The sequence below is a fragment of the Phaeobacter sp. JH20_02 genome, assembly GCF_048056915.1.
In the GTDB taxonomy this organism is placed as follows: domain Bacteria; phylum Pseudomonadota; class Alphaproteobacteria; order Rhodobacterales; family Rhodobacteraceae; genus Phaeobacter; species Phaeobacter bryozoorum.
Genome location: NZ_JAYMVP010000029.1, coordinates 222332 through 268511, shown reverse-complemented (window position 1 = coordinate 268511; position 46180 = coordinate 222332). Strand labels below are relative to the sequence as shown.

Annotated in this window: 41 protein-coding genes (1 of these 41 only partly in view); 22 read left to right on the top strand and 19 right to left on the bottom strand. The window is 63.7% G+C overall.

What is annotated here, in order from left to right:
* Nucleotides 1-525: 525 nt before the first annotated feature.
* Together VWY34_RS19495 and VWY34_RS19490 are read left to right on the top strand one after the other, a co-directional pair.
* Nucleotides 526-1188 (top strand): hypothetical protein, encoded by a 663-nt coding sequence (locus VWY34_RS19495; RefSeq protein ID WP_416545329.1) that lies wholly within the window; start codon nucleotides 526-528, stop codon nucleotides 1186-1188.
* A gap of 81 nt (nucleotides 1189-1269) precedes the next feature.
* Nucleotides 1270-3846, top strand: coding sequence for an HWE histidine kinase domain-containing protein (locus tag VWY34_RS19490; RefSeq protein ID WP_416545327.1), 2577 nt, complete (start codon nucleotides 1270-1272; stop codon nucleotides 3844-3846).
* A gap of 86 nt (nucleotides 3847-3932) precedes the next feature.
* Here VWY34_RS19490 and VWY34_RS19485 read toward each other — a convergent pair whose 3' ends face one another.
* The 8 genes from VWY34_RS19485 to VWY34_RS19450 form a co-directional block, all read right to left on the bottom strand.
* Nucleotides 3933-7148: a 2Fe-2S iron-sulfur cluster-binding protein gene (locus VWY34_RS19485; protein ID WP_416545325.1), complete on the bottom strand. Its 3216-nt coding sequence runs from the start codon at nucleotides 7146-7148 to the stop codon at nucleotides 3933-3935.
* A gap of 149 nt (nucleotides 7149-7297) precedes the next feature.
* Nucleotides 7298-8071, bottom strand: a complete 774-nt coding sequence (locus VWY34_RS19480; RefSeq protein WP_416545323.1) for a LamB/YcsF family protein — start codon at nucleotides 8069-8071, stop codon at nucleotides 7298-7300.
* Complete coding sequence (locus VWY34_RS19475) at nucleotides 8068-9123, bottom strand: biotin-dependent carboxyltransferase family protein (RefSeq protein WP_416545321.1); 1056 nt, start codon at nucleotides 9121-9123, stop codon at nucleotides 8068-8070. The genes VWY34_RS19480 and VWY34_RS19475 overlap by 4 nt, the downstream gene beginning before the upstream one ends.
* Nucleotides 9120-9872 carry a 5-oxoprolinase subunit B family protein gene (locus VWY34_RS19470; RefSeq protein ID WP_416535243.1) on the bottom strand — a complete coding sequence of 251 codons (753 nt, stop codon included), beginning with the start codon at nucleotides 9870-9872 and terminating at the stop codon, nucleotides 9120-9122. Before VWY34_RS19470 ends, VWY34_RS19475 begins: the two co-directional genes overlap by 4 nt.
* A 248-nt stretch (nucleotides 9873-10120) precedes the next feature.
* Entirely contained in the window at nucleotides 10121-10900 is a 780-nt protein-coding gene (locus VWY34_RS19465) for a class II glutamine amidotransferase (protein WP_340546834.1), read from the bottom strand.
* Nucleotides 10900-12369 (bottom strand): aminotransferase class V-fold PLP-dependent enzyme, encoded by a 1470-nt coding sequence (locus VWY34_RS19460; protein WP_416545319.1) that lies wholly within the window; start codon nucleotides 12367-12369, stop codon nucleotides 10900-10902. The genes VWY34_RS19465 and VWY34_RS19460 overlap by 1 nt, the downstream gene beginning before the upstream one ends.
* A gap of 191 nt (nucleotides 12370-12560) precedes the next feature.
* Complete coding sequence (locus VWY34_RS19455) at nucleotides 12561-13904, bottom strand: aspartate aminotransferase family protein (protein WP_416545317.1); 1344 nt, start codon at nucleotides 13902-13904, stop codon at nucleotides 12561-12563.
* The gene (locus VWY34_RS19450; RefSeq protein WP_416545315.1) at nucleotides 13901-14707 is read right to left on the bottom strand and encodes a 3-keto-5-aminohexanoate cleavage protein; all 807 of its coding nucleotides are present in this window, start codon (nucleotides 14705-14707) and stop codon (nucleotides 13901-13903) included. Before VWY34_RS19450 ends, VWY34_RS19455 begins: the two co-directional genes overlap by 4 nt.
* 241 nt (nucleotides 14708-14948) lie before the next feature.
* Here VWY34_RS19450 and VWY34_RS19445 point away from each other — a divergent pair, with 241 nt between their 5' ends.
* The 6 genes from VWY34_RS19445 to VWY34_RS19420 all read left to right on the top strand — a co-directional run bounded on the left by VWY34_RS19445 (nucleotide 14949) and on the right by VWY34_RS19420 (nucleotide 22666).
* Nucleotides 14949-16346 carry an aspartate aminotransferase family protein gene (locus VWY34_RS19445; protein ID WP_340546830.1) on the top strand — a complete coding sequence of 466 codons (1398 nt, stop codon included), beginning with the start codon at nucleotides 14949-14951 and terminating at the stop codon, nucleotides 16344-16346.
* A gap of 142 nt (nucleotides 16347-16488) precedes the next feature.
* A complete protein-coding gene (locus tag VWY34_RS19440; protein WP_416541217.1) occupies nucleotides 16489-17070 on the top strand; it encodes a GNAT family N-acetyltransferase in 582 nt (193 codons plus the stop codon).
* Nucleotides 17071-17230: 160 nt separating this feature from the next.
* Complete coding sequence (locus VWY34_RS19435; protein ID WP_340546828.1) at nucleotides 17231-18706, top strand: PLP-dependent aminotransferase family protein; 1476 nt, start codon at nucleotides 17231-17233, stop codon at nucleotides 18704-18706.
* A 275-nt stretch (nucleotides 18707-18981) separates the two neighbouring features.
* The gene (gene xsc / locus VWY34_RS19430) at nucleotides 18982-20757 is read left to right on the top strand and encodes a sulfoacetaldehyde acetyltransferase (RefSeq protein ID WP_416545313.1); all 1776 of its coding nucleotides are present in this window, start codon (nucleotides 18982-18984) and stop codon (nucleotides 20755-20757) included.
* Nucleotides 20758-20762: 5 nt separating this feature from the next.
* The gene (locus VWY34_RS19425; RefSeq protein ID WP_416545310.1) at nucleotides 20763-21509 is read left to right on the top strand and encodes a TSUP family transporter; all 747 of its coding nucleotides are present in this window, start codon (nucleotides 20763-20765) and stop codon (nucleotides 21507-21509) included.
* Complete coding sequence (locus tag VWY34_RS19420) at nucleotides 21506-22666, top strand: acetate/propionate family kinase (RefSeq protein WP_416545308.1); 1161 nt, start codon at nucleotides 21506-21508, stop codon at nucleotides 22664-22666. The genes VWY34_RS19425 and VWY34_RS19420 overlap by 4 nt, the downstream gene beginning before the upstream one ends.
* A gap of 37 nt (nucleotides 22667-22703) precedes the next feature.
* On the opposite strand, the gene VWY34_RS19415 is transcribed toward VWY34_RS19420, so the two are convergent.
* Nucleotides 22704-23555: a phosphate acyltransferase gene (locus VWY34_RS19415; protein ID WP_416545306.1), complete on the bottom strand. Its 852-nt coding sequence runs from the start codon at nucleotides 23553-23555 to the stop codon at nucleotides 22704-22706.
* Between the two features lie 32 nt (nucleotides 23556-23587).
* Between VWY34_RS19415 and VWY34_RS19410 the strand changes: the two genes are divergently transcribed.
* The 6 genes from VWY34_RS19410 (at nucleotide 23588) to sigJ (ending at nucleotide 30897) form a co-directional block, all read left to right on the top strand.
* Entirely contained in the window at nucleotides 23588-24721 is a 1134-nt protein-coding gene (locus VWY34_RS19410) for a citrate synthase (RefSeq protein WP_416545304.1), read from the top strand.
* Nucleotides 24722-24797: 76 nt separating this feature from the next.
* Complete coding sequence (locus tag VWY34_RS19405) at nucleotides 24798-27638, top strand: molybdopterin oxidoreductase family protein (RefSeq protein ID WP_416545302.1); 2841 nt, start codon at nucleotides 24798-24800, stop codon at nucleotides 27636-27638.
* A 79-nt stretch (nucleotides 27639-27717) separates the two neighbouring features.
* Nucleotides 27718-28512: a 4Fe-4S dicluster domain-containing protein gene (locus tag VWY34_RS19400; RefSeq protein ID WP_416545300.1), complete on the top strand. Its 795-nt coding sequence runs from the start codon at nucleotides 27718-27720 to the stop codon at nucleotides 28510-28512.
* Entirely contained in the window at nucleotides 28512-29399 is an 888-nt protein-coding gene (locus VWY34_RS19395; RefSeq protein ID WP_416545298.1) for a dimethyl sulfoxide reductase anchor subunit family protein, read from the top strand. The genes VWY34_RS19400 and VWY34_RS19395 overlap by 1 nt, the downstream gene beginning before the upstream one ends.
* 146 nt (nucleotides 29400-29545) lie before the next feature.
* Nucleotides 29546-30019, top strand: coding sequence for a carboxymuconolactone decarboxylase family protein (locus tag VWY34_RS19390; RefSeq protein WP_014875774.1), 474 nt, complete (start codon nucleotides 29546-29548; stop codon nucleotides 30017-30019).
* On the top strand, nucleotides 30016-30897 hold the full coding sequence (sigJ, locus tag VWY34_RS19385) for an RNA polymerase sigma factor SigJ (RefSeq protein WP_416545296.1): 882 nt from the start codon (nucleotides 30016-30018) through the stop codon (nucleotides 30895-30897). The genes VWY34_RS19390 and sigJ overlap by 4 nt, the downstream gene beginning before the upstream one ends.
* A 375-nt stretch (nucleotides 30898-31272) precedes the next feature.
* Here the strand turns inward: sigJ and dapA are convergent, their stop codons facing one another.
* The gene (gene dapA, locus VWY34_RS19380) at nucleotides 31273-32145 is read right to left on the bottom strand and encodes a 4-hydroxy-tetrahydrodipicolinate synthase (RefSeq protein WP_340546818.1); all 873 of its coding nucleotides are present in this window, start codon (nucleotides 32143-32145) and stop codon (nucleotides 31273-31275) included.
* Between the two features lie 139 nt (nucleotides 32146-32284).
* Here dapA and VWY34_RS19375 point away from each other — a divergent pair, with 139 nt between their 5' ends.
* A complete protein-coding gene (locus VWY34_RS19375; protein ID WP_416541209.1) occupies nucleotides 32285-34243 on the top strand; it encodes a lytic transglycosylase domain-containing protein in 1959 nt (652 codons plus the stop codon).
* On the opposite strand, the gene VWY34_RS19370 is transcribed toward VWY34_RS19375, so the two are convergent.
* Both VWY34_RS19370 and mnmD read right to left on the bottom strand, forming a co-directional pair.
* On the bottom strand, nucleotides 34217-35134 hold the full coding sequence (locus tag VWY34_RS19370; RefSeq protein WP_260093550.1) for a DMT family transporter: 918 nt from the start codon (nucleotides 35132-35134) through the stop codon (nucleotides 34217-34219). The two genes, VWY34_RS19375 and VWY34_RS19370, sit on opposite strands and share 27 nt — an antisense overlap.
* The gene (mnmD, locus tag VWY34_RS19365; protein ID WP_416545294.1) at nucleotides 35131-35829 is read right to left on the bottom strand and encodes a tRNA (5-methylaminomethyl-2-thiouridine)(34)-methyltransferase MnmD; all 699 of its coding nucleotides are present in this window, start codon (nucleotides 35827-35829) and stop codon (nucleotides 35131-35133) included. Before mnmD ends, VWY34_RS19370 begins: the two co-directional genes overlap by 4 nt.
* 57 nt (nucleotides 35830-35886) lie before the next feature.
* Between mnmD and VWY34_RS19360 the strand changes: the two genes are divergently transcribed.
* Nucleotides 35887-36951 carry an NAD(P)/FAD-dependent oxidoreductase gene (locus VWY34_RS19360; protein ID WP_416541207.1) on the top strand — a complete coding sequence of 355 codons (1065 nt, stop codon included), beginning with the start codon at nucleotides 35887-35889 and terminating at the stop codon, nucleotides 36949-36951.
* Nucleotides 36952-36974: 23 nt separating this feature from the next.
* Nucleotides 36975-37391 (top strand): VOC family protein, encoded by a 417-nt coding sequence (locus tag VWY34_RS19355; RefSeq protein ID WP_260101075.1) that lies wholly within the window; start codon nucleotides 36975-36977, stop codon nucleotides 37389-37391.
* A gap of 83 nt (nucleotides 37392-37474) precedes the next feature.
* Here the strand turns inward: VWY34_RS19355 and VWY34_RS19350 are convergent, their stop codons facing one another.
* The 3 genes from VWY34_RS19350 to VWY34_RS19340 form a co-directional block, all read right to left on the bottom strand.
* Nucleotides 37475-38017: an NADPH-dependent FMN reductase gene (locus tag VWY34_RS19350; protein ID WP_416545292.1), complete on the bottom strand. Its 543-nt coding sequence runs from the start codon at nucleotides 38015-38017 to the stop codon at nucleotides 37475-37477.
* Nucleotides 38018-38238: 221 nt separating this feature from the next.
* A complete protein-coding gene (locus VWY34_RS19345; RefSeq protein WP_340546814.1) occupies nucleotides 38239-38898 on the bottom strand; it encodes an OmpA family protein in 660 nt (219 codons plus the stop codon).
* Nucleotides 38899-39022: 124 nt separating this feature from the next.
* Nucleotides 39023-39730 (bottom strand): helix-turn-helix transcriptional regulator, encoded by a 708-nt coding sequence (locus tag VWY34_RS19340; RefSeq protein ID WP_340546813.1) that lies wholly within the window; start codon nucleotides 39728-39730, stop codon nucleotides 39023-39025.
* A gap of 103 nt (nucleotides 39731-39833) precedes the next feature.
* Here VWY34_RS19340 and VWY34_RS19335 point away from each other — a divergent pair, with 103 nt between their 5' ends.
* Nucleotides 39834-40118, top strand: coding sequence for a hypothetical protein (locus VWY34_RS19335; RefSeq protein WP_416545290.1), 285 nt, complete (start codon nucleotides 39834-39836; stop codon nucleotides 40116-40118).
* Here the strand turns inward: VWY34_RS19335 and VWY34_RS19330 are convergent.
* On the bottom strand, nucleotides 40073-40930 hold the full coding sequence (locus VWY34_RS19330; RefSeq protein WP_416545288.1) for a methylated-DNA--[protein]-cysteine S-methyltransferase: 858 nt from the start codon (nucleotides 40928-40930) through the stop codon (nucleotides 40073-40075). The genes VWY34_RS19335 and VWY34_RS19330 overlap by 46 nt on opposite strands.
* A 177-nt stretch (nucleotides 40931-41107) precedes the next feature.
* Between VWY34_RS19330 and nth the strand changes: the two genes are divergently transcribed.
* Nucleotides 41108-41752, top strand: a complete 645-nt coding sequence (gene nth, locus VWY34_RS19325) for an endonuclease III (RefSeq protein ID WP_416541203.1) — start codon at nucleotides 41108-41110, stop codon at nucleotides 41750-41752.
* A complete protein-coding gene (locus VWY34_RS19320) occupies nucleotides 41749-42738 on the top strand; it encodes an adenosine kinase (protein WP_416535260.1) in 990 nt (329 codons plus the stop codon). Before nth ends, VWY34_RS19320 begins: the two co-directional genes overlap by 4 nt.
* Before the next feature lie 97 nt (nucleotides 42739-42835).
* On the opposite strand, the gene VWY34_RS19315 is transcribed toward VWY34_RS19320, so the two are convergent.
* Entirely contained in the window at nucleotides 42836-43324 is a 489-nt protein-coding gene (locus tag VWY34_RS19315; RefSeq protein WP_416545286.1) for a MarR family winged helix-turn-helix transcriptional regulator, read from the bottom strand.
* A gap of 82 nt (nucleotides 43325-43406) precedes the next feature.
* Here VWY34_RS19315 and VWY34_RS19310 point away from each other — a divergent pair, with 82 nt between their 5' ends.
* Entirely contained in the window at nucleotides 43407-44276 is an 870-nt protein-coding gene (locus tag VWY34_RS19310; protein WP_416545284.1) for an EamA family transporter, read from the top strand.
* A 20-nt stretch (nucleotides 44277-44296) separates the two neighbouring features.
* On the opposite strand, the gene VWY34_RS19305 is transcribed toward VWY34_RS19310, so the two are convergent.
* Both VWY34_RS19305 and VWY34_RS19300 read right to left on the bottom strand, forming a co-directional pair.
* Entirely contained in the window at nucleotides 44297-44800 is a 504-nt protein-coding gene (locus tag VWY34_RS19305; RefSeq protein WP_416545282.1) for a hypothetical protein, read from the bottom strand.
* 38 nt (nucleotides 44801-44838) lie between these two features.
* On the bottom strand, nucleotides 44839-45321 hold the full coding sequence (locus VWY34_RS19300; protein WP_416545280.1) for an RNA pyrophosphohydrolase: 483 nt from the start codon (nucleotides 45319-45321) through the stop codon (nucleotides 44839-44841).
* 158 nt (nucleotides 45322-45479) lie between these two features.
* On the opposite strand from VWY34_RS19300, the gene VWY34_RS19295 reads away from it, so the two are divergent.
* Nucleotides 45480-46180, top strand: partial view of an FAD-dependent oxidoreductase gene (locus VWY34_RS19295; RefSeq protein ID WP_416545278.1) — the beginning only. Its footprint extends 1327 nt past the window's final position; only the first 701 of its 2028 coding nucleotides appear in the window; its start codon is at nucleotides 45480-45482; its stop codon lies beyond the right edge, outside the window.

Here is a 46180-nt window from a genome sequence, read left to right as displayed (position 1 = left end):
CGGTTTTTTGACATTTTCATGAAGTTTCCGGCAAAAAGTCATATTATCAAGCAATATCAGACTGTTACACATCCATATTCGACAGATTAACCCAGCTTCCTTGATCCATTCTGCCCGCAACCGCAGGTGCGATCACCAAAGATCCCCCTGCTCAAATCTATATATAGAGGTACGCACGCCCGGGACCACTAAACGCCTGCCGACTCGCGCTCATCCGACTCGGTGTCTCAGCGCGTCACGCGCCCCGAGCACGGGACTCTCAGCGTAAAAAGTCCACGCCGCGGCCCCCGGCTCGCAAAATCGACCCGCGCCGCGAGGTCACTATAAAGACTATGGCTTGTGTCGTCGCACCATCATAGGCTTTGGTGGAGCCGCAGCCGGGGCGGGGCGGCATCGGTCAGAACACGGCTCAATGTCCTCCTCACCGCCCGCCGACTGCGATGGAAGGCACGACCAGCCCGGGCCCGCTGATGCCTGGGCTGCCACGGAAACAACAGCGCAATCGCGGAACCACGACAAGAGACGATGAGAGACCTTCCCCAACCCCAGTCGGCGCAGCGAGCGGCGGAGAGCCTTGCGTCAGCAGCCCCCCCGGCACCTGCCCCCGGCCAAGACGGAGCGCGTGCGACGAATGACGGTTTCCGCCACATGCTGCGCCGGATCACCCGTGTGGAACATGACGCGGCAGAGCGGGCCTTTGCCCCGTTTCACGAAAGCCCCCTGCCCCATCTCGCCTGGTTTCTCAGCTGTCAGCATACTGCGCTCTGCGCGCTATCGCGGACCAGCGGCGGCCAGACCGGTCGCGCCAGCCCGCTGCTGGCAGCGCTGATCGATGCCCTGCGCGCGGATTGCGCCGCCATCGGGCGACAGCCGGCCGTCATTGCAGCGGATACGCCAGAGCTGCACCCCACAGCCGTCGACTATCTGGTGCTTGGCTCGCGCATGGGCAATGAGGTGCTGCGCCGCCGCCTGAGCGATGCCGCAGGACCGGGGGAGCTGCCTGACTATTTCAGACCGCGCGACCATCTGGTGCCATGGCGGGCAACATGCGATGATCTGGATCACCTCCCCCCCGATGGCGCGCTGGCGCATCGGATCGTGGCGGATACCCGCAAGGGGTTTGACCTTTTCCAGACCGCCGCCCGGCTTACACCGTTCGGCACCACGCCGATTGAATTACCCGCTTGATATATAAGACTGCTGAGAAGACTGCGCGGATCGGACAGCGCGCATGATATTGATAACATCCCAATAAAAAGGGCCTGTATAATGGCTTTGGAACAAACCGTTTCCACCACGACCCTGACCAACTGCGATCGCGAACCCATTCATCAACTGGGCCGGGTGCAATCCTATGGCGGGCTGATCGCCTTATCGACCGATTGGATCGTGCAGCATGCTTCGGAGAACCTGCAGGAAATCCTGGGCATCGCGGCTGAGGAGGCCATCGGCCAGTCGCTGGCAGGGCTGATCACCGAGGCGGCCTTCAGCCGCATTCGCCGCAATCTGGGCGCCTTGGAAGCCCCGGACAGCAGCCTGCGCTTTTTCAACATCCCGCTGAAGACCGGCGTTCAGGCCTTTGATATCAGCATCCATCAGAGCGGGCGCCATCTGGTGGTGGAGTTCGAACCGAAGTTCGACCGCAGCGAGCGCGATGTGATGTCGGAGATCTATCCGCATTTCTCGCAGCTGCGCCGCGATGAGGGCATCGCCCGACTGGCGCAGGGGGCGGCACGGGGGCTGCAGGCGCTTTCCGGTTTCGACAGCGTGATGGTCTATCAGTTCCAGCCCGATCAGTCCGGCCAGGTCATTGCCGAGGTGCGCAGCGACCGGACCAAGAAATACGAAAACATGTTCTTTCCCGCCTCCGATATCCCGGTTCAGGCACGCGCGCTCTACAAACGCTCGCTGCTGCGGCTGATTGCGGATGTGGATGATGCCGGATCACCGATCACCCCTGCCTTCAAGATCGACGGCGCCCCGCTGGACCTGTCGCTGGCGGTGACGCGCGCCGTGTCGCCGATCCATCTGGAATATCTGCGCAACATGGGCGTGCGTGCCTCGATGTCGGTGTCGATCATGAAGGATGGCGAGCTTTGGGGGCTGTTTGCCTGCCACCACAATCGCCCGCGCTACATTGATTATGAGCGCCGCACCGCGATCGAGATGTTTGCCCATGTCTTCTCCTATGAGCTGAGCCAGTTCGAGACCAAGCAGCGCAGCCGCGAAGAAAAGAACATGAACCGGCTGCAAACGCAGCTGATGGCGATGCTGGCGGATGGCCGCCCGTTCAAGGACAGCCTGATATCGGTGTCCGAGGATATTCAGGACGTGATCCCGCATGACGGGCTGGTGCTCTACTCAGATGGCGACTTCCAGGCCACCGGCCTCACCCCGACCGCCGAGGAAACCCGGTCGCTGGCGCGGATGCTGGATCTGACCATCGGCACCACCGCCTTTTCCACCAACCAGCTGGAGAGCCTTCACGAACCCGCACGCGACTACATCGACCGCTGCGCAGGCATTCTGGCGATCCCGATCTCCAAACGCCCGCGCGACTATCTGATCCTGTGTCGGCGCAAGATCTCGCAGACCGTGGAATGGGCGGGGGATCCGACCAAACCGATGGAGGTCGGCCCCAATGGCGTGCGCCTTACCCCGCGCAAGAGCTTTGAGGCCTGGCAGGAAACCGTGGAATGGCGCAGTGTCCCCTGGGCAGAGGAAGCCCTTCACAGTGCCAATCTGCTGCGCACCGTGCTGCTGGAAATCTTCCTCAAGGTGACCGAGGCCGCCAATGCCGAACGGGCGCGGGCCGAGGAACAGCAGCAATTGCTGATCTCCGAACTCAACCACCGGGTCCGCAATATCCTCAACCTGATGCGCGGGCTGGTCACCCAGACCAAGGGAACGGCGCGCACGCTGACCGAATTTACCGACAATCTTGATGGCCGCATCCATTCTCTGGCACGCGCCCATGACCAGCTGACCAGCGAACAATGGGAGCCCGCCTCTCTGCGCGCCCTTATAACCTGCGAACTGGAGGCCTATACCACCGGGCGTCCTGATGAGGTGGTGATCAACGGTCCCGACGCGCTGATCTCGCCGACGGCGTTCACCACGCTGGCGCTTGTCCTGCATGAGCTGACCACAAACTCAGTCAAGCACGGCGCGCTCAGCAACAGGGTGGGCCGGGTCATCATCACCCTGAAGGAAGAAGACAGCGGCGCGCTTCTGATCGACTGGGTCGAACGGGGCGGGCCACCGGTTGCCCCTCCCTCGCGGCGCGGATTTGGCTCCTCGATCGTGGAGAATTCCATCCCGCATGAGCTGAAGGGCGATGCCACGATCCAGTACAAGACCACAGGTCTTGAGGCATCGTTCCGCATTCCCACCCTCTACCTGCACAAGATCGTCGATGAGACAACCGTCGCCGAGATCACCATCATGGTGGATCCGGCCCAACAGGCCGCGCAGCTTCAGGGCAAGGCGCTGGTGGTTGAGGACAGTTTCATCATCGCCATGGATCTTACCGCAATGCTCGAAGATATGGGTTTCTTTGAGGTCGCCAGCGCCTCCTCCGTCGGCAAGGCGCTGGACGCACTGGCGGAGGGCGGCTTTGAATATGCGGTGCTGGACGTCAATCTCGGCTCCGAACAATCGGTGCCGGTGGCCGAGGAGCTGGCCCGGCAGGGCATCCCCTTTGTGCTGACCACCGGCTATGGCGAGGTGCAGGATATCGTCGATATCTACCCGCCCTGCCCGATTGTGCAAAAACCGATCTCCGAAAGCGCGCTGGCCACGGCCCTGATCCGCGCAGGCGAGATGAAGGCCGCAAGGGATAGCTAAACCGCGACCTACCAGCACGGTACGGGCCGCGCGATGTCACGCGCGGCCCGTTTTATTTGCGGCCGGCTGACGCCTCCGCGCAGCGCTCAGAGATCCACCTCAATCACGCCGCCCTTTTCTGCGGCCCGTGACTGGCACAGGATCACCGCGCCCTTGCGCTGCGCCTTGGACAGCACGAAATCGCGGTGTTCCACCTCGCCTGAAACCAGCCCGCATTTGCAAACACCACAGATGCCGTCGGAACATTTCACATCAATATGAATGCCGTTCTCCGCCAGCACATCGGTGGCAGTTTTCTCCGCAGGCACCAACAACTCACGCCCCGAGCGCGCCAGCTTCAGCGTGAAGTCGTGGTTTTCATACTCCGGCACCTCCGGCACCGAGAAATACTCAAGATGGCGCGCCTCCTCAGGGAAGCCCTGACGCTCTGCCGCCTCCATCACCCCATTCATGTAGCGATCCGGCCCGCAGGTGTAGACATGCCAGCCGTCCTGATACCCTGCCAGCAGCTGGTCCAGATCGGCGCGGCTGCCCTCATCCGAGACATGCACCCGCACATTGTCCGCCCAGCGCATCGCTGCAAGATCGTCGAGATAGCCTGCATCCTTGCGCGAGGGGACGGAGTAATGCAGCTCAAACGGCTGTCCCAACGCATGCAGACGATGCGCCATCGCAATCATCGGCGTCACCCCGATGCCGCCCCCCATCAGGAAACTGCGGCTGGCCTCCTCCACCAGTGGGAAATGGTTGATCGGTTTGGAGATAAAGACCCGCCGTCCCTTGGTGAAGATCCGATGGAGCAGCTTCGATCCCCCTCGCCCCACATCCTCGCGCAACACCCCGATCTGATATTTCGACCGATCCGCCGGGTCACCGGACATGGAATACTGTCGCAGGAACTCCGGTGCCACCACGATGTCCAGATGCGCCCCCGCCGTCCATTCGGGCAAGGGGCTGCCGTCGAGGCTCTGGAACTCGTACTTGGTGACGCCATCGCTCATCACCTCGACATTCGACACCTCCACCCGCAGAACCGGGCTGTCGCCGTCATTTGTATAGATGTGATCCCAATCGCCGGTCTCGCCGCGGGCGCGCCGGGCCTTGTATTCCTCGGCGGTGATCATCGCCTGATAGGCCTCGATCCCCGCCTCCCGGTCCATAGGAAACGGATAGGGCCAGGGATGCGGCGCCAGATGCGCGGGGTAAACCGCCAGCGTCTGATCCTCATAGCGCAGATCCAGATCCTTTTGCAGCGCGCGCGCATTGACCGGGTGGCGCGTCGGGCGATAGCCGCCGTCCTCTTCCAGCTCCAGATCCCACCACCATTTCTTGGCCGGGTTCATCTCGCCATTGCCAACCATATCGTCAAGCTTGGCCAGCGCAGGCGCCGCCGCTGGCAAATTCATCGCCGCCCAGCGGAAGGGTTTTTCCTTGAATATCCCCTCCAGATTCCAGGGGCAGGTTTTCATACACCGCCCGCACATCGCCCCACCGGGTGTGGTGATGCGATAGGTGGTGCATTTCTGACTGTCCGACTTCCAGATTTCATAGCCATTGAACATCAGCTTCGGCCCGGCCGTGATCGCCCCCGACGGGCATTCGCGCGCACATTTGTTGCAGGCCTCGCAAAACGCCTGAAGGCCAAAATCGATTGGCTTGTCATGGGCCATCGGCATGTCGGTGGTCACAACCCCAGACTTCAGGCGCGGTCCGAGGAAGGGATTCAGGATCACCTCACCAATCCGGCTCACCTCCCCCAGCCCCGACAACAGCAGCAGCGGCGGTTGCAATACTTCGCCATCCATCACCGTATGGGCCTTCGCCTTGTAGCCAAGGTTGCGGATCTGGCGCGCAATCACACCGCCCAGCAACGAAAACCGCAGATAGGCCCGCATCGACTGCGCCACTGCAATCCAGTCGTCCCCCGAGGTGCCCTCGGTGGTGTCAAAGCCCTGATCGACAATCATCGAAATCGCCTGATCATGTTCCGGGTGGATCTCGGCGCCGGTGGCGTCATGGCTGTACCAGGTCCACTCCGGGCAGCGGCTGATCCCCACCGCATCAATCCCCAGCCAATAGCTCGCCGCCTTGATGTTGGCCGCATTGCGCTCCGCATCCGTGGGGCGCGGTGCCTGCGTGGCCGGCGCACCATCCTGCAACAGCACAAAGGCCCCCAGCATCCGCCGCTGCGCCATCGAAGGCGCGGCCTTGCGCACGTAGAACCCGCCAGTTGCGGCCTGCTGATTGGTCTTGCCCATATCGCCGAACTGGCTGCGGGCAAACATGTCGGCGCGTTTGGGCACCCGCGCCACCCGCGCCTCGTCAATATAGGTGGTGGGATCCTCCACCCGCTTCAGCGTTTCAAACGGATGCGGGCCATCGCGGAAATCGCGGCGGGCAAAAGGATCACCATTCAGCGCTGAGCGTTCCGACCCGATCCCCAGCCACCATTTCGGCCCCTTCACCTGCATCACCGGTTGCAGATCCTGCGGCAACAGCGGCTTGTCCTGCGCCATGTCGAAATCGGTGGTCACAACCGCAACGCCAAACCGCGTCCCCAGATAGGGGTTCACCAGCTTGCCATCCTCAACCGTCGCAAGCCCCGCCGCAACGGTCAGCTGATTGAGATCCACATCCGCCGACGTCCCGGTATGCGCCTTGGCATCCCAGCCCAGCAGACGGATGTAATTCGCCAGCACCACCGCCGTCTCTGAGGCCCGCAGACAGGCGCGGTGCCGCTCGGCCCCCTCCAGCCAGTCGCAGCCCACCTCCTCCGGGCGCGGGTCGCGCGGCATGTCGTACAGGAACACAATCGAATGGGTGTGATCGCCGATGGTGGTCGGCGGCGCCTCCATCGCATCGCGCAGATCCGCCATGATCATGTCGATGCCAGAGGCCAGCGTCTTGGTCTGGCGGGTCTTCAGGTCGTGGGCCAGACGGTCGATATCGGGGTTGCGATAAGGCACGTGCAGCCGGGCAGAGGCAGGCATCGGCCCGATCCCCACCATCGCCGCATCGCTGAAATAGCCAAAGGCCTTGATATGATCGGCCCGCTCCTGCGGATCGCTCGGGCAGTCAGCCTGCGCCTTGTTGACCAGCCCGTCGCGGATCGCATCCATCATCGCCTGATATTCGCCCATCGCATTGACGATAGAGGCAGGCATATCGGGCCGGGCAAAACTCAGCCGTTGAAATGGCGGCACCGCCGTCAGATCCGGCATCACCCCGGGCTGCAACCGCTCCATCGGAAAGGGGCCCAGATGTATGGGGCGTGAGCGGGTCGAGAACAGACGAAGAGGCATGGCAGGGACCTGATACAGGGATGGGCTGCCACAGGTTTACTCCAGAAATCGGAGATTGGAATAGGCTCCAACATCCAATTTAAATACTTAGCGGTATAAACTACTGATATACATCAAAATTATTCACATCCAATTTCACATCACCCTGCCTAGCCGCGGCGGCCCTCAAAGGCACGGATAGCGATTCCACCGTCAGAGAGCGACTGGCGCACCGAACGGGCCAGCTGCACCGCCGTGGGCGTGTCGCCATGCAGGCAGATGGTGTCGATGGCCGTGGGAATGCGGGCGCCACTCTCCGTGATGATCGCGCCTTCCTCGACCATCTTCAGGATCCGCGGTCCCGCAATCTCCGGGTCATGGATCACCGCGCCGGGCAGCGACCGGTCCACCAGCGTGCCATCGTCATTATAGGCCCGGTCGGCAAAGATCTCACCGCACCAGTTGCAGCCCAGCTCGCGCACCACCTCCTCCATGGCGGTGGCGGCCAGCACCATGATGATCAGATCCGGGTCCAGATCCAGCGCCGCCTCATAGCAGGTCCGCGCCATGCCGTGATCGACACAGGCCATATTCGACAGGGCGCCATGCAGCTTCAGATGGCGCACCTCGGTGCCCGCTGCCCGCGCCATGCCCTGCGCCGCCGCCAGTTGATAGCGGATCAGATTGGCCAGCGTATCCTGCGGCACCTGCATCTTGCGGCGGCCAAACCCCTGAAGATCATCGAAACCGGGATGCGCGCCGATCCCGACGCCATGATCCCGCGCCAGCGCCATGGTCGCGGCCATCACATCCGGGTCGCCCGCATGAAACCCGCAAGCAATATTGGCCGAGGAGACCACGTCAAGCAGGGCTGCATCATCGCCCATCGTCCAAGGTCCAAAGCTTTCGCCCATATCGGCGTTCAGATCGACGGTTTTGCTCATGTCTCGGCTCCAGGCTCATCTCGGGGTTCAAAAGGATCCGCTGCGGCGGAAACCATGCCACCAATCAACTGATAGGACAGAAGGTCAGCCATATCAGCCGGATCGCGCAGCAACGGTCGACAGGCAGAGGGAAGCCGCGCCAGCGCCGCGTCATGCGCCGCCTGCTGCGCCAGCCCTTCGGCCAGCGAGACCCAGCGAAATCGCAGCACAGCCCCAGCCGCCGCCTGAACCGCCCGCGACAGATCGCAGGGCAGAACCGTACCGATCCGGGGATAGCCGCCGGTGGTCTGCGCCTCGCGCAGCAGCAGGAACGGGCGGCCATCGCCGGTCATCTGCACATCGCCCGGCACGATGACCTCCGACAGCACGTTCAGCTGCCCCGCTGCGGCAAATCCCTCGCCCTCGGACATCAGTTGCAGCGCCATGCGGCTGGCGCGCCGCCCCGGCGTGAACGGCGTCTCGGCAAAGCGCCGACGCACCGCCGGGTCAAAAAGATCGGACTGGAAACTCTCGACCAGCCGCAGCTCGCCGCCGGAGAACCGATCCGCCACATCAAGGCAAAGCCCGGTCACCCGCCGCGCCGCCGGCGTCGTCTCCTCGCCAACCGGCAGGATATCGCCCTCGGCCAGCGGCGCGCCAAGGGCTGCCACCAGATGCGTCGACCGTCCGCCCAGCCGCTGTGGTGTGGCCAATCCGCCGCCCAGATGCAGATAGCCATAGACGCCGCGCCGGGCCGCGCCGATCTCCAGCCGCTGCCCCGGTTCAATCCTGTGCGAGCCGTTCCAGACCAGCGGCGCACCATCCAGCGTAGCCTGCATCTCGGCGCCGGTCAGAGCAATCCGCATGGGTTCGGTTGCCTCGAACAGCCCGCCCATGCCGGCCATCTCCAGCGCCGCCAACCCGGCATCCTGCCACAGCAGCGCCGCGCCCTCGGCGAGCGCCAGCCGATCCGCCGCGCCGCCCTGCGACAGCCCCTGCCCGATATAGCCAACCCGTCCGCCGTCCTGCACCGTGCAGGAGGGACCGATCCGCAGAACCCGCAGCGCTCTCATGCCGAAACCTCGCTGACAATGGCCCCGCCCTGCGGCGCACCGGTCTCGCGCAGACGCAGGAACTCGGCCGTTCCGACCGGTTCAAACTGCAACTCATCCCCCGCGCGCAGCGCAAATGGATCGGCGGCTTCGGGTTGAAACAGCGTCAGGCCAGTCTGCCCGACATGGCGCCAGCCAGTCGGTGACGCGGTCGAAAACAGGACGAACTGGCGGATCGCAAGCACCAGCGCCCCGACCGGCACCTGAGGGGTGACTTCGCTCTGGCGCGGGATGTCCCAGTGTTCGCCCAAAGTGCCCAGATAGGGCTGCCCGGGGGCAAATCCGATGGTCAGCACCCTGACCCGCGCCGCGCCCAGCTCGTCAATTGCCGCCTGTTCGCTCAGGCCCGCCAGATCTGCCGCCTCGGCCAGCTGCGGCGCAAGCTCGGTCCCATAGACCGTGGGCACCCGCCAGAACCGCCGCCCCTGCGGCAAGGGCGCTTGGCGCCAGTCCCGTGTCTGCAACAGATCCGCCAGTGCCGCGTGCAAACGCTCATGCGGCAGCTCTGCCGGGTCAAACCGCACAAAGACCGAGGCCAGCGATGTCGCGGTTTCCACCACACCGCTCAGCGCCAGATCGTCGACCGCACCGCGAAAGGCCAGCGTGGCGCGATTGGTGGCCTCATCCAGCTGATCGCCAAAGCTGACCAGCATACCGGACAGCCCGACATTTCGGATCAACGGGTAGGTGGGTGATCCCTCACGCGACATGGTTCCTCCGACACAGGTCCGGGCGCCGGACCACCCCTGCCGGGCGGCTCAGCTATCCCCGTCCATTTTCGCCACAGGGTTGCGCTGCATCGTAGGGATAGTCAACCGGCCTCTTCCCGCGATCCCCCTGATATATCGGAGGGCGGGCAGAGGCCCAGTTTAGGGGCCAGTCAATAGCCCGGTCAAAGGCTCAGCTACAGGCAAGATCTGAGACCCGTCAGAGCCCCCGCTCTGACCCGCCCGGATGGCTACGCCGCCAGCGCCGCCGTGAACGGCAGCTCGACAACCCGCCCCCCTTCGACGACCAGCGCACGGTTCGGCTGCACCTCGATCCAGTTCCGGGTGTCGCTGTCCAGCGGCTCGGAGGTGACAATCACCCCCTCATCGTAGATCCGGTAATAGAGGCTCGGTGCGTATTGATCAGAGGCATAGCGCGCCGCAAAAAGCCGGGTGCCATCGGACCAGCAGGCGCCAAACCGCATATGCGGCGTGGTGCCATGATCGCGCGACACCGCTTCGACCTGCTGTACCGCCGCCGCCACCGCGCCAATCGGATCCTCATCAAGGCCAAGCCCAAGCGCGATCAGGAAAATCGCCTCACTCTCGGTGCCGCCCAGACGGTGATCGTAGAAAGCATCCGGGATCATCGTGTCCAGCCGCTTGCGGAACATCATATGCCCGCCGGCCTGACCATTGTGCATGAAGCTCCATTTGCCACTGGCAAACGGATGGCAGTTGTTGCGCGAGGTCGCGGTCCCGGTCGAGGCGCGCACATGCGCCAGAAACAGCCCGGTCTTGGTGTGGCGCGAAATCTGCGCCAGATTTGGATCGGACCAGGCCGGATGGGTATCCTTGTACAGACAGGGTTCGGGCCGGTCCGAATACCAGGCCATACCAAACCCATCAGCATTGATCGGCGTCTTGCAGATCAGCGCGTTACGGCACTGATGCACCAGCGAATGTTCCGGTACGAACACCAGATCCTCAAGATAGCGCGGGGCCCCGTTCCAGGCGAGCAGACGGCACATTATGCCACCTTCGGCGCAAAGCGCGCGGTAGAGACATCGACGTTATAGCCCTCGCAGAACCGCTGCGGATCCTGCGCCAGGTCCCGCACCGCATGGATGATCGCATCGGCTTTCTCATCGCTCAGCGTGGCGGAGAAGTTGAGCCGCGTCCAACCGGGCTTCTCGATCTCCTTGCCACCCAGAATGGCCGCCCGCATGGCGCGGGACTGCACCTGCCCGATGTTCAGCAGCCGATGCGCATAAGGTCCGGCACAGGCGCAGCCGCCGCGGGCCTGAACGCCATAGTGATCCGACAGCATCCGGGTGAACAGCTGCTGGTGGATCGGCGCGCCGGTCTCGGGATCCTGCACCTGAAACGAAAAGATCGGCAGCTTCTGCTTGGCGTTCGGATTGCCAAGGATTTGCAGATTGGGCAGACCCTGCCAGGCCGCCAGCGCCCGCTGGCGCAGCTCTTCCTGCCGCCGGTCCATAAACGCCTGACCCATCGCCTCCTTGACCAGCAGGCAGAGCGCGACGCGGATATCGCCCACCACATTGGGCGTGCCGGCCTCTTCTCGGGCGGCAAGATCCTCGGCGTAGTCATGCTGCCAGGGCGAGACGAATTTCACCGTGCCGCCACCGGGCAGCGTCGGGCGTGTGCTGGCCACTGAAGCCTTGCGCAGGATCATCACGCCGGATGCCCCCGGCCCGCCCAGGAATTTATGGGCGGAAAATACAATCGCATCCTTCTCGGCATCGGTGCCCGCCGCCATATCCATCGGCAGATAGGGGCCACCGCCCGCATAATCCCAGACCACCCGCGCGCCGTACCGGCGCAGCAACCGGCTGACCGCATCGGTGTCGGTGACAATCCCCGTCACGTTGGAGGCCGCTGAAAACGCCCCCACGATCAGGCGGTCGCCGCCTGCCGCCCCCTGCAAGACCGCCTCCAGCTCCGCCATGTCCGGCCCACCCTCGGCCGCTTCGGCAATCTCCACCACCTCGGCGCCGCTTTCGCGCCAGGGCAGGATGTTTGAGTGATGCTCATAAGGGCCAAGGATCACCAGCGGCCGCTGCCCCGCCGCCACCGCGCCGGACACCCCCAGCAGATGCACCAGCCGGTTCAGACCCGCCGTTGCACCCGATCCGGTAAACACCGTGGCAAAGCGATCATCGGCGCCGCAGATCCGCGCAATCGTCTGCCGTGCCGCGCCACGCAGCCGGGTCATGAAGCTGCCGCAATATGACGCCTCGGTGTGACTGTTGGCATAGAACGGCAGCACCTCCGTCAGAACGAAGTCCTCAACCTGCCGCAGGGCGCGGCCAGAGGCGACATAATCGGCGTAGATCATCTTGACCGGCCCATTTGGCCCCGGCAGCTCGGCCCCCTCACCAATGACACCCGCACGCAGGCGCTCCAGACAATCCGCCCCGGCAAGTGATGCGCGAAAGCGATCAAGAAGATTGGCAGGGGCGATATCTGTGGTCATTTGATCGGTCCTCTTGGAGTTATGCAGAGATACTACCAAGAAGATATGAAGAAACATCACTCATATACTGCGTGAGCACATCATTCTTTTCACATAATGATCTCAAAACCTGCCAGTCCGCCGATCAAAACCTGCACAATCTGGCTACGGCCCACCGACGTGATCGTCAAACGACCGAGTCGCCCTCGATCTTACCCGGTTCCAGAGCCCGAAGCAGGCAGTACCTGCGCCAGCGCAATCTTCAGCTTGTCAGTGATCTCGCCGATCTGATCCTGCGTCAGGATGAAGGGCGGCGCGAGCAGGATATGATCGCCGTTGCGCCCATCCCGCGTGCCCGCCATCGGATAGCAGATCAGCCCGGCCTCGAACGCGGCCCTCTTCAGCTTGCCCGCAATACCTAGGCCGGGATCAAAGGGCGTCTTGCTCTCCCGGTCGGCCACCAGCTCGATCCCGCGGAACAACCCGCGCCCGCGCAGATCGCCAACATGAGGATGCTGGCCAAAGGCCTCGACCAATGCGCCATGCAATGTCTCGCCCATCTCGGCGCTGCGCTGCACCAGCCCGCGATCCAGCAGCGCCCGCACCACCGCCAGCCCCGCCGCCGTTGCCACCGGGTGCCCGATATAGGTGTGGCCATGTTGGAAAAACCCGCTGCCGCCTTCAATGGCGTCATAGATCCGGCGGCTGCACAGCATCGCGCCAATCGGCTGATAGCCAGCGCCCAGCCCCTTGGCGATACAGAGGATATCGGGCGCAACACCATCCGCCTCGCAGGCAAACAGATGCCCGGTGCGCCCCATGCCGCACATCACCTCATCCAGAATGAGCAACACGCCATATTGGTCGCAGATTTCGCGGATACGCTTGAAATAGCCCTCAACCGCAGGCACCGCGCCGGATGTCGCCCCCACCACAGGCTCCGCCATGAAGGCCATGACCGTCTCAGGCCCAAGCCGCAGGATCTCCGCCTCCAGCTCATTGGCGACACGCTGGCCATAGTCATAGCTGCTCTCGCCGTCGCCCCGATCGACATATTCATAGCAGGGCGCGATATGCGAAATATCAATCAGCAACGGCGCAAACTGCTGGCGTCGCCATTCATTGCCGCCCGCCGCCAGCGCCCCCAGCGTATTGCCGTGATAGCTCTGCCTGCGCGCGATCACATGACGCCGCGCGCTGTCGCCGCGCTCCAGATGATACTGCCGCGCCAGCTTGATCGCGGCCTCGGTCGCCTCGGATCCGCCAGAGACGAAATAGACCCGGTCCAGATCCCCCGGCGCCTGTGAAATCAACAGATCCGCCAGCGCCTCGGCCGGTTCCGAGGTCATGAACCCGGTATGGGCAAAGGCCAGCTGGCCCACCTGCGCCTGCACGGCTGCAATCACCTCGGCATCGGAATGCCCCAGACAGGACACCGCCGCGCCGCCGGAGCCATCGAAATAGCGTTTGCCATTGGCATCAATCAGATAACAGCCATCGCCCCCAACGGCAGTGGGCAGATTGGCCTTGGTGTGGCGCGGAAAAACATGGCTCATGGCTGAGCTCCTTGATCATTGAAAACAGAGCGCGCACAAGGCAGATGCCCCGCCGCACCGGCACGTTCGACAAAAGCCGCGACAGAGGCCGCGTTGTCAGGATACTCCGAACCGTCCGCAGCCTGGGTATTGTTTTCAAACCCGATCCGCAGCCGCCCCCCGGCCTCAAGCCCCGCCAGCAGGCAATCATGTTCCCTATGGCCAAAAGCGCAGAGCCCCCAGTCCAGATCCAGATCCGCAGTTGCCGCCAGAAACGGGCGCAGCTCCGACGGATGGGCCAGACGCGGCGGCGCGTAGCGTCCCAGAACGAATATCGCTGACCGCATCGCTGCGGGAATCCGCCCCGCAGCATAGCCCGCCCGCAGCAGGGCCACACAGTTCAGGTCATAAAGGATATGCTGCACCTGTGTCCCGGCCTCGGCGCAGATCGCATAGGCCCGCGCCGCCAGATCCGCATCGCGTGCCAGCTCCCGCACCGAGATCGAGGCCGCCGCCGGACGCAGCGCCTCCAGACAGGCCAGCTGATCGGCCACGTCAAAAATCCCGGCACTCTCGGTGGTGATCTGGATCGCCATGCCCGGCGCGGCCTCGGCCACCGCCGTCATCGCCTCCCGGTAGCGCGCGGCATCCAGCGAATGCCCCCCGTCCCGGTCGCGCACATGTAGATGCAGCGCATCCGCCCCGGCGCGCTGACAGGCCGCCGCCGTCGCGGCAATCTCCGCCGTACGCAGTGGCAGCGCTGCATGATCCGCCTGCTGCCGCCGTGCCCCATTGGGGGCCACCATCAGATGATATGTCGTCAACGCGTCGCTCCGCCTGTGTCCTGCACCGATCTGGCGCAGAACAACACACGTTCTCAATCCGGCAATTCCAGAACATATGTTTTTCACCGAACTCATCCGCCAGCTCCGCGTCTGGAGCTAAATTGCGCCGACAACTGGACCTAGAGCAAAACGGAAATATAGCGTTTCGTAGTGACAGGGCGAGTCTGGCCAGCCGACCGGTGGCGGATCGCATTTTCGAACAACTTGGAAAGGGCATGTCATGGATGGCACGTTCAATGAAAACGACCTGAGCCGGGTCATCGCCGCCGACAAGGCCAACGTCTGGCATCACCTGATCCAGCACAAACCGTTTGAGGAAAACGACCCCCGCATCATCGTCGAGGGCAAGGGTATGCGGGTCTGGGACCAGAACGGCAAGGAATGGCTCGATGCCGTCTCCGGCGGTGTCTGGACCGTCAACGTTGGCTATGGCCGCGAGGAAATCGCCAAGGCGGTCTACGATCAGCTGATGAAACTCTGCTATTTTGCCCAGTCGGCAGGGTCGATCCCCGGTGCGCTGTTCGCCGAGAAGCTGATCTCGAAAATGCCGGGGATGAGCCGGGTTTATTACAACAACTCCGGCTCCGAGGCGAATGAGAAAGCCTTCAAGATGGTGCGCCAGATCGCGCACAAGAAATACGGCGGCAAGAAAACCAAGATCCTCTACCGCGACCGCGACTACCACGGCTCGACCCTCGCGACGATGTCCGCAGGCGGTCAGGAAGAGCGCAATATGCAATACGGCCCCTTCGCGCCCGATTTCGTGAAGGTTCCCCACTGCATGGAATACCGCAAGCACGAGCTGGGTCTGGAGCATCTCTCCGGCAAGGAGTTCGGCATTGCCGCCGCCAACCTGATCGAAGAGGTCATCCTGCGCGAAGGCCCCGACACCGTCGGCGCGCTCTGCCTTGAACCGGTGACCGCAGGCGGCGGCGTCATTGAGGCGCCCGAAGGCTACTGGCCGCGCGTGCAGGAGATCTGCAAACAGTACGACATCCTCTTGCACATCGACGAAGTGGTCTGTGGCGTTGGCCGCACCGGCACCTGGTTCGGCTATCAGCACTACGGCATCCAGCCTGATTTCGTGACCATGGCCAAAGGTGTGGCCTCCGGCTATGCCGCGATTGCCTGCCTTGTCACCACCGAGGAGGTCTTCAACATGTTCAAGGATGACGCCAGTGATCCGATGAACTACTTCCGCGATATCTCCACCTTTGGCGGCTGCACCGCCGGCCCTGCGGCCGCGCTGGTCAATATGCAGATCATCGAGGATGAGAACCTGCTCGACAATTGCACCGCCATGGGCGCGCGGATGAAGGCCAACCTGGAGGCGCTGATGGAGAAACATCAGGTCATCGGCGATGTCCGCGGCAAGGGTCTGTTCCTCGGCGCCGAACTGGTCGCTGACCGCGAGACCAAGGAACCGGTGGACGAGAAACTGGCGCAGGCGGTTGTGGCTGAATGTGGCAATCAGAACGTCATCATCGGCGTGACCAACCGCTCCATTCCGGGCAAGAACAACACCCTGTGCTTCAGCCCCGCGCTGATCGTCACGCCGGAAGACGTGGACAAGATCACCGACGCGGTGGATGTGGCCCTGACCAAGGTGTTTGGCTGATCACCCCCCATCAGGCCTGATAAGTCAGGCCTGACAGACCGGTCCAATCTGGCCTGATCGAAAAATCCAAAGGTGGCCCTTACCACAGGGCCACCTTTTCTGCATCTCTGGGTCGGATGTTTCAGATCAAAGGTGCGCAACCATGTGGGCGTCTCCCCTGCCGCTGACGGGCAAGACCGTCAGCCTCACCCCGCTTCTGCCCGATCACGCCAGCGATCTGGCAGAAGCCGCCGCCGACGGTGACCTGCACCGGCTGTGGTACACGACAGTGCCCGCACCGCAGGATATCGGAGCCGAAATCAGCCGTCGCCTTGCCCTGCAACAGAGCGGCAAAATGGCCCCCTTCGCCGTGCTGGATCAGACAGGTCGCGCGGTCGGCATGACCACCTATATGAACATCGACGCCGCCAACCGCAGGCTGGAAATCGGCTCCACCTGGTATCGCAGATCGGTGCAGCGCAGCGGGATCAACACCGAATGCAAACGGCTGCTGCTCACCCATGCGTTTGAAACGCTCGGGGCCATCGCGGTGGAGTTCCGCACCCATCGTCTCAACCGCCAGAGCCGGGCCGCCATCGAACGGCTCGGCGCGCAGCTCGACGGGATCCTTCGGGCGCATATGATACTGGCCAATGGCACCCTGCGCGACACCGCCGTCTATTCCATCACCGCCGCCGAATGGCCCACGATCCGCGCCCACCTGCAACATCTGTCAGACAGGTAACCCGGCCCGGTACGGCGGATCCGCTTTCTCACCATCACCATCATCACGGGCAAGATGCGGCATCACGGGCCTGACGCGGCGGCTGGGTTTTCCTCCGCAAGCGTGCAAAAAACACGTAAGTCCAGATTGCACCCCATTTATGTCCAGCCTACAGTGATTCATGGCTATCTCTGTCGACACCTTCTTTCTGAACCCCGACGCGCAAGGCACCCTGCAGGCGCAGATCCAGGAAATGATTGCCGAGGGCATTCTCTCCGGCCGCCTGCGGGTCGGGGAAAAACTGCCGTCCTCGCGCAAACTCGCCGCGCATCTGGGCATCAGCCGCATCACCGTGACGCTGGCCTACACAGAGCTGCTGGCCAATGATTACCTGATCTCCAGAGGGCGGTCGGGCTATTATGTCTCTGAAAACGCGCCGGTGCCGCCCAGCTATGCGCCCTCGCAGAAATCGGCCGATACGGTCGACTGGGCCTCCACCATCGTCGGCAACTACTGCGGCGGCGATACGCCCCGCAAACCGCAGAACTGGCGCGACTACCGCTATCCCTTCATCTACGGGCAGGCCGATGCCACGCTGTTTGACCACGCCAACTGGCGGCTCTGTGCCCTGCGCGCGCTGGGGCAAAAGGATTTTGCGGCCCTGACCAACGACTATTTCGATCAGGACGACCCGCTTCTGGTGGAATATATCGCCCGCCATACCCTGCCCCGGCGCGGCATCTCTGCCCGGCCCGAGGAGATCCTGATCACCCTTGGCGCCCAGAACGCGCTCTGGCTGGTGACCCAGCTGCTGCTGGGACCGGGCCGCAAGGCCGCGCTTGAGGATCCGACCTATTACACCTTGCGCGATCAGCTGGTCTATCGCGGCTGCCAGATCGACTGCCTGCCGGTGGATCACGACGGGCTGCCCCCGGATGCCATTCGCGATGACACCGATGTCATCTTCACCACCCCCAGCCACCAGAGCCCGACAACCGCCACCATGCCGATGGCGCGGCGCAAGCAGCTGCTGGAACGCGCCCGCGAGATCGACGCGGTGATTGTCGAAGACGATTATGAGTTTGAAATGTCCTTCCTCGGCGCGCCCTCCCCCGCGCTGAAGTCGCTCGATGCCGATGGCCGGGTGGTCTATGTCGGCAGCTTCTCCAAATCGCTCTTTCCGGGGCTGCGCCTTGGCTATCTGGTCGGCTCCGAGCCATTTATCCGTCAGGCCCGAGCGCTGCGCGCCAATGTGCTGCGCCACCCGCCCGGCCATGTGCAGCGCACCGTGGCCTATTTCCTGTCGCTCGGCCATTACGACGCCCAGATCCGCCGCATGGCCAAGGTGCTGCATGACCGCCGCTGCGTGATCGAAACGGCGGTGACCGATCACGGGCTCAGCGTCGCCGGGGTCGGCGTCTACGGCGGCTCTTCCCTCTGGATGCGGGCCGAGGATCACGTGGATACTGCGGTTGTTGCCCGATCGCTGGTTGAAAAAAGCGTCCTGATCGAACCCGGCGCGCCCTTCTTTGCCGCCGAACACCGCAAACAGAACTATTACCGGCTGGGCTATTCCTCGATCCCATCCAGCCGGATCGAGCCGGGTCTGGCGCTGCTGGCCGATGCCCTGCGCCCCTGCCGCGCAAAGGCAGGCTAGCCCTGCAAGGCAATCCCACTCGGACCGCCCCAAAGCCTGCCCGGTGCCTGCCCCAAGCGTGCCTGAAGCGCCATCAGGACGCGATCAGAACGCGCTCGGGACGCGCCGTGCCTGCGCCCCGTTTGCCGCCGCAGCGCAGCATTCGGCACGCCCCGGAATACTGGTCTTAATCCAGCCCGCGAACTGGCCCTAACCGCCCCTCGCGCGGCGGAATACACCAGAGTCATCCCGGCCTCTGTGCCGGCCCTATTGGCGTCTCATCAGGAGAACACGCGATGAAAATGACCACCGAGGAAGCATTTGTAAAAACACTGCAAATGCACGGCATCCAACATGCGTTTGGCATCATCGGCTCGGCCATGATGCCGATTTCCGACATCTTCCCCGAAGCCGGCATCACTTTCTGGGACTGCGCCCATGAAGGCTCCGGCGGGATGATGGCCGATGGCTACACCCGCGCCACCGGCAAGATGTCGATGATGATCGCCCAGAACGGCCCCGGCATCACCAACTTCGTAACCGCCGTCAAAACCGCCTACTGGAACCACACGCCGCTGCTGCTGGTCACCCCGCAGGCCGCGAACAAGACCATCGGTCAGGGCGGTTTCCAGGAAATGGAACAAATGCGCATGTTCGCCGACTGCGTGGCCTATCAGGAAGAGGTCCGCGACCCCACCCGCGTGGCCGAAGTGCTGAACCGTGTGATCATGAACGCCAAACGCGCCTCGGCGCCTGCGCAGCTGAACATCCCGCGCGACATGTGGACCCAGGTCATCGACATCGAACTGCCCGCAATCGTCGAATTCGAACGCCCCTCCGGTGGCGAAACCGCTGTCAGCGATGCGGCCAAACTGCTCTCCGAAGCCAAGAACCCGGTGATCCTGAACGGTGCCGGTGTTGTCCTGTCCAAGGGCGGCATCGCCGCGTCGAAAGCACTGGCCGAGCGTCTGGATGCTCCGGTCTGCGTGGGCTACCAGCACAACGATGCCTTCCCCGGCAACCACCCGCTGTTTGCAGGTCCGCTGGGCTACAACGGGTCCAAGGCCGGCATGGAGCTGATCAAGGACGCCGACGTCGTCCTCTGCCTCGGCACCCGTCTGAACCCGTTCTCCACCCTGCCGGGGTACGGCATGGAATACTGGCCGGCCAACGCCAAGATCATTCAGGTCGATATCAACCCCGACCGCATCGGCCTGACCAAGAAAGTCTCCGTCGGCATCATCGGCGACGCCGCCAAAGTGGCCAATGGCATTCTGGCGCAGCTGAGCGACACCGCCGGTGACGCGGGCCGCGACGAACGCAGGAACCGCATTGCGGAAACCAAATCCCGCTGGGCGCAGCAGCTGACTGAAATGACTCACGAGGACGACGATCCGGGCACCACCTGGAACCAGCGCGCCCGCGACGACAAACCCGACTGGATGAGCCCGCGCATGGCATGGCGCGCCATCCAGCAGGCCCTCCCCCGTGAGGCGATCATCTCCTCCGACATCGGCAACAACTGTGCCATCGGCAACGCATACCCCTCCTTTGACGAAGGCCGCAAATACCTCGCCCCCGGCCTGTTCGGCCCCTGCGGCTATGGTCTGCCCGCTGTCATCGGCGCCAAGATCGGCTGCCCGGACACCCCTGTCGTCGGCTTCTCCGGCGACGGCGCATTCGGCATCGCCGTGACCGAGCTGACCGCCATCGGCCGCGAGGAATGGCCCGCCATCACCCATGTCGTGTTCCGCAACTACCAGTGGGGCGCGGAGAAACGGAACTCCACCCTGTGGTTTGACGACAACTTCGTCGGCACCGAGCTGGACGAGCAGGTCTCTTATGCAGGCATCGCCAAGGCCTGTGGTCTCAACGGCGTTGTGGCCCGCACCATGGACGAGCTGACCTCGGCGCTGGCGCAGGCCATCGAGGACCAGAAAAACGGCAAGACCACCCTGATCGAAGCCATGATCAACCAGGAACTGGGGGAACCGTTCCGCCGTGACGCCATGAAGAAGCCGGTCCGCGTGGCAGGCATCGACAAGGCCGACATGCGCGAACAGCAGGTCTGACGCAAATGCCCCTGCCTTTTGATCTCTCAATGGGCGCGGGCGCCTTTCTGGCCGCCGCATTGTTTGCGGCGGCCTTTATCCGCGGTTACTCCGGCTTTGGCTTTTCCGCGATCTTCATCATCCTTGCCGCTCTCATCACCAACCCGCTGCCGCTGATCCCTGTGGTCTTTGCCTGCGAGATTGCGATGACCGTCTTTCAGGCGCGCGGCATCCGCCCCCATATCGACTGGCGCAGATCGGCGGCCCTCTTGGCAGGTGCCGCCGTTGCCACCCTGCCCGCCGTGGCCGTGATGGCGCGCCTTGGCCCGGATCAGGCCCGGCTGGTGATCTCGGTGCTGATCTTTGCGCTCAGCCTGCTCCTGCTCAGCGGCTGGAGCCTCGCGCGGCCCATCGGCACCGCCGGTCATGTCGCCGTGGGCATGGCCTCCGGCATGGCCAACAGCGCAGGTGTCGGCGGTCTACCCGCCGCCGCCTTCATGACCGCGCAGCCGATCCCGCCTGCGGTGTTTCGCGCCACGATGATCGTGTTTCTCACCGGCATCGACCTGATGGCCCTGCCGGTGATGTCCGCCCATGGGCTGACCGGGCCGGACACGCTCTGGGGGGTTCTCCTTGCCTTTCCGATCCTTGGCGCGGGCGTCTGGGTCGGTTCACGCGGCTTTGCGCTCGCCGCGCCGCATCTGTTTCGTCGCTATGTCGTCACCCTGCTGGCGGCTCTGGCCGCCCTCAATATCGCGAAGGTTGCGCTATGAGCCCCCGATCCGCCGCCGATATCCTGATCCTCAATGCAGGATCCTCTTCGATCAAATTCGCGATCTTCGACGCCGACCTCACTCAGCGGCTCGCCGGTCTGGCCGAGGGGATCGGCACGCCGCAATCGCGCCTGCGCATCGCGGGCGACAGCCGGGACAGCCAGTTCCCCACCCATGCCGAGGCGCTGGCGGCCATTCTGGCAGCGCTGCCGGACCATGGCATTGATCCCGCAGATCTGGCCGCCGTGGGCCACCGGGTGGTGCATGGCGGGCGCAAGCTGACCAAGCCGGTGCGGATCACCCCCGATATCCGGGCCGAGATCGCCGACTGCACGCCGCTTGCCCCGCTGCATAACCCCCATAGCCTTGCCGCGATCGACACCATGGCCGCCACCGCACCCGATCTGCCGCAGTTTGCCAGCTTTGACACCTCGTTTCACGCCACCAACCCCGAGGTCGCAACGCGCTATGCGATCCCCCGCGTGGAAGAGACCAAGGGCATCCGCCGCTACGGGTTTCACGGTCTGTCCTACGCCTCGCTGGTGCGGCGCCTGCCGGAGATTTCCGGCGCCGCCCTGCCCTCGCGCCTGCTGGCGTTTCACCTCGGCAATGGCGCGTCGCTCTGTGCGATCCGCAATGGCCAGTCCGTTGCCACCACCATGGGCTATTCGCCCCTGGATGGCCTCACCATGGGCACGCGGTCAGGCGGGATCGACGCCAATGCGGTGCTGCGCCTGGTCGAGGACAACGGCCTAGACCGCACCAAGGCGATCCTCAACAATGAAAGCGGCCTGCTCGGCCTGTCAGGTGGCAAATCCGACATGCGCAACCTGATGCTCGACCCCAGTGCTGACAGCGCCTTTGCCATCGAACATTTCTGCTATTGGAGCCTGCGTCATGCGGGCAGTCTGATTGCCGCAATGGAGGGGCTTGATGCCATCGCCTTCACCGGCGGCATCGGCGAAAACGCGGTGGGTGTGCGTGCCCGCATCCTGCGCGGTCTGGAATGGATCGGCGCGCGGGTGGATGTGGATGCCAACCACGCCCGCAAATCGCGCCTGCATGCGGCCAGCTCCAAGGTGGCGATCTGGGTGGTCGAGGCCGAGGAAGAACGCCAGATCGCCATGGATGCCCAGACCCTGATGGGGACGCCATGATCGCCGCCCCCGCCCTCCTGCCATCTCACGCGCCGGATCAGATCTGCGCCACCGTCAGAACGGTCGCCGCCACGATATCCTCGACCGAGGCGCCCCGGCTCAGATCGCAGACCGGCTTGGCAAAGCCCTGCAAGAACGGCCCCAGCGCCTGCGCGCCGCCCAATTCCTGGCAGAGTTTGTATCCGATATTGCCCGCATCCAGCGTCGGGAAGATCAGCACATTGGCCTCAACCGGGGCGATGCCCTTCTTCTCGGCAATCCCAGGGTTCAGCGCCGCATCCGCCTGCACCGGACCTGCAAACCCGCTGGCCTCTGCCGCCGCGCGCACCAGCGCCACACTGTCGCCATCGCCCGAAGTGCCGGTGGAAAACGACAGCATCGCAACCCGCGCAGCCCCCAATAGCGCCTCGGCAGAGCGCGCAGAAGCCCGTGCAATATCAGCCAGTTGCGCGGCATCCGGCGCCACGTTGACGGCACAGTCGGCAAACACCAATTCGCGCCCATCGGGAAAGATCATCAGGAAAAACGACGAGGCGGTGCTGACCCCTGCATCCAGCCCGATGCCGATGCTCGCAGCTTCGATCACCCGGCGCGTGGGCACATCCGCACCCGCCACCATCGCATCCGCTTCGCCCGCAGAAACCATCGCGGCCGCGCGGTACAAGGGTTTTGCGAGCATCCGCTTGGCAATCCCCTCTTTCATGCCGCGCGCGGCCACCAGCACCTCCACATGCGCGTCAGACAGCGGCGCCAAAGGCACCGCCTCCACCAGCCCCGCGCGGGTCAGCTGGTCGACGGCGGCCGCCACCCTCGGGTCGTCCATTTCGGGGAACACCACCCGCGCCCTATGGTTGCGGGCCTGCGCATATGCCTTTTCAAGTACAGTCATTTTTATCTCCCTTGCGGGGAAAGGAGCCAGCAATGAGCGATGACGTCAAGATCAACCGGGGCCTCAAGGGGATCTACTTCGAACGCTCCGGGGCCTCCGACATTGATGGCGCCAAGGGCGAGCTGAGCTATCGCGGCTATTCGATTCACGATCTCGCCACCCACTCCACCTTCGAGGAAGTCTGCTACCTGCTGATCCACGGCGAGCTGCCCACTGCCGAGGAACTGGCCGGTTTTGACGCCGCGTTGAAATCCGCGCGGGTGCTGCCGCCGGCGGTGCTCGATATCATCCGCGCCACCAAGGATGGCCATCCGATGGACGTGCTGCGCACTGCCGTCTCCGCCCTCGCCGCGCTCGAACCAGACAGCCAGCAGGTGGGCGAAGACGCCTTCGTTGCCAACGGGATCCGGCTGATTTCGCAGGTGCCGATCATCATCGCCGCCCATGACGCGATCCGAAATGACCGCGAGGTTGTCGCGCCCGACATGGATCTCAGCCATGCGGGCAACTGGCTGTGGATGCTGAAGGGTGAAAAACCCACAGCCGAGGCCACCCGGCTGGCGGATGTGGATTTCATCCTGCACGCCGAACATGGCGCCAATGCCTCCAGCTTTGCCGCGCGCGTCACCATCGGGACCGAAACCAATCTGCACGGCGGCATTGTCACCGCGCTCTCCACCCTTGCAGGTCCGGCCCATGGCGGCGCTGCCGAAGACGTGATGAAGATGGTGCATGAGATCGGCACCCCCGACAAAGCCGCCGCCTATGTGAAGGCCAAGCGCGCCGCCAAGGAGGCCGTCACCGGATTTGGCCACCGCGTCTACCGCAAGGAAGACCCCCGCGCGCGGCACATGCGCGACGGCGTGCGCCAGCTGGGTGCGGAAATGGGCGCGCCGGAATGGTATGAAATCCTGCAAGCCGTGGTCGAGGCGATGCAACCCTACGCGCGCCATGGTCTCAACGTGAATGTCGATTTCTACTCCGGCGTGATCTACCAATTGCATGGTATCGCGATGGATCTCTACGTGCCGATCTTTGCCATCGGGCGGATGCCCGGCTGGATCATCCAGTGCATCGAACAGCAGCGCGGCAATATCCTGATCCGCCCGCTGACCCTTTACAACGGGCCGGAACCCCGCGCCTATATTCCGATAAATACGCGCTGATCCGCGACACTCCGCGCCATATCACATAACGCCGCCCGGCCCATGCAGGCCCGGCGCATCATCAAACAGGGACACCATGGCACATACCCAGCCCCAGCTAGACACCTCGCCGCCCGTGTCGGACGAGATCCGCCAGACCACCTGCTACATGTGCGCCTGCCGCTGCGGCATCAACGTCCACATGAAAACCGGCGAGGACGGCCAGAAGAAAGTCGCCTATATCGAAGGCAACCGCGATCACCCGGTGAACAAGGGCGTGCTCTGCGCCAAAGGCTCCGCCGGCATCATGCAGCACAACGCGCCCTCGCGTCTGCGTGCGCCGATGAAACGCGTCGGCCCGCGCGGCTCCGGCAAGTTCGAGGAAATCTCCTGGGACGAGGCGCTGGACATCGCCGCGGGCTGGCTGGAACCGATCCGCGAGGATAACCCCGAAAAGCTGGCGTTTTTCACCGGCCGCGACCAGTCCCAGAGCTTCACCAGCTTCTGGGCGCAGAACTTCGGCACCTGCAACTATGCAGCCCATGGCGGTTTCTGCTCGGTCAATATGGCCACCGCCGGCATCTACACCATGGGCGGCGCGTTCTGGGAATTCGGCCAGCCCGACTGGGACCATACCAAGCTGTTCCTGCTGTTCGGCGTCGCCGAAGACCACGACAGCAACCCCATCAAGATGGGCATCGGCAAGATCAAAGCGCGTGGCGCGCGGGTCATCGGGGTAAACCCGATCCGCTCCGGCTATAATGCCGTGGCCGACGATTGGGTCGGCATCACGCCGGGCACCGACGGGCTGTTCATCCTGTCGCTGGTGCATGTGCTGATGAAGGCCGGCAAGATCGACCTCGACTACCTCGGCCAGTTCACCAATGCGCCGGTGCTGGTCAATCAGGATCCCGCCAGCCCCGACTATGGCCTGTTCCTGCGCGACGATCACGGCGCGCCGCTGGTGATCAATCGCACCACCGGCAAGCTGGCGCCCTTTGACATGCGCGGCGTGCGCCCCGATCTGGGCGGCTCGTTTGAACTCAATGGCATCACCCATGTGTCGGTGTTCCAGCTGATGGCCCAGCGCTATCTCAGCGACGATTACGCCCCCGAAGCGGTGGCTGATCGCTGCGGCATCCCCGCCAAACGCATCCGTGCCATCGCCGCCGAACTGGCCCGCGTCGCCTTTGACGAGGCGTTTGAGCTGGATCAGGAATGGACCGATTTCCGCGGCGAAACCCATAAAACCATGAAGGGCCGCCCGGTTGCCATGCACTCCATGCGCGGTGTCTCGGCCCATGCCAACGGGTTCCAGACCTGCCGCGCCCTGCATGTGTTGCAGATCCTTCTGGGCACGGTCGAGGCCCCCGGCGGCTTCCGTTTCAAACCACCCTACCCCAAACCGGTAGAGGCGCATCCCGCCCCCCATTGCCGCGTCACCCCGAACAAACCGCTGGATGGCCCGCATCTGGGCTTTGTCCATGGGCCGGAACATCTGGCGCTGAAAACCGACGGCAGCCCGGCGCGCATCGACAAGGCCTTTACCTGGGAAAACCCGATGTCCAGCCACGGGCTGATGCATATGGTGATTTCCAACGCCCATGCCGGCGATCCCTACAAGATCGACACGCTGTTCATGTATATGGCGAATATGTCGTGGAACTCCTCGATGAACACGCGCGGCGTGATGGAGATGCTGACCGATACCGACGACAATGGCGACTATGTGATCCCCCGGATCATCTATTCGGACGCCTACTCCTCGGAGATGGTGGCCTATGCCGATCTGATCCTGCCCGACACCACCTATCTGGAGCGCCACGACTGTATTTCCCTGCTGGATCGCCCCATCTGCGAAGCCGATGGCGCAGCCGATGCGATCCGCTGGCCTGTGGTCGAACCCGACCGCGATGTGCGGGGTTTCCAGACCGTGCTGGTGCAGCTTGCCAACAAGATGAAACTGCCCGGCTTCACCCATGAGGATGGCACCGCCAAATGGCAGGACTACGCCGATTATATCGTGAACCACGAACGCAAGCCCGGCATCGGTCCGCTGGCTGGCTTTCGCGGTGAAAATGGCGACAAGGTTGGCCGGGGCGAGGTGAACCCCGAACAGCTGAACAAATACATCGAAAACGGCGGTTTCTTTGTCGAACATATCCCGGCAGAGGCCAGCTATTTCAAACCCTGGAACATGGCCTATCAGGACTGGGCGGTGAACCTCGGTCTGTTCGACAGCCCGCAGCCCTATCTGTTCCAGCTCTATGTCGAACCGCTGCGCAAATTCCAGCTGGCCGCCGAAGGCCACGGCGACCGTCAGCCGCCCGACCATCTGCGCGACCGCATTCGCCAGACCATGGACCCGCTGCCGATCTGGTACGAGACCGATCAGCAGGGCAACGAAGGCTTCACCGTCAACGCCCTGACCCAGCGCCCGATGGCGATGTATCACTCCTGGGGCACGCAGAACGCCTGGCTGCGCCAGATCCACGGGCGCAACCCGCTTTATGTGCCGACCAAACTGATGCGGCAAAACAATCTCAGCGATGGCGACTGGGCCAAGGTCACCTCCCCCCATGGCGAAATCACCGTTCCGGTGATGGAGATGGCCGCGCTCAATGAAAACACCGTCTGGACCTGGAACGCCATCGGCAAGCGCAAGGGCGCCTGGGCGCTGGAGGAAAACGCCCCCGAAGCCACCAAGGGCTTCCTGCTGAACCATCTGATTCACGAATTGCTGCCGCCCAAGGGCGACGGCCTCCGCTGGGCCAACTCCGACCCGATCACCGGTCAGGCCGCATGGTTCGACCTCAAGGTGAAGATCGAGAAAGCCGCCGCGCCGGAAGATCTGAGCGAAAGCCAACCCGCCATCCCGGCGCAGGCCTCGCCGGTGGGCACCGGCCCCAAAGACCTCACATGGAAGGTGGGCAAATGATCGACCCAATTTTCTTCGAGGAAAATTGCCAAGAAAATACCCGTCTTCTTGGTTCCGCAACTTGTACTGAGGGTATGCAATGACCGAGCTTCCCACCAGGACCGACCGCAAGATGGGTCTGGTCATTGACCTTGATACCTGCGTCGGCTGCCATGCCTGTGTGATCTCCTGCAAGGGCTGGAACACCGAAAATTATGGCGCGCCGCTCAGCGATCAGAACGCTTATGGTGCTGATCCATCCGGCACCTTCCTCAACCGTGTGCATTCCTATGAGGTGCAGCCCTCTCCCTGTGCGAGCCAGCCCAACCCGGCAGCCCAGCTGGTGCATTTCCCGAAATCCTGCCTGCACTGTGAAGACGCCCCCTGCGTCACCGTCTGCCCCACCGGCGCCAGCTACAAGCGGGTGGAAGACGGTATCGTGCTGGTGAACGAGGACAACTGCATCGGCTGTGGCCTATGTGCCTGGTCCTGCCCCTATGGCGCGCGCGAGCTGGATCTGGCCGAAGGGGTGATGAAGAAATGCACCCTCTGCGTCGACCGGATCTACAATGAGAACCTGCCGGAGGTGGACCGTGTGCCCTCCTGCGTGCGCACCTGCCCGGCAGGCGCGCGCCATTTTGGCGATCTGGGGGATCCCGACAGCGATGTCTCCAAACTGGTGGCCGCACGCGGCGGCATGGATCTGATGCCGGAAATGGGCACCAAACCGGTGAACAAATACCTGCCGCCCCGCCCCAAGGACCAGATCGAGGATCAGATCGACATCCTCGCCCCGCTGCTGGCCCCCGTCGCCGAAGATCCCAAAGGCTTCCTTGGCTGGCTGGACAGGGCGCTTGATAAGCTTCCGGGACAGACCACAGGGGGGGCAAGCTGATGCATCCGGCACCATCCGTTATCATCTTCACCACTCTCTCCGGTCTGGGCTTTGGGCTTTTGACCTTCCTTGGCCTCGGCAAGCCCGAGGTCACCGGCTGGGTTGCCTTTGTGTTCTATGCCATCGCCTTTGGCTTTGCCGTGGGCGGGCTACTGGCCTCCACCTTTCACCTTGGCCGACCGGAACGGGCCTGGCGCGCCTTCACCCAGTGGAAAACCAGCTGGCTCAGCCGTGAGGGCATTTGCGCGGTTGCAGCCCTCATCGTGATGGGGCTTTTTGCCTTTGGCGCGGTGTTTCTGGACACCCATTGGTGGGCGCTTGGCTGGCTCGGTGCGGCGCTGTCGCTGGCAACGGTCTTTACCACCTCGATGATCTACACCCAGCTGAAGACCATCCCGCGCTGGAACATGTCCCTGACGCCGGTGATGTTCCTGTCCTTCAGCCTTGCGGGCGGATCGCTGCTGGCGGGGGCCGAGGCGCTGGCGCCCTGGCTTCTGGCCATCGCAGGCTCGGTGCAGCTGGCCTATTGGGCCAAGGGCGATCAGGCCTTTGCCAGCTCCGGCACCAATATGGGCACCGCCACCGGCCTTGGCGATCGCGGCACCGTGCGCGCGTTTGAGCCGCCTCATACCGGCTCCAATTATCTGCTGCGCGAATTCGTGCATGTGGTCGGGCGCAAACACGCGCAGAAACTGCGGGTCATTGCCTTTGCCCTTGGCTTTGCGCTGCCCTTGATCTGCCTGATCCTGCCAGTTGAGGGTCTGATGCTCAAACACCTGCTCGCAGGCGTCGCCGTGCTGCTGCATATCGCCGGTATTGCCGTGTCGCGCTGGCTGTTCTTTGCCCAGGCCGAACATGTGGTCGGGCTTTATTACGGCAAACGCTGATCACCACCAAAGACCACGATCAGGGCGCCCCAGCGGCGCCCTTTTTCATTGAATGCGCATCCTTTTTCAAAAAATCGCGCCGGTCATGTCACAAACCCGCCCGCTGCCTCGTCCTGTTTCTGAACCCATCAGAAAGGACCAAACCCATGACCCAACGTCTCGATTATTTCTCCGTCGCCGGTGATCTCTTCAAACCGATGCTGGAGCAGGAGAATCTGTTCAAGAACAGCACATTGGAATTCAGCGTTGTGGAGCTGGTAAAGCTGCGCGCCTCGCAGATCAACGGCTGCGCCTTCTGCATCCACATGCACACCCATGAGATGCGCGCCCACGGCGAGAGCGAGGATCGGATGCATCTGCTGAACGCCTGGCGTGAATCGCCGCTCTACACGCCCCGCGAACGCGCCGCCCTGGCGTGGTGCGAGGCACTAACGCGGGTGGAGGCCACCGCCGCGCCGGATGCCGATTATGACGCCATGGCAGACCTGTTTGAGCCGCGCGAACAGGTGCTGCTGACCCTGCTGATTGGCGCCATCAACAGCTGGAACCGCATTGCAATCGGCTTTCGCAGCGCCCACCCTGTGAGCGAGGACCAGACCACAGGGGCCAACGCCGCGTGACAGCACAGATGAAAGACACAGGAACCGATGCGTTCCTGACCGCGCGGCCGCGATTGTTTGCGGCCGCCTATAGGATGCTGGGCAGTGTGACGGACGCCGAGGACGTCTTGCAGGATGCCTATCTGCGCTGGCAATCCGCACCCCAGGGCGAGATTCTGGATACCACCGGCTATCTGATGCGGATCACCACGCGGCTGTGCCTTGATCAGCTGAAATCGGCCCGCAAACGGCGCGAGACCTACCCCGGTGAATGGCTGCCGGAACCGGTGCTCACCGATGACGCCACAGAGCAGCTGGACCATGACGTCTCGGTTGCGCTGCTCCTGGCGCTGGACGCGCTGTCGCCGCTCGAACGCGCGGCCTTTCTGCTGCATGATATCTTCGACAGCTCTTACGGGGATGTGGCCGCCGCCCTGAACCGCTCGCCCGAGGCCTGCCGCCAGCTCGCCACCCGCGCCCGCCGCAAGGTGCAGGCGCTGCGCCCCCAGCGCCCCGGCAACCGGGATGAGGGGCGCGCGCTGACCGAGGCGTTCTTTCGCGCCTCCAAGACCGGTGACACCGCCGCCCTGACCCGGCTGCTGACCGAAGATGTGCAGCTGATTTCCGATGGCGGTGGCAAGGCGACTGCGGCGCTCAACCCGATCTACGGGCGCGACAAGGTGCTGCGGCTGCTGGCGGGGCTTGCCCGCAAGAGCAATCAGACAGCCCCCGAACAATGGCGGCTGTGCCAGCTGAACGGGTTGCCTGCGATGCTGACCCGGGCCGAGGACGGCATCCTGCAAGCCACCTCTCTGGATATCCGCGACGGCCGGATTGCCCGCATCTATGTCACCCGCAACCCGGACAAGACCCGGCATCTGGCGGCGGCTCTGCCGTGATGGGTAGCCCCCCGTTGCCCGGCGGCGCGCGCAGCGTTTACCGGGCCTGCACGCCGATTGGCTAAGCTGCTGGGGATCGCGATCTGCTCCGGGATTTACGACCCCGGACACCATGGAAACCGGCCCCGCTGGCAGGAATGCCGCCGGGGTCCGTGCAAAACAGTTTGGCACCGGGGCAGTGACGCGCCCCGCAGCTTCCAGCCTTTCCCGGGATCCTTCCTCGGGGCGGCGCCGCCTTTTTATTCTCGACGGATCTGGCGCTGGGGATGTGACCCTGAACCGCCAGTTAGAGACAGAAGACAGCCCAAACGAAACAGACCGGAACGCAGCAGCGTCCCGGTCCGAAGAACCATGTCTATGGTCGGTGTTCTACGCTTACAGCAGGCCCGCGTGTACCATCGCGGCATCAATCGCGGCCTTGGTGCTGTCGGTCAGACCGGTCAGCGGCAGGCGGATCTCCTCGCTGCACAGACCCAGTTTCGACAGGCCGTATTTCGCCCCGACCAGACCCGGCTCAATGAAAATCGCCTCATGCAGCGGCATCAGTTTGTCCTGATACTCCAGCGCCAATGCGTAATCACCCGCCAGCGTCGCCGCCTGGAATTCCGCGCAGAGCTTCGGCGCCACATTGGCCGTCACCGAGATGCAGCCGACGCCGCCATGGGCATTGAACCCCAGCGCCGAGGCATCCTCGCCGGACAGCTGCACAAAATCCGCACCACAGGAGGCGCGCTGCTGCGACACACGGGCGATATCGCCGGTTGCATCCTTCACGCCGATGATGCGCTCCAGCTTGGCCAGTTCCCCCATGGTGGCGGGGGTCATATCGACAACCGAGCGACCGGGGATATTGTAGATCACGATCGGAATATCGGCGCAGTCATGCAGCTCGGTGAAATGCGCAATCAACCCGCGCTGAGTCGGCCTGTTGTAGTACGGCGTCACCACCAGCGCGGCATCGGCGCCAACCTCGGCGGCGAATTGCACAAACCGCTTGCCCTCAACCGTGTTGTTGGAGCCCGCACCGGCAATCACCGGCACCCGGCCAGCGGCGGTTTTCACCACCTCGGCAATCACGGTTTCATGCTCTTCATGGGTCAGCGTCGGGCTTTCACCGGTGGTCCCGACCGGGACCAGCGCCGTGGAACCCTGGTCAATGTGCCATTCGACCAAGCGTTTGAGCGTATCCAGATCCAGCTCGCCGTTGGAAAACGGGGTGACGAGGGCTGGCATAGAGCCTTTGAACATGGGCACGCTCCCTTTGCTGTTCGTGCAGGCGCGATTGCGCCGCCTTGGGTGATGGACATGCCGGGGATTTGAGTTGATACCGGCAGGTCACGGATTATCGTCATTGGCTCTATCCCCGGAACGTTGGAAAATGCAAGAGATGACACGCATTCTGGCCCTCATTGCCCTCATTTCCGCCAGCCTGAGCGGCCAACCTGCCATGGCGGTCGACCTTGGTCGCGCGCTGGAGCTGATGCGCTCGGAAAAATGGAGCGAGGCGGGGCGCAGTGCCGGGCGCGAAACCACCGTGGCCCGCGACGTCATCGAATGGCACCGCCTGCGGGAGGGCATGGGGTCGGTCTCCGATGTTGTGGCCTTTCTGGCGCGGCGTGCCGACTGGCCGGGGCTGGACCTTCTGCGGCGCAAGCACGAGCCGCAGATCGCCGAAGCCAGCCGCGACACCATTCTGGCCTTTTACCGCGACCATCGCCCGCAGACCGCCGAGGGCGCGCTGAGCTATGGGCGTGCGCTGATCGGAGCCGGGCAAAAGGGCGAAGGCGAGGCCGAGCTGGTGCTGGCCTGGCGTACAATGCCGATGGGGTCGGTGATCCAGGACGACTATCTGAAAGACCACGCCAAGCTGCTCTCAGCGCATCACGCGGCCCGGCTCGACCAGATGTTGTGGGACAATCACAAGGTCAGCGCGCGGCAGATGCTGTCCCTGGTCAGCGCCGATCAGCGCAGGCTGGCGGAGGCGCGCCTCGCCCTGCAAGACGCCGAGCCGGGCGTTGACGGCAAAATCGCCGCCGTCCCCGACGCGCTGAAGGATGACGCGGGTCTCGCCTATGACCGCTTTGCCTGGCGCGACCGCAAGCGGCGGCAGGAGGATGCCATCAGCCTGATGATGGACCGCAGCACCTCGGCCAAGAAACTGGGACAGCCCGAAAAATGGCTGCGCCGCCGCCGGGATCTGGCGCGGCAGGACATGCGCGACGGCAACCACGAACGCGCCTATCAGCTGGCCGCCCATCACTTTGCCACGGCGGATGCAGGCTATGGCTATTCCGACTGCGAATGGCTGGCCGGCTATATCGCCCTGCGCAAGCTCAACGACCCCGAGCTGGCCGCCTATCACTTCGAACGCTTCCTCGCTTCGGTCGAAAGCCCGATCTCAATCGGACGCGGCGGCTATTGGCTGGGTCAGGCCTATGGTGCCCACGGCGATATCGAAAAAGCCCATGCCGCCTATGCCAAGGCGGCAGATTATCAGACGTCTTTCTACGGGTTGCTGGCGGCAGAGGTTCTGGGCCGCCCCTTTGATCCCGATCTGATCACCCCGCCGCAGCTGCCCGACTGGCGCGCGGCCAGCTTTTTGAACTCCACCGTCGCAGAGGCCGGCCTGCTGCTGTTGCAGGCTGGCGATCTGGCCCTGGCGGAACGCTTCCTCACCCATCTGGTTGAGGGGCTGGGCCCGGTCGAGGCGCGGCAGCTGGGCGAGATGGCGGTGGCCATGAACGAACCGCATCTGGCAGTGATGATCGCCAAACGCGCCGCGCAGACCGGCGAAGAGCTGGAAGCGGCCTATTTTCCGCTGCATCCCGTGGCCGAGAAAGATCTGCCAATGGCGCGGGAGATGACCCTTGCCATTGCCCGCCGCGAGAGCGAATTCGACCCCATCGTGATCAGCCATGCCGGCGCGCGCGGATTGATGCAGGTGATGCCCGCCACCGCCAAGCTGGTGGCCTCGAACATGGGTCTTCTGGCCGATCACACCACCGGGCGGCTGATCTCCGACTGGTCCTATAACGCGCTTCTGGGGAGCAATTATCTGGCCGATCTGGCGGGCGAGTTCAAAGGCAATGTGGTGATGATGGCGGCAGGTTATAACGCCGGCCCCCATCGCCCAAAGGCCTGGATGGAACGCTACGGCGATCCGCGCGATGGCACGCCGGGGATTGTCGACTGGATCGAACACATCCCCTTCAACGAGACCCGCAACTACGTGATGCGGGTCACCGAGAGCCTGCCGGTCTATCGCGCGCGCCTTGGCAAACCGCCGCTGCCGGTGCCGTTTTCCAAGGAACTGGCCGGATCAACTCTTGACGCGTTCGCGCCATAGGGTGAACAGGCCGGCCGCCACGATAATGGACGCACCGATGGCGACATTGGTGCGGATCACCTCGCCAAAGACAACCACCCCAAGTGCCGCGGCCCAGATCAGGTGGAAATAGGCAAAGGGCTGCACCGCGCTGGCCTCGGCCATCTCATAGCATTTGATCAGCAGCCAATGCCCGGTCACACCCGTGAGGCACAGGACGGCCATCCACATCCAGTCGCCCTGGCTCATCGGCTCCCAGTACCAGATGCCGACAAGGGTCATTGCCACCATGCCCGCAACCCCGGTCCAGAAGAAACTGGTCGCCGTGCTGTCGCGCCGCGCCGCATAGCGGGTGATCAGACCATAAAGCGCAAACATCAGCGCCGAAACAAACGGGATGATCGCCAGCGGATCAAAGACACCGACGCCCGGTTGCAAGATGATCAGCACACCAATCAGCCCCACCGAGATCGCCGCCCAGCGCCGCCAGCCGACCTTCTCGCCCAGCACCGGCCCGCTCAGGGCCGCGACCAGCAGCGGATAGCAGATAAACACCGCCACGCTTTCGACCAGCCCAAGCACGGTAAAGGCATAGACAGCCACGCAGATTTCCGCCACCAGCAGCACGCCGCGAAAGACCTGCAACCCCAGCTGATCGGTGCGGGCCGTGGCGCGAATACCTCCCGGCGCGCGCGCCGCAAGTGCAATCACAAACAGCGCAAAGAACCAGTAACGCACCATGATCACCATGAAGGTGTTGTACTGCCCCGCCAGATGCCGCGAGATGCCATCCTGCAAGGCAAACACAATGGTTGCCGCAATCATCAGAAGCACGCCGGCGGTGACGTTGTTCTGCTGGATAATCCGGGGCGGATGAGGCTCCAGCATCTTGGCGTCGGGGCGCATGGTCATCGCAATATTGCCTTTGTCATATGCCGCTTGCGCCCGAAACCGGGCGTGCGTGTTACGTCAAATCCGGCAGCCTCCAGCCCGCGGCGGACGAATCCCGCCGCCGTGTAGGTCGCCGCCGTGCCGCCTGCCGCCGTGTGACGGGCAACCTCTTCCAGCAGGTCGTCCTGCCACAGCTCCGGGTTCTTTGCCGGGGAGAACCCGTCCAAGAACCAGGCATCCGCCTTGCCTGTCCACTCCGGCAGCGACACGCGGGCGTCGCCGGTGAGGACAGTGACACGCAGGTTGCCGAGATCGCAGACGCCCGCCCCGCCCCAGACCGCCAGAAACCGTTCGGCCCAGGGCGCCACCTCGGGAAAGGCCTGAAGCGCACGGGCCATATCATCCGTGGCCACCGGAAAGGCCTCGAAACTGGTGAAATGCAGCACCGCTGCGGTGTCATGTTCAGCCTGCGCCGTCTCCCAGGCCCGCCAGGCGGCCAGCAGGTTCAGACCGGTGCCAAAGCCGAGTTCGGCAATATGGAAATCCGCGCCCGCCTCCGCCGCAGCGGCAAAGCGATCAGAAAGATCATTGCCGCCCAGAAACACATGCTCCGTCTCGGCCAGCCCATCATGGATGGAGAAATAGGGATCGTCGAACTGATCCGACACCGGAATGCTGCCATCCCGCCAGCTGAGCCGGGCCTGCTGGTCTGCCATGCTATAATCCCCTAAGTGATGTGGTGAACGACGCGACACTGGCGAAAGGGTGCAGGAATGGCAATGGCGGATATCACCATACGCGGGGCCGGGATCTTTGGCCTGTCGATTGCCTGGGCCTGCGCACGGCGCGGCGCCAAGGTCCAGATCATTGATCCCTTTGGCGCCGGGTCAGGCTCCAGCGGCGGTCTGGTCGGCGCGCTGGCGCCGCATGTGCCGGAGAACTGGAACCCAAAGAAACAATATCAGCTGGAAAGCCTGCTGATGGCCGACGCCTTCTGGGCCGAGGTTGAGGCAACCGGCGGGGTGTCTCCCGGCTATGGGCGCACCGGGCGGCTGCAACCGATCAATGATCAGCGGACATTGGATCTGGCCCATGACCGCGCAGAAAGCGCCCGGTCGCTGTGGCAGGGACTGGCGGACTGGTCCGTCATCGCCGCCGCCGACGCAGGGCCATGGGTGCCGCCCAGCGCCAGCGGATATGTCATCCACGATACGCTGAGCGCCCGGATGCACCCGCGCCGCGCCTGTGCCGCGCTGGTGGCAGGGTTGTCCGTCATGGGGATCGAGGTGCAGGCAGAGGGCGCCGATCAGGGGCAGGTGATCCATGCCAAGGGCTATGCAGGACTGCTGGAGCTGAACGACAGGCTGGCAGGCCCCGGCGGCCCGGCCGAGGGCAAGACGCTGGGCAATGGGGTCAAGGGTCAGGCGGCGCTGTTGCGCTTTGCCGAGGGGAATGTGCCGCAGCTATATGCCGACGGGCTGCACATCATTCCCCATGCCGATGGCACCCTCGCGATTGGCTCCACCAGCGAACGTGAGTTTGACGACCCGACCAGCACCGACAGCCAGCTTGACGATGTGATCGCGCGCGCCTGCGCCGCCTTGCCGGTGCTGCATGGTGCCGAGGTGATCGAACGCTGGGCCGGGGTGCGGCCCCGCGCCCGCTCACGCGCGCCGATGCTGGGCGGCTGGCCCGGCAGGAATGGTCATTTCATTGCCAATGGCGGCTTCAAGATCGGCTTTGGCATGGCGCCAAAGGTGGCCGGGACAATGGCAGATCTGGTTCTGGACGGAAACGACGATATCCCGGACGGGTTCCGGGTCGAAGATAACTTCTGAATGTCAGGCGAAGGGGCAGAGCAATGATCGCCTATATCACCATCGGTGCCAATGACATGGCAAAGGCGAAGGCCTTTTACACCGCGTTTCTGCCGGTGCTTGGCTATGGTCTCAGCGAGGGGCCGGAAGGGCTGAGCTTTGCCCTGCCAGTGCCGGAGGGAGAGCTGCCGACCCTGCCCGATTTCTATGTGAAGCCGCCGTTTGATGGCGCTGCCGCCTCGGCTGGGAATGGCGTGATGGTGGCGTTTCAGGCCCGCGATCAGCAGCAGGTGCGCGACCTGCACGCGGCGGCGGTTGCGGCGGGCGGATCTGATGACGGCCAGCCGGGGTTTCGCGCGGCCTATAGCGCCGGGTTTTATGTCGGCTATCTGCGCGACCCTGACGGCAATAAGATCGCGCTGTTTTCCAACTCTCCCGACGAGCCGGGCCGCGACGGGTGATCAACGCGGCAGACGCCGACACAAAGACAGCCCCGAAGCGGTGGTTGCGCTGCGGGGCTGGTTGATCTCTGGTCTGGGTCCGCTCAGCGCGCGATTTCGGCCCGCAGCGCCGTCATCAGCGTTTCCAGCGTTTTGACATACATCTCGCCTTTCAGGCGGCCGCCTTCGTCGAATTCGGACTGCGATGCCGCCACATGCACCTGCGGTGCGGTCAGCACGCGGGGCTGAAACGGCACCAGGAATGTGCGCAGCAGCATCTGCGACTTCTCCCCGCCGGCGCGACCCGCAGCGGCGGACATGACGGCCACCGGTTTGTCCTGAAAAGGTTTGTTGCTGGTGCGGCTGACCCAGTCGAGAGCGTTCTTCAACACGCCAGAGGGCGCGCCGTTATATTCCGGGGTGGAGATGATCACCGCATCCGCCGCCTCGATCTGATCCGCAAGTGTCTGAACCGCTGTGGGAATGCCATTGGCCTGTTCGTCGTCACCGTCATAAAGCGGCAGATTGAGATCGGCCTCGCTCACCTCGGCGGGACCGAACAGGCGCAGGGCCTCGGCCAGCAGTTTACGGTTGGTGGCGCCCGCACGCAGCGAACCGGAGATGGTCAGGATTTTGGGGTCGGACATGGTGTGATGCCTCTTTCGGTTTTGAATTTCTGTCTCGGACAAACCTATGCCGTCAGGCCGGTGAGAAAACCCCGACGCCTGCGCAGCCGATGTGCAGTCATCCACACAACGCCACGCAGTCTGGAATAGTTACATAACTGCGCAGAAAAAAGACCGCACCCTGCGGCGCGGTCTTTCTGCTCGGACGGGGCAACACCCCGGATATGGCTGCGTCAGGAGGCTCAGGCGCCCTGCGGGATCACGACGATTTCCACGCGGCGGTTGCGCGCCTTGCCATCGGGTGTGAGGTTCGACGCCACCGGCTGGCTTTCGCCGCGGCCAATGATCTGCACGCGGTTGTAGGGCACGCCACCGGCCTGGATCTGATCGGCGACCGCATTGGCGCGACGCTCCGACAGGCCCTGGTTATAGGCAGCATCGCCATCGCTGTCGGTATGGCCGATCACCTGAACCTGACTGTTGGGGTAGCGCACCAGGCTGGCGGCAACCTTGTTCAGGTCAGAGCGCACCGCGGGCGAGATCGCCGCGCTGTCGGTGGCAAAGGTGAGGTCATTGGGCAGCGACACGATCAGACGGTCGCCGGTGTTGACGATGGAGATGCCATCATTGGAGATCGACTGGCGCAGCTCGCGCTCTTGCGCGTCCAGCTGGTTGCCGATGACGCTGCCGGCGGCGGCACCGACCAGCGCGCCGGTGACAGCACCCAGACCCCGGTCGGAATCATTGGCAGCAGCGCCAACGCCCGCGCCGATCAGGCCCCCGATCAGAGCGCCGCTCTGGGTCTTGCTGCCGGGGGTGCCGACGGTTGCGGGATCGGTACAGGCGGTCAGGCCCAGGCCTGCGGCCAGGATGGCGGCGGTGGTAAGTTTCATCTGCATCATCAAAAATCTGCCTTTTGCTTGCTCAATCCGGGCGGGGCCCGTGCTGCGGAGAATATCGTGTTGCGGTGCCGTCATCACAAGGTAACGTCTTTTTGGCTCGGCGAAAACCTGCCCAAGCTCTGCTTTAGGCTGAGGTGATCCGGGCCGCATCCTCCTCAAGTCCGCCGCCCTGCTCCATCCAGAGTTTGCGCAGCAGATCGGCCTCTGCAGCAAAGCTGTCCGCCAGCAGATCGGCGCAGAGCATCCGGTCGGCGCGAAAATGGCGAAAGCCGCCGCGCAATTCGCACCAGGCCGCCAGCAGCGTGGTTTCGACGTTGTAGATCAGCGCCAGCGGGCGCAGGACCCGCAGGGTTTCGCCGCTGTCGGGACAGAGATAGGTGAGCCGCAGTTTGCGGCTTTCCCGGACCGCCTGTCGCAGCAGCCCCTTTGACACGCAGCCCCGCTCGGGATCATCCAGCGGCGCGCCGCCCCAGGGGGCCACCTGCAACCGATCTCCGGGCGAGCGGCATTCCATGACTTTGCGACAGACCCTTTTGGCCGCCTCCTGCAAGGCGCCGTCGCCGGTTCGCATCAACAGGGACAGGCCGACATAAAGCGCCTCCAGCTCTTCTTCGTCGAAGTTGAGCGGCGGCAGATCATAGCCCTTGCGCAGCACATAGCCGATGCCCGCCTCCCCCTCGATCGGGGTGCGCATCCCCTGTAGCGCGGCGATATCGCGGTAGACGGTGCGTTTTGAGACCTCCAGCTTTTCCGCCAGATCCTCCGCCCGGATCGGGGCGGAGGCGGCGCGCAGGATTTGGATGACTTCGAACAGGCGGCCGGTGCGTTCCATGGTCTCTCTCCGCTGACAGGCTGCTGACATCTTAGCACAGGCCGCTGACAAAGCGTGTCAGCAGCGTTGTGGTGTTCTGACTTCAGACAGAAGGAGAAACACCATGCTGACCTATGACTGGATTGTTCTGATCACGCTGGGCAAAGACAAATGGGAGGCGCAGCGCCAGTTTTCCAAATCCTACGAAGTAGAGCGGGAGGCCGCTCAGATCCGGGGCGCGGCAACGGCCGCCGCAATGGCCGCAGCGCGGGCCGAGGCCGAGATCGCGCCGGGTGGCAAGCGCCCCGGCCTGCTGCGGCGGCTGTTTGCGCGGCGCGCGGGTCAGGACAGGGTGCGCGCGGATCAGGCCGCGCCACCCTGCTGCCCCTCCTCCCGCGCCGCCTCATAGGCCAGCATCGCGCGTTTGACCGGCAGCCCCCAGTGGTAGCCGCCAAGAGCGCCGGATTTGCGCAGGGCGCGGTGGCAGGGGATCAGCCAGCTGACCGGGTTGCGCCCCACCGCCGTGCCGACGGCGCGCACCGCCCGCGGCGCGCCGATGGATTGGGCGATCTCGGAATAGGTGGTGACCTGCCCGGACGGGATGCGCAGCAGCGCCTCCCAGACCTTGATCTGCAAGGGGGCGCCGATCATATGCAGGGCCGCCTCGCCGCGCTGTGCAAAGATCACCTCCGCCTGCGGCCGCAACAGCTCCGGGGTTTCGGCAAACGCGGCCTGAGGCCAGCGTGACCGCATATCTGCCATCGCCGCCTCCGGCCCGGTTTCCGCCGCGAAGGCCAGCCCGCAGATGCCTTTCTGCGTGCCCATCACCAGCGCCAGACCGAAGGGGCTGTCAAACCAGCCCCAGTGGATTGTCAGACCGGCCCCCTTGCGGGCGTATTCGCCGGGGCTCATCGCCTCCCAGCGCAGGAACAGATCGTGCAGCCGGCCACTGCCCGAAAGACCCACGGCATGGGCGGCCTCCAGCGTGGTGAAGCGATCCTCCAGCAGGCTCTTGGCATGGCCCAGCCGCAGATATTGCTGGTAGCGTTTCGGGGAGACGCCGACCCAGGCCGAGAACAGCCGCTGGAAATGCGAGGGGCTCATCCCCATCGCGGCAGAGAGTTCGGCCAGCGTCAGATCCTCGCCGCCATCGTCAATCAGCGCAATCGCCCGGCGCATGACGCCGTAATGATAGCTCTCCTCGCGCGTCTGCAATGTCATGGGTCGCACTCCCGCCTGTGGTCCTGTGCTCCAGTATATGTCGCTGGCCGGGCAGTGCGACCCGGATCTTGCGCGAAGGGCCTGCGCGAGACCGGCAAGCCGCAGTGTAACGCTTCGCTCACCCTGACCCGCTTTTCTGTTTGCGCCGACTGTTCCTGCGCGGCATTAAGGGCCGCGATGGCAAAGCAACTCGATTATCACACGCTGCGTGAGATCTTCACGCGGTTTCAGGCAGCGGATCCAGAGCCGAAGGGCGAACTGGATCACGTCAACGTCTATACGCTTGTGGTGGCGGTGGCGCTGTCGGCGCAGGCCACCGATGCGGGCGTGAACCGGGCAACACGCGAGCTGTTCAAGATTGCCGACACCCCGCAGAAGATGCTGGATCTGGGCGAAGAAGGTCTGATCGAGCATATCAAGACCATCGGATTATATCGCCAGAAGGCCAAGAACGTGATCAAGATGTCGCGGATTCTGGTCGAGGAGTATGACGGCATCGTGCCCAATTCCCGCGCGGCGCTGCAATCCCTGCCCGGTGTCGGGCGCAAGACCGCAAATGTGGTGCTGAACATGTGGTGGCGCCAGCCCGCACAGGCGGTGGACACCCATATCTTTCGCGTTGGCAACCGGGCGGGCATTGCGCCGGGCAAGGATGTCGATGCGGTCGAACGTGCCATCGAAGACAATATTCCGGCGGATTTCCAGCTTCATGCCCATCATTGGCTGATCCTGCACGGACGATACCATTGCAAGGCTCGCAAGCCGATGTGCCCCACCTGCATCATCCGCGATCTCTGCCAGTTTGAGGACAAGACTCTATGAAAACCTACCAGCTCGTCGGGATCGGCAATGCCGTTGTGGACGTGATCAGCCAATGTGACGACAGCTTTCTGGAGCATATGGGCATCGAGAAAGGCATTATGCAGCTGATCGAACGTGATCGCGGCGAGGTGCTCTATGCGGCGATGCAGGAACGGGTGCAGACGCCCGGCGGTTCGGTGGCGAATACCATTGCGGGCGCGGGTGCACTGGGGCTGGATGCGGCCTTTATCGGGCGGGTGCATGACGATGCGCTGGGGCGGTTCTACGCCAAGGCGATGGCGGATGACGGCGTGGATTTTGTGAACCCGCCGGTTGCGGGCGGCGAGCTGCCGACCTCGCGGTCGATGATCTTTGTCTCCGGCGATGGCGAGCGGTCGATGAACACCTATCTGGGCATCTCCTCCGAGCTGTCCTCGTCGGATGTGCCGGATACGGTGGCCGGCAAGGCGCAGCTGATGTTCCTTGAGGGCTATCTGTTCGACAAAGACAAGGGCAAGAGCGCCTTTATGGAAGCGGCGCGGGACTGCCGCAACGGCGGCGGCAAATGCGGCATCGCGATTTCCGATCCCTTCTGTGTGGAACGCCACCGGGCCGACTTCCTGTCGCTGATCGAACACGACCTCGATTTCGTGATCGGCAATGAGGCCGAGATCAAATCGCTGTTTGAAACCGACGATCTGGAAGAGGCGCTGGCCAAGACAGCCGCCATCTGCCCGCTGGTGGTCTGCACCCGCTCCGGCGATGGCGTCACCGTGGTTGAGGGCGACACCCGCGTGACAGTGCCGGTTGAGCGGGTGGTGCCGGTGGATGCCACCGGGGCCGGCGATCAATTTGCGGCCGGGTTCCTGTTCGGCATGGCCAAGGGGCTGGACATCGAGACCTGCGCCAGGATCGGCAATGTCTGCGCCGCCGAGGTGATCAGCCATATCGGCCCCCGCCCCAAGGCGGTGATGAATCAGGTGCTGCGCCGCGAAGGGCTGATCTGAGCCGGGGCGTGCCCGCAGCCACTATTGCACAGCCGTCCCCGAGCAATCGGGGGCGGCTTTTTTCATCGGTGATCGGCCCTGACGGTCGTGGGGGGCTTCAGGCGGTTTCTGCCGCGTTCAGCGCCTTGGACAGAAGCTGTGTCAGGCTGCGCTGTTCGGTATCCGACAGATCGCCGAGCAGGCGGGCCTGAGTGGCGACATGGGCCTCGACCACCTCGTTGATCAGCTTCAGCCCCTCTGGCGTCAGCTCAATCAGGAAGCCGCGGCTGTCCTCGGGGTTGACGCTGCGCGCCACCAGACCGGCGTCCACCAGCCGGTCGATGCGGTTGGTCATGGTGCCGGAGGCGACCATGGTGGCCTGCAACAGATCGCCCGGTGACAGCCGATAGGGCGCGCCTGCCCGGCGCAGGGTGGCCAGCACATCGAACTTGGCCGCGTTCAGATCATAGCCCGCCCAGGTTTTCTGCATTTCTTTCTGATAGGCTTGCGCCAATCGTCCGACCCGCCCGATGACGGCCATCGCCGATACATCAAGGTCGGGGCGCTCTCGCTCCCATTGCTGGGTCACAAAATCCACATGGTCCATGTGGGAAGGTTTTATCGCCTGATATCTTGACGTCAAGAAAAACCGATATATCTTGATGTCGAGAAATAAAGGAACCTCTGCCATGCAAAGCCGCGATCTGATCCTAACCGCGCTGGCCCCCGTGATCTGGGGCAGCAGCTATATTGTCACCACCACCCTGCTGCCGGGGCAGTCGCCGCTGCTGGTGGCACTGTTGCGCGCGCTGCCTGCGGGGCTGTTGCTGATGCTGATGGTGCGGCAACTGCCGCCGCTGAGCTGGGTGCCGCGGTTGTTGGTGCTGGGGGCGCTGAACTTCTCGATCTTCTGGAGCCTGCTGTTTGTGGCCGCCTATCGCCTGCCCGGCGGGGTTGCTGCGACCCTTGGCGCGGTGCAGCCGCTGGTGGTGGTGTTCCTGTCGGCGCTGATGCTGAAGACGCCGGTGCGCACGGCGGCAGTGCTGGCGGCGGCCCTGAGCATTCTGGGCGTGGTGCTGCTGGTGCTGACGCCGAGTGCGCAGCTGGACGGGATCGGTGTTCTGGCAGGGCTCGCCGGGGCCATTGCGATGGCAGCCGGCGTGGTGCTGAGCCGCAAGTGGCAGCCGCCTGTGTCGCTGCTGACCTTCACCGCCTGGCAGTTGACGGCGGGCGGGCTGCTGCTGATCCCGGCCACCCTGTGGTCGCTGCCATCGCTGCCGCAGCTGAGCGCCGAGAACCTGCTCGGCTTGGCCTATATGAGCCTGATCGGCGGCGCTGCGACCTATGTGTTGTGGTTTCGCGGCATCGCCCGGCTGGAACCATCGGTGGTGTCGCTTCTCGGGGTGCTCAGCCCGCTGTCAGCGGTGGTGCTCGGCTGGGTGTTCCTTGGCGAGGTGCTGACGGCGAAACAGGCGATTGGCGCGGGCCTTGCGCTGTTCAGCCTGTGGCTGGGGCAAAGCGGTTTGCGCTGGCGCAGGCGGCGGGTGGCTAGCATCTAGTCTCCCAAACCGGGACCGGGTTAGCGTTCGGACCAAGGGGTGCAGGATGTGCCCGCGTGGCAGGCCAGCACCTCCTCTCGGGCGGCACCATCGGTGCCCCCGAAGCCAAAGCCGCCACAGGGATCCATGCGCAGCACGTAATCGCCTGCGCGCTGCTCCAGAAAGGCCAGATAGTCCACGCCATCCGCAGCGCCAGCACACCACGGCCCAAAGCAGAGGAGTTCCAGCGTGATGTCCAGATCGACGTCTTTTGAAAAGCCGTCCGGGGTCATCACCTTACCGTTGATCCGCGCGGGGATCAGGCTGCGCGGCGGCGCATCATTGGGATTGTCCTGCGGCGGTTTCGGCAGGGCGGTTTCATCAAAGCTGAGCTTACCCTCGACCACGACGTAGTTTTTGTCGGATTTCACCGCCTCCAGATAGGCGTCCGACGGTCCCCAAGGCAGGCAGCTGAGAGCGGATGCGGGACCGGCCAGCGCAGACAGGAGGGCAACGGGCAGAAAAAGCGTGCGAAGCGGCGACATCAGGACATCCTTTGTCAGACGGGGGACAGTCCGAACCATCATAGATGGTCCTGAAACTCCTGAATAACCCGTTCGTAGACCTCGCGTTTGAATGGCACGATCTTGCCGACCAGCTGATCGACCGGCTGCCAGCACCAGGCGGAGAATTCCGGGTGGTCGGTCGCGATATTGATCTGATCGTCGCGCCCGAGAAAGCGCATCAGATACCATTTCTGTTCCTGCCCGCGATACTTGCCGCCCCAGAAATGCGGCACCACTTCGGCGGGCAGATCATAGGGCAGCCAGCCGTTGCTTTCGGCGACGATCTCGACCAGATCGGCGGTGACGCCGGTTTCTTCCTCCAGTTCGCGCAGCGCCGCCAGCCTGGGATCTTCGTCTGCGTCGATACCACCCTGGGGCATCTGCCAGGCGTCCTTGTGCCGGTCCATGCGCTGGCCGACCCAGACCTCACCCGCTGCATTGACCAGCATCACGCCGACATTGGGCCGGTACGGCAGGGTTGCGATATCTTCGGGGGTCATCCAGTCTCTCCTTGGTTGGATGCACCCCTTGTGCACCTGTGCCCCAGCGTCGTGCAAGAGGTTGACGCCGCGTCCAAAGTGACAATCCCTTTCAGGCCGGGCCATTTTCGCGCAAACGAAGACCAAAGACTTATCAGAGAACTACCAGGGAGAGTGTCATGACTGCGTACCCGAAAATGTTGGCGCCGCTGGATCTCGGCTTTACCACGTTGAAAAACCGCGTGCTGATGGGATCCATGCACACCGGGCTTGAGGAAACCAAGGACTGGAACCGGGTGGCCGAGTTCTATGCCGACCGGGCGCGCGGTGGCGTGGCGCTGATGGTCACCGGTGGCATTGGTCCGAACCTTGAAGGATCGGTTCTGCCAGGGGCGGCGATGATGGCGAGCGAGCAGGATGTGGCCAACCACAGCATCGTCACAAACCGCGTGCATGAGGCCGGGGGCAAGATCGCGATGCAGATCCTGCATGCCGGGCGTTATGCCTATGGTCCGAAATGCGTGGCGCCAAGCCCGATAAAATCGCCAATCTCGCCCTTCCCGCCGCAGGAGCTGGATGAAGAGGGTATCGAGAAGCAGATTTCCGACATCGTGAATGCCGCAGTGCTGGCACAGCAGGCGGGCTATGATGGCGTTGAGATCATGGGGTCGGAGGGCTATTTCCTGAACCAGTTCCTCGTCACCCATACCAACAAGCGCGAGGACCGCTGGGGCGGGTCCTATGAGAACCGGATGCGCCTGCCGATCGAGGTCGTGCGCCGCACCCGTGAGGCGATGGGGACGGATTTCATCATCATCTACCGCCTGTCGATGATCGACCTTGTGCCCAATGGCTCCACCTATGACGAGGTGGTCGAACT

Bases quoted from the DNA above. Each gene is read 5' to 3' on its own strand.
- VWY34_RS19495 (WP_416545329.1), top strand. From the start codon at position 526: ATGAGAGACCTTCCCCAACCCCAGTCGGCGCAGCGAGCGGCGGAGAGC.
- VWY34_RS19490 (WP_416545327.1), top strand. From the start codon at position 1,270: ATGGCTTTGGAACAAACCGTTTCCACCACGACCCTGACCAACTGCGAT.
- VWY34_RS19485 (WP_416545325.1), bottom strand. From the start codon at position 7,148: ATGCCTCTTCGTCTGTTCTCGACCCGCTCACGCCCCATACATCTGGGC.
- VWY34_RS19480 (WP_416545323.1), bottom strand. From the start codon at position 8,071: ATGAGCAAAACCGTCGATCTGAACGCCGATATGGGCGAAAGCTTTGGA.
- VWY34_RS19475 (WP_416545321.1), bottom strand. From the start codon at position 9,123: ATGAGAGCGCTGCGGGTTCTGCGGATCGGTCCCTCCTGCACGGTGCAG.
- VWY34_RS19470 (WP_416535243.1), bottom strand. From the start codon at position 9,872: ATGTCGCGTGAGGGATCACCCACCTACCCGTTGATCCGAAATGTCGGG.
- VWY34_RS19465 (WP_340546834.1), bottom strand. From the start codon at position 10,900: ATGTGCCGTCTGCTCGCCTGGAACGGGGCCCCGCGCTATCTTGAGGAT.
- VWY34_RS19460 (WP_416545319.1), bottom strand. From the start codon at position 12,369: ATGACCACAGATATCGCCCCTGCCAATCTTCTTGATCGCTTTCGCGCA.
- VWY34_RS19455 (WP_416545317.1), bottom strand. From the start codon at position 13,904: ATGAGCCATGTTTTTCCGCGCCACACCAAGGCCAATCTGCCCACTGCC.
- VWY34_RS19445 (WP_340546830.1), top strand. From the start codon at position 14,949: ATGGATGGCACGTTCAATGAAAACGACCTGAGCCGGGTCATCGCCGCC.
- VWY34_RS19440 (WP_416541217.1), top strand. From the start codon at position 16,489: ATGTGGGCGTCTCCCCTGCCGCTGACGGGCAAGACCGTCAGCCTCACC.
- VWY34_RS19435 (WP_340546828.1), top strand. From the start codon at position 17,231: ATGGCTATCTCTGTCGACACCTTCTTTCTGAACCCCGACGCGCAAGGC.
- xsc (WP_416545313.1), top strand. From the start codon at position 18,982: ATGAAAATGACCACCGAGGAAGCATTTGTAAAAACACTGCAAATGCAC.
- VWY34_RS19425 (WP_416545310.1), top strand. From the start codon at position 20,763: ATGCCCCTGCCTTTTGATCTCTCAATGGGCGCGGGCGCCTTTCTGGCC.
- VWY34_RS19420 (WP_416545308.1), top strand. From the start codon at position 21,506: ATGAGCCCCCGATCCGCCGCCGATATCCTGATCCTCAATGCAGGATCC.
- VWY34_RS19415 (WP_416545306.1), bottom strand. From the start codon at position 23,555: ATGACTGTACTTGAAAAGGCATATGCGCAGGCCCGCAACCATAGGGCG.
- VWY34_RS19410 (WP_416545304.1), top strand. From the start codon at position 23,588: ATGAGCGATGACGTCAAGATCAACCGGGGCCTCAAGGGGATCTACTTC.
- VWY34_RS19405 (WP_416545302.1), top strand. From the start codon at position 24,798: ATGGCACATACCCAGCCCCAGCTAGACACCTCGCCGCCCGTGTCGGAC.
- VWY34_RS19400 (WP_416545300.1), top strand. From the start codon at position 27,718: ATGACCGAGCTTCCCACCAGGACCGACCGCAAGATGGGTCTGGTCATT.
- VWY34_RS19395 (WP_416545298.1), top strand. From the start codon at position 28,512: ATGCATCCGGCACCATCCGTTATCATCTTCACCACTCTCTCCGGTCTG.
- VWY34_RS19390 (WP_014875774.1), top strand. From the start codon at position 29,546: ATGACCCAACGTCTCGATTATTTCTCCGTCGCCGGTGATCTCTTCAAA.
- dapA (WP_340546818.1), bottom strand. From the start codon at position 32,145: ATGTTCAAAGGCTCTATGCCAGCCCTCGTCACCCCGTTTTCCAACGGC.
- VWY34_RS19375 (WP_416541209.1), top strand. From the start codon at position 32,285: ATGACACGCATTCTGGCCCTCATTGCCCTCATTTCCGCCAGCCTGAGC.
- VWY34_RS19370 (WP_260093550.1), bottom strand. From the start codon at position 35,134: ATGACCATGCGCCCCGACGCCAAGATGCTGGAGCCTCATCCGCCCCGG.
- mnmD (WP_416545294.1), bottom strand. From the start codon at position 35,829: ATGGCAGACCAGCAGGCCCGGCTCAGCTGGCGGGATGGCAGCATTCCG.
- VWY34_RS19360 (WP_416541207.1), top strand. From the start codon at position 35,887: ATGGCAATGGCGGATATCACCATACGCGGGGCCGGGATCTTTGGCCTG.
- VWY34_RS19355 (WP_260101075.1), top strand. From the start codon at position 36,975: ATGATCGCCTATATCACCATCGGTGCCAATGACATGGCAAAGGCGAAG.
- VWY34_RS19350 (WP_416545292.1), bottom strand. From the start codon at position 38,017: ATGTCCGACCCCAAAATCCTGACCATCTCCGGTTCGCTGCGTGCGGGC.
- VWY34_RS19345 (WP_340546814.1), bottom strand. From the start codon at position 38,898: ATGATGCAGATGAAACTTACCACCGCCGCCATCCTGGCCGCAGGCCTG.
- VWY34_RS19340 (WP_340546813.1), bottom strand. From the start codon at position 39,730: ATGGAACGCACCGGCCGCCTGTTCGAAGTCATCCAAATCCTGCGCGCC.
- VWY34_RS19335 (WP_416545290.1), top strand. From the start codon at position 39,834: ATGCTGACCTATGACTGGATTGTTCTGATCACGCTGGGCAAAGACAAA.
- VWY34_RS19330 (WP_416545288.1), bottom strand. From the start codon at position 40,930: ATGACATTGCAGACGCGCGAGGAGAGCTATCATTACGGCGTCATGCGC.
- nth (WP_416541203.1), top strand. From the start codon at position 41,108: ATGGCAAAGCAACTCGATTATCACACGCTGCGTGAGATCTTCACGCGG.
- VWY34_RS19320 (WP_416535260.1), top strand. From the start codon at position 41,749: ATGAAAACCTACCAGCTCGTCGGGATCGGCAATGCCGTTGTGGACGTG.
- VWY34_RS19315 (WP_416545286.1), bottom strand. From the start codon at position 43,324: ATGGACCATGTGGATTTTGTGACCCAGCAATGGGAGCGAGAGCGCCCC.
- VWY34_RS19310 (WP_416545284.1), top strand. From the start codon at position 43,407: ATGCAAAGCCGCGATCTGATCCTAACCGCGCTGGCCCCCGTGATCTGG.
- VWY34_RS19305 (WP_416545282.1), bottom strand. From the start codon at position 44,800: ATGTCGCCGCTTCGCACGCTTTTTCTGCCCGTTGCCCTCCTGTCTGCG.
- VWY34_RS19300 (WP_416545280.1), bottom strand. From the start codon at position 45,321: ATGACCCCCGAAGATATCGCAACCCTGCCGTACCGGCCCAATGTCGGC.